The following is a 57671-nucleotide window of genomic DNA, read 5'->3' on the forward strand; positions in this document are numbered from 1 at the left end:
TTAAACGCTCATTTTTGCAGCAACCCCGTCCTGAGTGCTACCTCGCTGATGGGTTAACCCTCTTTCACCAGAGATTAAGGAATGCAAAAGTTGGCGTATGATAAATTAATGAGTACCATATCAGTGCTATTAACTTTTCAATTACATTTTAGGTAGTTACATGAATCCATCTTTTCTTCTTTATATAATTGTTGCAGGTGTTCTTGCGATATTGGCCTTCTTTCTCTTTCCTGCTGACCTGATGTTGTCGAATCAAGCCATGGCATTGGGATTACTCGTCGGCGGTATCGTTTCACCACAATTAGCCAAAATGTTTGTCCGCACAGCCGTTCAAGCTGCACAGCCAGACTCACCAAACACGACGAACATACAAGGTGAACGTAAAACGTTGTATGTGGGCAACCTTCCTTACCGCGCCAGTGAAGAGGAAGTTTCCGAACACTTTTCCTCACATGGACAGGTCATCTCAGTGAGATTAATGAAGGACCGACGTACCGGTAAGAGAAAGGGATACGGCTTTGTCGAAATGGCTCCTCAGGATGCTGAAAAGGCCATAACCGCTCTCAATGACACAGAGTTCCAGGAACGGACGCTTAAAGTGCGGATGGCCAAAGACAAACAGGATCATTAAAAGCATCGATTAGTAACACAAGGTTACTCACGGTGATAGGAAAGAAAAAGCCTGCAAAAGCAGGCTTTTTTTATGCTTGTTCAGTGTTTACAGGCTGTGCAAGTACTGACTGAGGCAAATTGCTCATCAATTTACTATTAAACGTATGAAAACGATTAATTGCTTCAAGCAAGTCGGGCGTCTGCACATCCGGCATTTTGTTCACTAATCCAGTGATCAGATTTTCATAACTCTCGCGGTCGGGCAATTTCTGCTGCGCCTTTTCCGCCATGTTCAGCATCCTTTCCAGATAATGGGACACGGTTTTCACCGGACCTAAGCCTTCCTGCCCCCGGTTTTTGTCATCATTATGTGAGACTGACTCATAGGTTTGAATCACTTTTGACTGTTCGTTACGACTGAGTTGCAATGCAAAGCTTGTCAACTCTGACTCATCAAAACCTATTTTCAGGGCCTGATTAAACGCCTCTTCAACATTGCCATTGTAGAACTCGTCCGCAACATCGGCCGCATTACCAACAAGCTCACCGATGGATTTGAGTTCATCCTCGTCTAGTTCACCGCGAACAGAGAAGCTAAAAGCATTAGCCTGATAGAACTGATAACTCTGGGACGCAGTGAAATTAAAACTCGTTCCCTCATCCTGAGACTGTTCTGAATCAGTGCCCTTGTCATCACCTGCACCATTTAACATCAGGCTTTGGTTATAGCTAAACTGAGTACTACTCTCGAAACGAATAGTCACCTCGTCGCCATCTTTAGTGATAATACTCAGTTCACTGTTATCATCTCTTGCGTAACCCACTGTTTGACTGACGGCTTCACTTTGCTCGGATTGGCCAAAAATCTTTTTCTCAAGCGTCTGCAGACCATCTTCAATGAGTTCCTGACTCTTCTTAATCCCCGTAGAGATCTCGTCATTCATCACACCGGCCAAATCCCGCTCAGCCATTTTCACCCCTTTGAGGACACCACTTCTGGCTTGCTCAAACATGGATGTCAATTTGTCATCATCTGCTCCCTTAGATTGGGCATGACGAATCGCTCCACCGACAAAGTTGAGCACATTTTTTGCTATTTCTTCAAAGTCGAATAGTGGCTTTTCTTCTTGTTGTGGACGCTCAAACTTGGAACGTTTGCCGTCGACAACAACATTTTCACTCATCGCTGAGCCAAATACATTCAAGGCAACTGATTTGGCTGATGCCATACTTTGCGATAGCGTTACCGCAGTGGCAGGCTGGCTCGCCGCCTGACGCAGTCCTGCTTCCCGCAACTGATTTTGTACATCAGAGCGTCCGGACTGATGCGCCCTGTCGCCCAGAAAGGCCTTAATTTCACCTAAGTTCATGATAGATTCCTCCCACCTCGGTATCTATATCGGCGGCTGTAGTACAAATATTAGTCTTTTCGGATAAAAAGCCATGATGGCATTTCCCCTGTCGCTCTTGCTAAACTCTGCGCCCGGGAAAAAAGAGGACTCTCCATGCGACCCACAGAGATAGACAGTAGCGATTATCAACAACACCTGAATCATAAAGCACAAGCTCTCAGAGACCGCTTCCGCGGCTTGAGCTGTCCATCACTGGAAATCTTTGAGTCAGCACCACTGCACTATCGCATGCGGGCAGAATTCAGAGTCTGGCATGATGGAGAGGATCTGTTTCACATTATGTTTGACCCGCAAACAAAAGAGAAATATCGGGTAGACCAATTCCCTCCTGCCAGCAGACTGATCAATGACGTTATGCAAGACCTATTGCCTTTGCTGCGTGCCGACTCTGTTGCTCGACGGAAGCTTTATCAAATTGATTACCTGAGCACCACCAGCGGAGAAATCCTGATCAGTCTTATCTATCATCGTACGCTAGACCAGCAATGGCAAGAGAGCATTGCTCCTATTCTGGCCGAGCTCAGGCAAAAATATCGGCTAGATATCGTTGGTCGGGCCCGCAAACAACAATTGCACCTGGATAGAAACTATGTCATTGAAACCCTCAACATCAAAAACAGGGAATTGCACTTTAAACAAATAGAAAATAGCTTTACGCAGCCCAATGCCGGCGTAAATCAAAAAATGATTGAATGGGCACTTGATGTCACACAGCAGTCTGAAGGTGACTTACTGGAACTGTATTGCGGTTTGGGAAATTTTACCCTGCCCATGGCAAATAACTTTCATCGGGTACTGGCCACTGAGATCTCTAAAGCATCGGTCGATGCGGCTCACTATAACTTGTCACTTAATCATATTGATAATGTAACCGTAATTCGCATGTCCAGTGAAGAATTTACCCAAGCCAAAGAAGGAAAGCGCACCTTCCGCCGATTGCAAAATACCGATATTTCTGCTTTTAATTGCAAAACGGTGCTGGTAGACCCCCCTCGCGCAGGCCTGGATCCTGATACCTGCAACTTAGTCAGCAATTATGACAATATCCTGTATATATCCTGCAACCCGGATACCCTTTACGACAACCTGCAAACACTAACCAAAACCCATCAAATTGAGCGGTTCGCTTTATTTGACCAGTTTCCTTACACACATCATGCAGAATGTGGGGTTTTCCTGCGCCGCATCCGTTAAATAGCGATGCGGTTCAGGTTTTGCCTGCATAGAAGGATGCTCCTTTTGCAATGATACGTAATTGCTGAATCAGTCGCTGTGCCTGCAAATCACGTTGCGCGGGACTGGCATCAATCGCTTCCGCACCAGCGCTGAACACCAGTTTGACCATCGCTTCGGCCTGTAAACCCGCAAGGTAAGGACTCAAACCGGTATGATTGGCAGTGTAGTCACTTAACTCTTCAATAAAATGCTGTATTTCCCTTAATACCGCAGCCCGGAATGCCGGAGAAGTGCCAGAATGCTCACGCAGTAACAGTCGGAATTCATTGCTATTAGCCACCACGAACTCCATAAACGTATTAACAGATGTTGTGATGACCCCGCCCCCTGCATCTATGCGTGAGCGGGCTTGTCTCATGAGTTGACGTAAAGCTAATCCCGCCTCATCCACTAAGGTAAGACCTAACTCGTCAATATCCTTGAAGTGGCGATAAAAAGAGGTTGGCGCAATGCCGGCAGCCCTCGCTACCTCGCGCAGACTAATACTGGACAGACTGCGTTGTTCATCTAACAGATTGAATGCGGCATCGATAATTGCCCTGCGGGTTTTCAGTTTCTGTTGCTGACGTCTCATTCTGAGTAAACTTTTTGTCTAAGTAATTCAAAAGTGTGTGTCAGTGTATCACCAAATAGTATGATCTTTGCTTGCCTCGGCCACACAAACTGGATAAATTAGCGCACACTTGTTCGCTAGCGCACAGTTGTTCGCTCAAATTAAGTTATACTCCATATATGCAAAAGCCTCCCCTAATCCTGACCAATGTTTTACTGTTCTCTGTCACCTCGCTGATTTGTCTGCTGTTAGTTCCTTTGGAAGCCATTACAAATGGATTCGATAGCACAGAAATTATTGCCTGTATCGTCCTGTTCTGGTTTTCGGGTCTGTCGATCACGGCAGGATATCACCGGTTGTGGGCCCACAAAGCATATGATGCCCACCCTTTGATTAAAGTGCTGTTTGCCGTCGGTGGCGCGCTGGCACTGCAAAACAGCATACTGCACTGGACATCCGATCATCGTGTTCACCATAAACATGTGGACGACAATGACAGGGACCCCTATTCCGCAGGAAAAGGGTTCTGGTTTTCTCATATCGGCTGGATGCTGAGGGAGTATCAGGCGAGTCGTTATCAGGACTACAACAACTGCCGTGACCTGCAAAAAGATAAAGTTGTTACGTGGCAACACCGGCACTACCTGATGCTGACGTTAGCTACCAACATTGGCCTGCCTGTAATGCTCGGATGGTTAAATGGTGATATCTGGGGGATGCTGTTGTTGGCGGGCGTATTAAGGCTGGCGGTAGTACACCATATTACTTTCTTTATTAACTCCCTTGCCCATATGTGGGGTAAGCAGTCATATACGGATAAAAACAGCGCCAGAGATAATGGAGTGCTGGCATTGTTTACCTTTGGTGAGGGTTATCACAATTATCACCATATTTTTGAGTACGATTATCGAAATGGCATACGTTGGTGGCATTTTGATCCTACCAAGTGGTTAATACGGGGATTGTCTTTTGTGGGATTGACCAGCAATCTGCGCAGAGTACCAGAACAACGAATTGAAAAAGCCAGAATGGAGATGCAACTTAAGCAAATCCAATCCAGAGTCGCAACACTGCCTAATGCACGCATACTCAGCCAGCGACTGCAGCATGAATATGAGCTACTGGCAGAAAAAATGAGTGCTTACTATGACGTCAAAAAGCATCGGCTTGAATTAAAAAAGAAGCAGGTTGTAGAACAATACGAACGGTTAGACCTTGATTTTAAATACCGGGAACTCAAGCACGCATTTATGCTGGCTAAAAGCCGTTGGCTTGAAGTCCACAAGCTACAGATAAGCTACACATAAGGTCTTGTTTTATCTAACACTTGCCTTTGTCGCAAATCTCAGCAAGGCTATCATTATTGATGATGAAAAATGAGATAATCAATGGCACCTAAACCCCAAGGCAAAAGCACAGCTAAAAAAGAGCAGTATCAATACGACGCGGTCATTATTGGCACCGGCCCCGGAGGCGAAGGGGCTGCCATGCAGTTGGCCAAGGCAGGCAAACGCGTCGCCGTAATCGAGCGACATGAATCCGTCGGGGGTGGCTGTACTCATTGGGGCACCATTCCCTCTAAAGCGCTGCGCCATTCGGTGAGTCGCTTAATAGAATATAATACGAATCCCCTTTTCAATGCCGGCGACCAAGCCATACACCTGACCTTTCAGGATATTCTTAAGCATGCCAGTGCAGTCATCCGCAAACAGAGCCGTCTGCGAGGCAGTTTCTATGCCCGCAACGATGTGCAGGTCATCCAGGGCGAAGCCTCATTTATCGATAATCACCACCTGAGTATTACCCGTAAAGACGGTTCCGTTGATCAGCTTAGTACCGGACAAGTGATGATTGCCACAGGATCTCGTCCCTACACGCCAGGCGATATCGATTTCAATCATCCCAGAATTTATAACAGTGATTCTATTCTTTCATTAAAGAAGGATCCCAAGTCCATCATTATTTATGGCGCAGGTGTTATCGGCTCTGAGTATGCGTCTATTTTCCGCGGCATGGGCGTTAAAGTCGATCTGGTTAATATGCGTGATCGGCTGCTGTCTTTCCTGGATACAGAAATTTCCGATGCTCTGAGTTATCACCTTTGGAATAATGGCGTTGTGATTCGTCATAATGAAGAGTATACGTCTGTAGAAGGCCGTGATGACTCTGTGGTGCTGAACCTTAAATCGGGTAAAAAGATGCGCGCAGATTGTCTCCTTTTTGCCAACGGGCGCACGGGTAATACTGATATGCTAAACCTGTCGGCCGTAGGACTAAAATCCGATTCTCGCGGGCAGTTAAAGGTTGATGAAAACTACCAAACAGATATCGACAATATCTATGCTGTAGGTGATGTCATTGGTTATCCAAGCCTGGCTTCAGCGGCGTATAATCAGGGACGGTTTGCCGCGCAGGCCATGCTCAGCGGGCACTGTCCAGCCAGTCTGGTGGAAGATATCCCTGCAGGCATCTATACCATTCCGGAAATCAGTTCAGTGGGTAGAAATGAGCAAGAGCTGACCGCGCAGAAAATTCCCTATGAAGTAGGGAGAGCGCAGTTTATGCATCTGGCCCGGGCCCAGATAGCCAATACGCAGGTGGGTAGCCTGAAGATTTTGTTCCATCGGGAAACGAAAAAAATCCTCGGTATTCATTGCTTTGGAGAGCGGGCCTCTGAAATAGTCCATATCGGCCAGGCCATTATGCAACAAGATGGCGACGCCAATACCATTGAGTATTTTGTAAATACCACTTTCAACTATCCAACCATGGCCGAAGCCTACAGAGTGGCCGCGATCAATGGACTGAACAGGATATTCTGACCACGGCTCAGACACACATAAAAAAAGCAGGCCCGATTACTCGGGCCTGCTTTTCGTTAAACCGGTTACTTATTTTGTTCTGTTAGCCGCAACCAGTGCATCACGGTGTGTTACCACTTCAATCAGAAAACGCTCTGGATAAAAACGAATGGTAGCTACGGCATTATCACCTGACTGGATGCTCGCTTGTTGATCAATACGGCTCACCATCTCGCGATACTGGATGTTCTGGCTGATTTTACTCTCAACACAACTCGGATCGACCGTCAGGGTCTCTTTGGCAACACAATCAGTCAGCTTATCAGACTTGTCTGCTGCCTGAGCCAAGCCAGTAAAACCCAGCATGGCCACTAAAATCATCAATTTACGCATGGTGAACTCCTACAACAACTCCAATGAGTGTATATACATTTTAACATCACCTTGACGCAAAACGCAACATTTGACCGAACACAGTTATATGACAGTATTATGACATTAAGGTGAATTTATGGTTTCAGATGTGAATGACAACGAGAGACTGCTGCATCGCATTCGTCAGTGCACGCATTGCGAGGCTAGTTTGCCGCTGCAACCTAAACCGGTGCTCAGGGCATCGAGTGATGCACGTATTCTGGTTATCGGGCAGGCTCCAGGTATTCGGGTGCATCGTTCAGGCATCCCCTGGCATGATCCCTCAGGAGAGCGTCTTAGAGACTGGCTGGGGGTAGACGACAGCACGTTCTACGATGAGAAAACCTTTGCCATTATGCCCATGGGATTCTGTTATCCGGGTAAAGGCAAGAGCGGCGATTTACCCCCCAGGACTGAGTGCGCGCCATTATGGCATCCCGCTTTACTTGATAGCATGCCAAACATTCAGCTCACGCTATTGATAGGACAATTTGCGCAAAACTATTATCTGAAGGATAAACAACCACTGACGCAGAGGGTGAAAAGCTTTGAAACCTACCTGCCCGACTACTTTGTCCTGCCACATCCATCTCCCAGAAACAACCTATGGCTGGCACGACATCCTTGGTTTGAATCCCACGTCATTCCTCACCTTAAAAACAGGATATCCCGCTTACTTGCCTTCTAATGGCTGGTAGTTATCCAGAAACTCGATGAGCTGATCGAAAGGCATCGGTTTGGCATACAGGAATCCCTGGGCTTCATCACAGCCCAAACGCAACATGTAACTGGCCTGTTCGCGCTTTTCAATGCCTTCGGCAATCGTATGCAAGCCAAGCTTATTGCCGAGCGTTACTATGGTTTCGGCAATGAACGCACTTTTACCTGGGGTAACCTCATTAACAAAGGAACGATCTACCTTGAGACGATCCAAGGGCAGTTTCTGCAGGTAGCTCATTGAGGAAAAACCGGTACCAAAATCATCAATGGCGATAGTAAGACCAAAGGCTTTTAGCTCTTTAAGAGAGTCCACCACAATTTGAGGTTCATCCATGACAACGCTCTCCGTGATCTCAAGCTCCAACAAGCTAGGTGTAATGTCGTGCTCTACCAAAGCACTTTTTACCAGGCTAACAAACTGGGAGTCGCGGAATTGTGGCATAGAAATATTGACCGCCACGCGCAGATCGGGAAAGCCCTTTTGATGCAGTAATTTTAACTTTCGACAGGCTTCTTCAAGCACCCAGGCGCCAATATCGATAATCAGCCCACTGTATTCAGCCAATGGCACAAACACTGCCGGTGAAATATAGCCGCCATCTTTATCCGGCCAACGCAACAACGCTTCCATTCCAACGATACGCTCGTTAACCAGATCAACCTGCGGTTGGTACCAGAGTTCAAGCTTGCGCTCAGCAAAGTCGGAGCGCAACTGACGAATCATTCCTAAACGCCAGGTGGTTTTTTCTTCCATCTCCGGCGCATAATACTCGTAATTGGCGGTCATGCTGCGCTTGGCTCTGTTCAGCGCAATATTCGATTGTTTAAGCACATTTAAGCCGTTGGATTCTTCATCCAGCAACCGGCACAGGCCCATGGTGACATTAATAGGCAGGGTATGATCTCCCGCCTTAAAAGGCGTGGAAAAAACTTTACTGATACTCTGTGGATTAACTTTATCGTCTTTACCAATCAGTCCAAAGACATCCGCACCAATGCGTCCCATTTTCACGACATCACCCATGGCGGTGTGCAAACGCTCGGCAATGGCAATGAGCAATAAATTACCCGCATCCTGGCCGAGCCCATCATTAATGTCGGAGAAATGATTCACATCTACCAAGGCCACAACATGCTCATTGATGTCCACCCCGGTGTTTTCCAGGTCATCCAGCATGTTGATAAATTCGTTGCGGTTCGGCAGCTTAGTCAGCATGTCTTTGAATGCCGCATTTCGCAATTGATGAAACAAATTAACGTTTTCATATCCTACCGAGATGCTGGACATAAAGACTTCGATGAGCTGTTTGTAGATGACATTGATGCTACAGCCCACCTGGATATATACCGCTGCCTCATAGCCACTGCTATTCATGTACAGAACGGTATAATCTTTTCCATAGATATGATCTTTCTCCTGCAAGCACTTAGCCACTTCCACGGTAATTTTTTTATCGTGCAGATTTTCCAGTTTCTCATTAATGTAATTTGCAAAAGGGCCTGCCGCACCGAGTACGTACACACCATCATCATCTCTATCCAGCACAGAACCTGCACGTGCACAGACAACACCACCAGCGTCGAGCCCTAATAAGGAGCTGATTTGAGTAACCACTCCCTCGCAAAAACCCTTAACAGAATGTTCTTCCAGCAAGTTAGAAGCGGATTCAATGATTTTCTGAAGCCCCTGGCGACTTTGATTAATGGTCAGAATTTGTTGGTAGGAACGCAGTGACGCAATAATCGTGGTCACTAACTTGGAACGGGTGAGCTCTGTTTTGGTTTTATAATCATTGATGTCATATTCTTTAATGACACTTTCTTCCGGTGCATAACCAGGCTGCCCGGTTCTTAAAATGATGCGAGGTTCATGAAGATTAAGATCTTCACGCATTTTTTTCGCCACCATCAGACCGGCATCGTCACTTTCCATCACCACGTCTAAGAGCACAATGGCGATATCCTGCCCACGCTCAGCCATGATTTGAAGCGCCTCTTCACCGGAGTACGCGTCAAGAAATGCCAGTTTTCTGCCGTTGAGAACTAAGTCAGACAAGGCTAAGCGTGTTACGGAATGAATCTCTTCATCATCATCCACAACCAATACTTGCCAAGCATCCGCCTCATCATATTCCTCTACATTGGAATCATCTTCCTCGAGGAACAGCATTTCATCATTTTCGTAATCTGTTGGGTTCATCTAACGACCTGTGTGTATACCAACATCTTGAACTATCAAACGTTACCTGAATAACAATATCCTAATATTTACTAAAGCGAAACCTAATAGAATCGCTATTGAGCTTTTTCACCAGTAACGCGACGACTACCAATGCTGTCAATATAGCTTGAAATTAGTCGATGCTAACAGGCAGTATGGCAGATGAACTTGAGCGACAGGCAGCCATGACCAAGATAAATAATTTAGGTTCCCCTCCTCCGGTCATCCCATCGGAGGTCAAGCCTGCGAAGGTGAAAGCACAGGAACAGCCGTCTCAACCCAGTGCGACGCAGGACAGCAATCAAATTAGCCGCCGAATCGTGCATTGGTTTGCTCAGGCCGGCATCAAACCTATTGCCACGACTGGACTCGATGATAGCGCCGAGAAAAAGATACAGCGCCATCGCAAGGTCTTACAGCAACGAAAACTCAACAACCTCGAGCGGATACTCGATTTGGCGCTGGAGTACAGTCCCAACAAGGAAGTGAGTGAGGAGACTCTGGATCCTGACTGGTTTTTTAATTTTGTTCGCATGGCCGAAGACATCTATTCTCCGGCAATGCAGGAGATGTGGGCTAAAATTCTGGCGGTGGAAGTGAGTATGCCCGGCACGTTTTCATTGCGCAGCCTGGCGATTCTGACCCAATTAACTCAAAAAGATGCCAAAGTGTTTCGAATAGCCGTGGGCCTGGCAAGCCGCAAGCGCGGCGATTTCAGCCCCAGACTGTTATATGGTTACCGCGTCAAGCCCAGTTTAATTTCAATGCTGTCGTTAAACCGAGGCCAGCAGCTGAACCTGGCTCAGTTTGGTCTGGCCTATCCAGACCTATTGTCTTTAATGGATTTAGGGCTGATCTACTCCACAGAAATAGAGTCTGGAGAGCTGGACAACAAACGGCGAAGTGAATGGCGTTGCTGTGGCGAGACCCTGCAACTCAGCGCAAAGCGCAGCGGTACGGTGTTGAACTATTATAAATTTACCACCTGCGGCTCTGAGCTGTTTCGCCTGGTATCCGGAAAACCTGACCAGGCTTACTTTGTGGCGTTAACGAACATGTTACAAGCTGCATTTGAAGTGCATCACTGACAGCCATGTCTCAGATACCGTCCCCGAATTCGTGCAAACCACATTCGCGTTTCAAGCCAAAGAAACGGGTTTCTTCTTCTGTCATCCCGGCCTCAAGCGGACGTGACGTATGCCAATCTCCAACAGAGACATAACCTTGCTCCCACAAAGGATGATAAGGCAGCCCATGCTCCTGCAGATAATAATGGACCTGCTTATTGGACCAATCCAGGATTGGGAAAACCTTGAATCGCCCGTCCACTATCTGTAAATAAGGAAGATTCTCACGACTACTGGATTGACTGCGCCGCAGACCTGAAAACCAGGTGCCCACCTGCAATTCTCTCAATGCCCGCTGCATGGGCTCGACTTTGTTCATTTTGTTATAGGCTTCTATGCCCGGCAGTCCCTGCTCCCACAACTGACCAAACTTTTGCTCCTGCCACGCAGGCGACATATTAGCGCTGTAGACCTTCAGATTCAGATCCAGTGTCTTGGTCAGCTCTTCAATAAAGTCATAGGTTTCCGGAAACAGGTAGCCAGTATCCGTTAACACCACCGGAATATCAGATTGATGCCGGGTAACCAAGTGCAACATGACGGCGGCCTGGATACCAAAACTCGATGACATCATGGGTTGCTGGGGCAAATAGTTCAGCGCCCACTCGACGCGCTCAGCCGCATCCAGCGTTGCCAGATAACTGTTGATTTCAGCGAGCCTCTCGGCGCCAATAAATACATCAATCGGTTTGCTGAGGTTTAACGCGGCATTAGTCATAAAAATCCTTCGCCGAATCTACCACCGGTTTCACCACACCCGTGCGAATAACAAAATCGCCAAAGCCTTCTTGCTCCTGACGCTGCTCAGACCAACGACCAATGAGGTTATCTAACTCAGTCATGATCTCCTGTTCACTGATGTTTTCCCGATACATTCTCGGAATGCGGGTTCCATTGCGGTCTCCGCCTAAATGGAGATTGTATTTACCGGGACCTTTGCCCACCAATCCCACTTCGGCAAGCATGGCGCGTCCACAACCATTCGGGCAACCAGTGACCCGAAAGATAATGTGCTCATCCTGCATGCCATGCTTAGCCAGAACCTGCTCCAGCTCCGTCACTGCATCCGGCAGATAACGCTCAGCTTCTGCCATTGCCAGCGGACAGGTTGGCAGCGATACACACGCCATTGAATTCACACGCTGAGAAGAAACGCCAGGTTCTATTAACCCATGCTCACTGGCCAGGCGTTCTATTTCCTGTTTATCCTCAGTGGCAACGCCGGCAATGATCAAATTCTGATTTGCAGTAAGGCGAAAATCCCCCTTATGCACTCTGGCAATGGCCGCACAACCAGTCTTCAGCGGTTTCCCGGGATAATCAAGAATGCGTCCGTTCTCGATAAATAACGTCAGATGATGCTTGCCATCTATCCCTTCAACCCAACCGAAGCGATCGCCACGGCCCGTAAATTCATAATTCCGGCTCGGCGCAAACGTTATATCGGCACGTTTTTCCACTTCAGCCTTAAACGTCTCTACTCCAACGCGCTCAAGGGTATACTTGGTTTTGGCATTTTTACGGTTACTACGGTTGCCCCAATCGCGCTGGGTAGTCACAACAGCTTCGGCCACTGCCAGTGTGTGCTCCAGAGGAATAAAACCGAAGTCATCGGCTTTACGCGGATAGGTGGACTTATCACCATGAGTCATCGCCAGTCCGCCGCCAACGAGCACATTAAAGCCCACTAACTTTCCGCCTTCGTCAATGGCGACAAAATTCAAATCATTAGCATGCACATCCACGTCATTTTGTGGGGGGATTACCACCGTCGTCTTAAACTTACGGGGTAAATAAGTACTGCCCAGAATCGGTTCTACATCGGTAGTTTCTACTTTCTCACCATCCAACCAGATCTCAGCATAGGCTCGGGTTTTGGGGAGCAGATGTTCACTGATTTTTACCGCCCATTCATAAGCCTGCTGATGTACCTCTGACTCCACTGGATTGGAAGTACACAGTACGTTGCGATTGACGTCACCGGCGGTAGCGATGGAGTCCAATCCCACCTTGTTCAGCATCTGGTGCATCATTTTAATCTTGGGCTTGAGTACCCCATGAAACTGAAAAGTCTGGCGCGTGGTCAGGCGGATACTGCCATACAAACTGTGTTCGGCTGCAAAGGCATCAATGGCCAACCACTGAGCAGGCGTAATAATTCCGCCGGGAAGACGACAGCGCAACATCACATTTTGCAATGGCTCCAGTTTCTGTTTGGCCCGCTCGGCGCGAATGTCTCGATCATCTTGCTGATACATACCGTGGAAGCGAATCAGCTGGAAATTATCGCCGGTAAAGCCCCCGGTCAGATCGTCTTTCAGATCCTCAGCAATGGTGCCTCTCAGGAAGTTACTTTGTCCCTTGATACGCTCATTATCGGACAGTTTTTGCTCGGGTTTATCACTCATTAGTAGACATCTCTTTGATAGCGTTTGGCTTTACGTAATTGACCGATGTATTCCTCAGCTTGCTCTACAGATTTGTTTCCATGCTCTGTAACGATACTCACCAAGGCCTCGTGCACATCTTTAGCCATTCGATTGGCATCGCCACAGACATATAGATGAGCGCCCTGTTCCAGCCACTCATAGACCTCGGCTCCTTGCTCTAACAAGCGATGCTGCACATAAATCTTTTCCTCCTGATCTCGGGAAAACGCCAGACTCACCTTGTCCACGACTCCCGATTTTACCCAACGTTGCCATTCCACCTGATAGAGAAAGTCCTGGGTAAAGTTGGGATTGCCGAAAAACAACCAGTTCTTACCCTCAGCATCTTCTGCTTCCCGCTGCTGCATAAAAGCTCTGAAGGGCGCAATTCCCGTACCGGGCCCGATCATAATGACAGGCGTCTGCGGCTCTGGAGGCAAGCGGAAATTATCATTCTTCTCCACAAACACACGCACTTCTGCGCCCTCTTCGATACCATGGCTCAGGTATCCCGACGCGCCTCCGCGATGAGTGAAACCGAAGGCATCATACTCTACCAGTGCAACCGTGAGGTGCACTTCATCTTCCACTTCCGCCTGACTCGAGGCAATGGAGTAAAGTCTGGGGGTCATTGGCCTGAGCATGCTGACAAACTGCTGGGCTTCTACCTTGCCGGGATACTCACTAACAATATCGACAATTTGTCTTTCGCTCAGATAGTGACGCAAACCCGCTTTATCTTCGAGTAGCTGCACCAGCTTGCTGCTCTGCGTGAACTCAGCATAGGCCTTAGCAAAGCTAGGATAACTTTGTGTCAGCTCCAATTTCTCAATTAACGCGGCTCGCAGCGAAAGACTCTCATCTCCAACCTGTACCTCGGTATCACCACTCAGAGCTAACGCGTCAAGTAGCCTGTCCACCATGGAGCCATCATTCTTAAACCAGACGCCCAGGGCATCGCCAGGCTGATAAGTGAGTCCTGAGCCTTCCAATGAAATCTCGAAATGACGAATATCTTTTACTGAATCCCGGCCAGTAATTTTTTGCCCTTCCAGTAGCGTCGCCGTAAATGGATTCTTCTTGGTGTACTGTTCAGTCGCACCGGCAATACTGACGCCCGGCATTGCCACGACTCTTGAGCTTGCATCAGAGGTCAGTTCAGCTTTGAAAATATCCGTAACTTTCTCCCGCCACTGGCTGACTTCAGTGTCATAATCTACATCGCAATCTAGCCGTTCGGTTAGTGCGGTAGCGCCGAGCGCAGCCAGGCGTTGATCGAAATCCTTCGCCGTCTGACAGAAAAATTCATAACTGCTGTCTCCCAGACCCACTACAGCATATTTTAATGCAGCCAGTTTGGGCGCTTTCTTACTGGCCAGAAACTCGTGCAACTCCACCGCATCGTCGGGAGCATCACCTTCGCCGTGGGTACTGACCACAATGACCAGATGACTCTCTTCTTTGATTTTCTTCGGCTTATAGTCAGCCATGTTGATCAATTCAGCGCTCAGGCCAGCCTGCTCAACAAACTGCTGATACTCCTCAGCCACACCTTTCGCATTACCGGTCTGAGAGCCGTACAGAATGGTCAGCTTAGCATTGGTCTGTTGCGCTGATTGGTCACTAATAGCAGCAACAGGCTGATGAGACTGAGCCAGACCCGCAAGGTAACCGCTGACCCATGTCAGCTGCTGGCCACTGAGCGGTGCAATGGCTTTGTGCAGCTCAGACCACTGAGCCTGACTTAACACACCCGCGGGAGACAAATTTGGTGAATTGGAAGACGACATAAACACACTAACCCGTTAAATATTGTGGCTAGGTTAGCGGTGGCAGGAGAAAACAGGAAAGAATAAATTCAAATGCGTTATTACAGAAAGTGCTTAATTTATATTTTCATATAAACTTTACACTTAGTCAGAGGGATTAAGGGGTAACAGAACAGTCACCCCGTGTTAATTAAAAGTGCACTTCAATGCCTGCAAAAGGCCCCTTAAATTCCATATCCGTGTAAAGATTGTCTACATCATCCAGATCCAGCTGCAACACCCGGTAGCCAAGCTGAAATGTCATATCCACGGCCAGATTATCCAGCCACTGATAGGTTAGGGCCGCCTGGTAGTCATACACTGAGCTGTCGTCTACAGCCAGAAAACTGCCCTCCGCGGTCAACCCCAAGCCCCCAACGGGCGTACCGATTTGAACACGAGAGTAAAGCAATGGCACGATACCACCGAAAGACTGAGCCGACGTTATACTGCTATCGTCTGCATCCCGTACCGTAATCTGCCCATCAAAGTCTTTGGCGTTGAGTCCCAAATCCAGACTAATCAGATCATTGTCAAAGACTTCATAATAGACCACATAATCCATACTATCTGCATAGCCGCCAGAGGCGACGCTGGTGTCTTGAGCGAAGGTCTGTCCGGCAAACGTAAAATCCTGGCTCAGGGTGGTTGTCCCCGATAAATTAAGGTTCTGCCGCCGAATTTTAATATTCGGTAGCAACGGCACCGGGTGCTCTAACGCCACATACAGATTACTGTTTGTCTCGTTATCGAATTCGAAATCTGTAACCGAGCCGCCGTTGGCAAAACCACCCGCAACATCCGTATACCAGACCTGGGCGCCTGCATAAAGACCGAGAAAGGTGTCTGCCTGTACGGGATTAATTAAGCCCGATAACAAGGTGGCAGCAAGTAAACCGCTTTTTATCATGAGTCTATCCCTGATTAAGTAAGTCATTCAGATCGATCAGCGCCGCATTGGCCCTGGAAATGTAATTTGCCATCACCAACGAATGATTGGCCATCATGCCGAAGCCCCCACCATTGAGAATAATGGGACTCCAGATGGTTTGCTGGGTGGCTTCAAGCTCGCGAATAATCTGTTGCAGGCTCACCGTCGCATTTTTCTTCTCCAGCACTTCTGCAAAATCCGTTTCTACGGCCTTTAAAAAGTGCAACAGCGCCCAGCTGGCCCCCCGAGCCTCGTAGAATACGTCATCCAACTCCCACCAACTGGTCTTAGTGAATGTGTCCCTTGCTGTAGGGGTAGACTGACGTGCTTGCGCATCCCCCGCCAGATCGGTGTTTAAGCGGCTTTGTCCGACACTGGCACTTAAGCGCTGTGACAAACTGCCCATGCGTTTCTCGACTTGCCTTAGCCAATCTCTGAGGTTATCGGCCCGGGTATAGAACTGACTGTCATCCACCTGGGGATCAGACAAATTATTCAGGTAACGCTGCAAGGCCTGGATACCATCTTCATATTGCGACTCTGCTGAGGGCAAAATCCAGCTTTGATTATCAATATTGAATTTAGGTTGCGCCTCCACCAGAAAAGGGTTTTCCGAGGACTGAGACTGAGAACGGCTGAGATCTTTGCGCATCGCCAAAGAAAGATCCCTGACCATCTCCAACACACCAAACTCCCACGCCGGCATATTATCCATCAACACCGAAGGTATCATCACATCGTTCGACAGGTAGCCACCCGGCTTATCCATCAAGGTCGCTGTGACACGAATCAACGTACTGGTGGTGGTATAGCCGGGAACGATAGTCTGATTACTCTGCTGAGCCTGGGTTCGGGCGTGCTGATCAACATCAAATACCGAAGGTTCACTGCTCCAGTATATTGCCAGAATATATAACAGGAGCATCACGGCCGTAACGATAAGGGCCACCTTCTTCACACTCAGGTATTCTCTCATAACAAACTCCTTGCTTGGGGTTAATGGTGATGATGCGAAGAAGCTTGGGGCTCGGCAACCGGTGCCTGAAAGGTTAACTCGGTGTCATCGGAAAACAGTAATCGGATAGTCACATTCTGCCCCTTTTGCAATGGCTTTTTTAAACCAAACATCATCAGATGTAAGCCACCGGGCTTAAACGCTAATGTCGTATTGCCTGACAGGGTAACCTGGTCTTGTCTGACCATTTTCATCATTCCCTCGTGCATCATATGATTATGAATCTCCACGCGTTCAACCGACTCCGAGCTGGCACCCACTAATTGCATATCCTGTGAGGATGTGTTTACCAGCTGCATATAAGCTGCAGTATTGGGAACACCGGGAGGTAACAGTCTTACCACAGGATCTTTTATCTCTACATGTGCCAGGCAAATAGCCGGTAGCAGTAAAAATAGACTCAACAGGCCTCTCATCGACTTACTCCTTATGATGATTGTCATACAACAACTGGCCTGTGATTATTCAGCAATTCCAACCTGAAGCCAATGCCTGATGATAATAAGTTCAACAACCTTGTACGGTTTTCTTGTCCCGGATGATCAGATATGCCACCAATGCGATCAATAGTACAGGCCACGCCGCACCGATACCCGCCACAAGCAAAGCCACAAAGACACTGGCCAGCACGATACAAATCACACTGAATACGCTGATGGCTAAAAGTGCGCCCAGCAACACAAAAACGGTTCCCACCAGAATTGCCCCGAATAAGGTCTGAGCCGGCGCTAACAGCGTGTCACCCAGATACACAGAAATGCCACTTAGCGCTTCCAACACCGTCCCCAGGCTCATCACCATAACGGCTGCAATCAACAGTACCAAGAGTAGCTTTTTCATTTTCACACTCCGCCCGAGAGCCCTTTTTTAAAGGGCATCCGGTAAAATAAACGCCGCCACCAAATAGGCCATGGCGACCGCCACAGGAAAGCTGATAAAACAGAGAATAGCTACCAAGCGTATTAACCAGGCAGGGACGTCAAAATGTTGTGCAATGCCTGCACACACACCGGCCACTTTGCCACGGGCTCTGTTTTTACGAATTCGTCTGTCTTGATAAATGGTTTTCATGATCCTACTCCTGTGGCCGCCCGCTTAGGCGGCCTTTGTATTGGCTTTGCGCTTCAATGCATTGACTGCATCATCCAGATATTGCTCACGCTCCATCTTGTCAAACTCGGATTCCAGTGACTCGCTCTTGCCGACGACGTCATACGCTTCAAGCTTGGCTTCCAGTTCATCGATGCGATACTCATAGTGCTCGAATCGACCAATCACCTGCTGAATCTTGTGCTCATCGGCAGAATGTTTAGCCCGTAACCGCGTAACCGCACTTTGTTGGCGACTTTCAAGGGCTTTCTGACGTCCCCTTGCATCCTTGAGTTTCTCCTGCAAACGCTGAATATCGGATTGCAACCCTTGCAATGACGACTCAATCTGGTGCATCTCATCCTGAAACTGTTCGATTTGCTTTTCGCAGTGAAATTTTTGTTCCAGTGCTGAACGCGCAAGTTCTTCCTTCTGTTTACTCATTGCCAGCTCAGCTTTTGACTGCCAGTCAGCGCCTTGTTTCTCGCATCCCTCGATACGACGCTGTAGCCCCTTTTTACTGGCAAGGTGCTGTGCCGTGACGGTTCTTAACTCCACCAAAGCCTCTTCCATTTCCTGTACGATCAGGCGTATTACTTTCTCAGGCTCCTCAGCCTTATCCAGGATGGCATTCAGGTTGGCCTGTACGATGTCGCTGATTCTTGAAAACATACCCATTGTTTTTCTCCAATGCTCATTTTGTGTTGTCTGTCGTTTATCAATTAACGATGGTCACACTAGAGATATCAACTCCTGTGCCAACTCTAACAAAATCATATCCCATTGTTTTTATTTACTTTTTATTCATTTTCTTGGTGAGCGACTCAATAGGGATATGATATTCTTTGTAATTTTGGTGAATTACGCCATCTAAGTAGTCAAATTCGCCAAATTCAAAAAAGGATAAAAAACGTGCCATGCTGCCCCGGTTTTTGGTGTCAATTGCAGCGCGGTATGATGAACCTGATCCGACGACACTGAGTTGCAGGTGACGATGAAAACGATGCAGAAGATGGAAAACTGAAGGGCTTGGAACAATTAACAGAGAATAGGATTACGTGAAGGTAAAGGAATAAAAAACGGTTTCAAACCTTTATTTGACGGGTCTGAAACCGTTATTGCAGGCAGGTGTTCTGGTGATGACCTTCTCAATCAGAGTGATGATCACCGCACCCGCCAGATAGGCCACTACGGGGAGCAGCAGCAAGCTGATCAGATTAAGCTGATCCAACATGCTGTTACTCAGCCTGCTTTTTGGTAGCGTCATCCTGCTGTTCTTTTTGTGCAGGTTTTGCTGCCATATCGGTGATGGTTACCGATGCACCTGGCGTATTGAATACAGAATAGGTGGTGCTGGCTACCGCTTGCTGTACATTTTGTCTGACTTCTTTCTGCGTCACACTGACCGCAGTACTGACCACATGGCCGACAAATTCCTGCAAAGAAATTTCTTTAGCCTGCACATTGGTGCTCATGGCTGTGGCGGCAAAAACGGCTGATGCAATAGTAAGTTTGGTTAACATGTTGTTCTCCTTGGGTTGATAACTAAGTCGCAGAAACTATTGCGATAGTTGTGCCAGGATCACAAAAAAGTTTTATCCCATTGTTTTATAAGTGTTTTCAATACTATTCATGGGTTGGCCCACTCAGCAGGAAGATTGAACACTCACAGGATTTAGTCATATTAACCAGATTATTAGTGAATTTAGCCACCTACTCTTGTGGTTGTGTTTTCCCCAATCGTTGCTGCATCTGTTCGTAGGCATCCAAAAGAAGCTGCCCGGATACGGCATGACGAGCTTGTTCACTCAGGTGTCGGCGCCAGATGCGACCTCCTGGTTGTCCCTGAAATAAACCGAGCATATGTCTGGCCACATGCCAGGGTCTGGCTCCCTGAGCGACCTCACGATCAATATAAGCAACCATGGCCCTGATAACATCAAAGCGGCTGGCAATATCATGGTTGTCAGCGTAGAAACGCGCATCCACCTCGGCCAGAAGATAGGGATTGGTATAAGCCTCCCGACCGATCATGACACCATCCTGGTGCTTCAGATGGTGCTCGGCTTGTTCAAGGGTTTTCACGCCCCCATTAATGCTGATATGCAGGTGCGGAAATTCCTGTTTAAGCTGATATACCCTGTCATACATTAACGGCGGGATTTCACGGTTTTCTTTTGGACTCAGTCCCTTTAACCAGGCTTTGCGGGCATGAATAATAAAAGTATCACAGCCGGCCTCAGCAACCTGTCGCACAAAATCGGTCAGGTGCTGATATTCATCCATATCATCTACGCCAATCCGTGATTTAACCGTGACCGGGATCTTTACTGCACTCACCATCTCCATGACACATTCAGCAACGGTCCCCGGTTCCGCCATCAAACACGCACCAAAGCGACCGTTTTGCACTCGGTCTGATGGGCATCCTACATTGATATTGACTTCGTCATAGCCTCTTGCCTCTGCCCGCAACGCGCACTCTGCCATTGCCTTAGGATCAGAGCCTCCCAGCTGCAATGCCAGAGGGTGTTCTTCTTCATTAAAAGCAAGATAATCTCCCTTGCCAAAGAGAATGGCACCGGTGGTCACCATTTCTGTATAAAGCAGCACATGGTGACTGATTCGGCGCATAAAATAACGAAAGTGGCGATCTGTCCAATCGAGCATGGGTGCGACGGATATCTTACGGTCAAATGGACTAAGCTCTTTGGAATGCGCTTGGGCTTGAGGCAACGTCTTCTCCACTTCAAAGCAAACATGAGGCAATAAACCCTGCATTGTACCAAATTGCGTCGTCTGCATAATCCGTAATCGCAAATTTACTGCACAGAGTGAATCCCTTTCTCACACCGGTTGGTGTGCTAAACTAGCTTCAGGAGCAGGTTAATTATTATAAAAAATGAAGTCAGAACAATTAGTTGAAAAAGCCAGACGGTATTGTGAGAGCAAAGGTGCACGATTCACCCAGTTACGAGAAAAAATTTATGCCATCTTAATCAATAAAGCGGGCGCAACCGGTGCGTACGAACTGCTGGATACACTAAAGGAAACCGAAAACTCAGCCAAACCCGCTACCGTTTACCGCACACTGGATTTTTTACTGGAGTTTGGGTTGGTGCACAGACTCGAATCGAACAATGCCTTTATTGCATGCCATCATTTTGGCTGCAGCCATCCGGTACAGTTTCTGATCTGTGATAGCTGCGGCGAAGTAAAAGAAATTCAATCTGAAGGTCTCAAAGAAACACTCGATGCTCAGGCTCATGCCTTCGGGTTTAAAGTCTCAACCCAAACCATTGAGGCCCATGGCCAATGTGCGCAATGTCAGCAACATTAATTATGGATATGTACAGATTATGAATGTGGAATTTATCAATCCTTTTATCACGTCGTTGGTAAATGTTCTCGCCACCATGGCGCAAACGGAATTAACTGTGGGCAAACCTAAGAAAAAAAGCGACGAGGTGGCGCGTGGCGATGTGTCGGGTTTAATCGGTATGGTCGGCCCTCAGATCAAGGGGTCCTTTTCGATAACCTTCGATGCGCCCCTTGCTCTGGAAATCATGCATAGGATGCTCGGGGAGAAGCCCGCTAAAATTGACGCAGACGTGACCGATATGGTGGGCGAAATAACCAATATGGTCACCGGGGGCGCCAAAAATGAGCTGGCAGGAAAGGGCTATGAGTTTGAAATGGCAACGCCCATGGTGGTTTCAGGCAAACAGCATACGATTACCCATAAGGTCGATGGCCCTAAAATTATTCTGCCATTTAGCAGCGATGCCGGGTCGGCTTACCTTGAAATCTGTTTTGATAAACTCTGAAGTCAGCAAAGGCATGCTTAGGCTAGCGACCTCATCTTGTTGTAATGATCGTCGCGACTAAATAGCTTGAAAAGGACTGTAGGTTTGACGTCGACCTCACTCAATAAACTGATTCAGCGTAGTTACCTCAGATCGGTTCTGGTACCACTGCTGATTGTGGAGTCGGCTCTGGTGGGAATGTATTTCACCGTGGTGTTCCTGATCACCGATCAGCAAATGGCACTGGCATTAAAACAAGCCACTGAAAACCTTAAAACCATCACCCAGCAACAGGCCAAGCAACTGGATCTGAATATCCAGGAAGTGAGCCGCAATGCCTCCCAGCTTCAGCAGCAGTTTAACTATCTTTTTCAAACGCGCCCTCATGCTAACGAGGTGGACGTTGATGAGGGCTACAGGTTTCATGACAATGGTGCGCTGTATCGTCCCCAGCCCACAAATGGCAGTGCGTTTTATTACTCAACGCTACACGGGTTGGACCAGCAAAGCCTGATTCGGGCGAAATGGTCCGAGCAGATGGAGCCCTTACTTAAAGGCATCACCGATACCAATCCGATTATTGCACAGAGTTATTTCAATAGCTGGGATTCCATGGTGAGGTTATATCCGCCAGTTGATAATCTGCCCGAACTGTTTGGCGCGGTCATGGATATTCGCCAGCAACCTTTTTACTATCTGGCAGACGCCCAACACAATCCGCAAAGAACGTCCGTTTGGACGCAGGCGTATTTTGATCCACTTGGCATGGGTTGGATCATCACTGCCATGGCCCCGGTGTATTCTGCACAACGATTGGAGGGGGTGGCCGGTATTGATGTATCCATTGCAGAGCTTGCCGTACAGGTAATTGAGTCTGAACTTCCATGGCAGGCAAGCAGTTTGTTGCTGGACAAGCAGGGCAACATCCTGGCCATTGATCCAGACATTAATGCGACATTAGGCGTAGAGGTGGTTGCCGGGCAGGAATTTGCTGGTCTGATGCAAAAAAGCGTTGAGCGAAAAAGTGAATTCGACCTCCTGTCATTCAGATCCGATCCAATTAAACAGTTTTTTAGCGGATTTCTCAGCCAAAATCAGACATTGCAGGCACTGGACATCGACAACAAACGTTACCTGGTACTGGGGGCTTCCGTTCCCAGCACGCAATGGCATGTTATTGCCATGGTTGACGAGTCGAACCTTTACAGTGAAGCATTAACCACAGAAGCGAAAACTATACGCATAGGCTTTTTAGCGATTGGCGCCCTGGCGTTGTTTTATATGCTCTTTATTTACTTTGCCAAACGTCGTTCAAGAACCCTGTCCAAAAAAATTGCGGAACCTATCCAGGCCCTATCCAGACTCACCTCGGATATCGAGGCCAACAATGAGTTTCAGCCTGTGGCAACGGGCATCAATGAACTCGACCAGTTGCAGGAAAATTTTAAGGTCATGACCACTCAGCTTAATGAACGCCAGCAACATTTACTGGAATCAAAGCTTGAGGGACGAGTGCAACAGGAACGCGCTAATCTGATGAAACAGCTCAGTGAAACAGACAGCCTCACTTCCCTCTCAAATCGGCGTAAACTGGACGACATTCTGGCCAGTGAAATAGGCAGGGCCAGTCGCTATGACACGCCACTGAGTATCATTCTTGCCGACATCGATCATTTTAAGCGCGTTAACGACAAGCATGGACACCTCAAAGGTGATGAAGTCATTAGCCGGGTGGCGCAGCTGCTCAAACACCATACCCGAGAAACAGATACCGTAGGCCGCTGGGGAGGGGAGGAGTTTCTGCTGATCTGTCCGGGAATCGAACAACAGTCTGCAACTGAACTGGCAGAAAAGATTCGCGAAATGATCGCAGCGGAAAAACAAAATGGTGATATTGCGGTGACGGCCAGCTTTGGTGTCAGTCAGTACCGGCAACAGGACACGGTTGATTCATTAGTTTCACGGGCTGATAAAGCCCTGTATAATTCGAAACAGTCTGGCCGCAATCAGGTCAGCGCAGCTCAGTAGGAATGCGGTGTTGCCTTGACCTAACCTTTAAGCTGCAACACATACACAACAAAGATTTTGAACACTATCACTGAAAAAGGGACTGCTTCATGCAAAAAATTACATTAGCTCTGGCAATGTCACTAAGCTTCGGCGCTTCAGCCGCGGAAAATAACCAACATGATCAATGGCTGGGTGGCTTTATTGAGCAATATTATAATGACAGCGGCTATCCGAGCACCGCGAACCCGTTTGATGACGGTCAGGGCATGGGCATCGAATATGGCATGCGCATCAATCCCCGCTGGGCAGCAAGGTTCGAGTGGTCGTCTCTGGATATGGATTATGAAAATACCAGCAACGAAGTATCCGGCGATCGTTATGGTGTCGATGCGCTGTATTTTATGGACAGTGCCAACACCTATCTCTTCGCCGGCATAAAAAAAATGGACATTGCCGACCGCTACAGCCCGGTTAATATCGGGATTGGCCGTCACTGGCACCTCAACGAAAACTGGAAGCTGGTAACTGAATTTGCGGCTTATCACGCGTTTAGTGATGATATTACCGACTACGGATTCAAGCTTGGTCTGGCATACAAATTTGGTGAGCCATCGGGCTCGTCCTATCAACAGACTGAAGCCCAGCCACAGAGCAATTACACGGCTGCGACCACCACGGCACCGACACCAACACCCACGGACTCCGATAATGACGGCGTTTTTGATGACAAGGATGAGTGTGCCAATACGCCAGCAGAAGATAAAGTGGATTCCAAAGGCTGCAGTATCTTTACCGAAGAAATGGTAGAGGCCTCGTTGGACATCCTGTTTGCCAATAACAGCTATCAGGTGAGCAATCCCGATAGTCAGTATATTGCAGACTTTGCAGAGTTTCTGAAACGCTTCCCCGACACCCAGGCGGTGATTGAAGGTCATACGTCACTGGTAGGCGATGCCGCGTACAATCAGCAGTTGTCTGAGCAGCGGGCACAGGCCGTACGTGATGTGCTGATTAGCCGCTATGGCATCAGCGCTGAACGCCTTAAAGCAGTAGGCTATGGTGAAACACGTCCCCTTGACGATGCCAACACCGCTGAAGCGCACAGAAAGAATCGTCGCATTCATACCAAAGTAACGGCAACGAAGAAGGTTAAAGTCACCAAGTAAGTTTGCCTTTCCCGTTGCTGCACTGGTAACGGTTAGCCCCGCTGTCGACCAATAATTGATTGAGCGACAGCGGGTTGTTCGGTATACTATTTTCCCGTCCTGATATGAAGGTGTCCGGGTCTTTTCTGAGTGTTAATCTACACTTGCAAATAGGCACTGTCCGGAGTCCTGTTTCTGTTCAACCCTACTTCTTAGGTTTCAAATGACAAACTATATTTTCGTGACGGGTGGTGTGGTGTCATCACTGGGTAAAGGTATTGCCGCAGCCTCTCTGGCCGCCATTCTTGAGGCCAGGGGTCTGAATGTCACCATGCTCAAACTTGATCCCTATATCAATGTCGATCCAGGCACCATGAGCCCGATCCAGCATGGGGAAGTGTTTGTTACCGATGATGGCGCGGAAACCGACCTCGACCTGGGCCATTACGAACGTTTTATCCGCACCCGCATGAGCAGTCGCAATAACTTCACCACCGGCCGCGTGTATGAAGAAGTGCTGCGCAGAGAGCGTCGCGGTGACTATCTGGGGGCTACGATTCAGGTTATTCCCCATATCACCAATGAAATTAAACGCCGTATTATCGAAGGGGCCGAAGGAGCCGATGTCGCCATCGTCGAGATTGGCGGCACAGTGGGTGACATCGAGTCCCAACCCTTTATTGAAGCGATCCGCCAGTTGGGCACAGAAATTGGCCGTGAACGCGCCCTGTACATGCACCTCACCTTAGTGCCGTTTCTGGCAGCCTCCGGTGAAGTCAAAACCAAACCCACCCAGCACTCGGTTAAAGAATTGCGTTCGGTGGGAATTCAGCCCGATATTCTGGTGTGTCGCTCAGAAGCACCACTACCTTCAAACGAACGCTCCAAAATTGCCCTGTTCACCAATGTTAATGATAAAGCGGTTATCGCCCTGCGTGATGTCGACAGTATTTATCGCATACCGGCCATGCTCAAGTCGCAGGGGCTTGATGAGCTGGTCATTAACCGCTTTGGTCTGGAATGCCCTGAGGCCGATTTGTCCGAATGGGAGCAGGTGCTGTATGCCGAGTCCAACCCCAATGGCGAAGTCACCATTGGTATGATTGGTAAGTACGTGGCACTGCCTGATGCGTATAAATCGGTGAATGAGGCGCTCAAACATGCCGGACTCAAAAATCGCCTGACCGTCAATATCAAATATATTGATTCACAGGACATCGAAACCAAGGGCACTGAATTGCTCGCGGATCTGGATGCGATTCTGGTACCTGGCGGCTTTGGTGAGCGAGGTGTTGAGGGCAAGATTATGGCCGTGCAGTATGCCCGTGAAAACAAGGTTCCCTTTCTGGGCATTTGTCTGGGTATGCAGGTGGCCGTGATTGAGTATGCACGCAATGTTGCCGGTATGGAAAACGCCAACAGTACCGAATTTGATGCTAACAGTCCCTTCCCTGTCGTTGGCCTGATTACAGAATGGCAAGATGCCGATGGCAGCGTCGAAACCCGCTCTGAGGCGTCGGATTTGGGCGGAACAATGCGATTAGGCAGCCAGTTATGCCACCTGATCAAAGGCAGTAAAGTGCATCAGATGTATGGCAGTGAAAGCATCTATGAACGTCACAGACACAGATACGAAGTGAATAATAACCTGCGCCCGAAAATAGAAGCCGCAGGCTTGAAAGTAACGGGTTTATCGACCGATAAACGGCTGGTGGAGATTGTTGAAATCGAAGACCATCCCTGGTTTGTAGCGGGTCAGTTTCACCCTGAGTTTAACTCTACACCTCGTGACGGCCACCCCTTATTTGAGGGTTTTGTGCATGCCGCGGGACACTATCACAAAAACAATAATTGATTGCGCCATTGGCGCCTGCAACTAAGAATAACGCCCTGATTAACAGGGCCTTTGCATTTCAGAGGCAACAACAAGATGTCAAACATTGTTAACGTAATCGGCCGCGAGATCATGGACTCACGTGGTAATCCAACTGTCGAAGCAGACGTGTACCTTGAAAGTGGCGCATGGGGACGTGCCTGCGCACCTTCAGGCGCCAGCACCGGCTCCCGCGAAGCACTGGAACTCAGAGACGCCGATCCGGCTCGCTATCTGGGTAAAGGTGTACTCAACGCCGTGGCAGCAGTCAATGAGCAGATCAAGCCAGCCTTATTAGGACAAGATGCGCAGCAACAACAGCAGCTGGATCGCATCATGCTTGAGCTGGACGGTACAGAGAATAAGGAAAAACTGGGGGCCAACGCCATTCTGGCCGTATCCCTTGCGGCTGCCAAAGCCGCAGCCAATGACAAAAACATTCCTTTGTATCAGCATATTGCCGATTTGAACGGTACGCCGGGCCAATACAGTATGCCCGTCCCCATGATGAATATTCTCAACGGTGGTGAGCATGCCGACAACAATGTCGACATTCAGGAGTTTATGGTTCAGCCTGTTGGCGCCAAGAGCTTCCGTGAAGCCCTGCGTATGGGTGCTGAAATATTTCATCACCTGAAAAAAGTCCTCAATAGCAAAGGGCTGAATACCGCCGTGGGCGATGAGGGTGGCTTTGCACCGAATTTGAAGTCCAATGAAGAAGCCTTGTCTGTGATCATTGAGGCCGTGGAAAAAGCCGGCTATCAAATGGATAAAGATGTCACGCTGGCGCTGGATTGTGCCGCCTCTGAATTCTATCAGGATGGTAAATACGACCTCAAAGGCGAAGGAAAAGTCTTTGATTCAGAAGGCTTCGGAGATTATCTGGCCGATCTCAGCAACCGCTACCCTATCCTCTCGATTGAAGACGGATTGGATGAGAGTGACTGGGATGGCTGGGCCAGTTTGACGAAGAAGATTGGTGACAAGGTCCAGCTTGTGGGTGATGACCTGTTCGTCACCAATACCAAGATTTTAAAGCGCGGCATCGACAACGGGATCGCAAACTCGATCCTGATTAAATTCAATCAGATCGGTTCATTGACTGAAACGCTGGAAGCCATTCGCATGGCCAAAGATGCGGGCTATACCGCGGTTATCTCCCACCGTAGCGGAGAAACCGAGGATGCCACCATCGCCGACCTCGCGGTGGGTACTGCGGCAGGACAAATCAAGACCGGCTCCTTGTGCCGCTCTGATCGGGTCGCCAAGTATAATCAGCTGTTGCGTATCGAAGAGCAACTGGCTGAACGAGCGACCTATGCCGGTCGCCGGGAAATTAAAGGTCAGGCCTGATTGATGGCCAGGGGGCCAATACGGCCCCCTCACTTATGCAGCAGAACCAATCGGACATTTTTCGCCAGGACAGTCAGCAACTGTACTATGCAGAGCTGTGCAACGCTTTGTATGAACGAGAGCTGCCATTGCTGGCTGGTATCGCCAATGAGTCGGTGTTAAGGCGTCGTCTGAAAGGCATCAGTTATCATATCAAACGCGCTGCGCAGGAAATGCTCAAACATCAGGGCCCCCTGCAGATCGATATCCACAATGCCAGTTGGCAAAGCAAACAAGCATCCCGTCCTCCCAAACACGCCGAGCCCACTAAAACGCAGCAATGGTTTACACAGTCTGCCAGTTTGGGCATGCCCGTTCCGGTGCAGTGTGAACACCTTGGCATCCTTCATCTGGAACTGGACAGTATAGACAGGCTCGATGCGGAGCAGCATCGCCTGCATCTGAATAAACACGGTTGGTTCAGTGTTAACGGCGAGCTTTTGCAAAACAATCAAAATGGCTGGGTATACCAACTGGGGTTACCGACCCGCAGTACTATGGCAGCAGCATGCTGTGGCCATGTCTGGAAACATGATAAACGCACGCAGCCACGTACCCTCAGCCTGCGTGAATTATTGTTATCCAACCAGATAAACTGGAAGAGTTTTAAAAAGCCCCTGAAGATGACGGGCTAGTATCACCAGCCTCTGGTGTCAGCCGGTCTATTTAGTAGCGCAGTTCTGGTGGAATCGGTAAGTTTTTCGCTACCGGCTTAGGCCGCTTGCCACGCCCCTTGCGCCAGTTTTTCAACTGATAGACATAAGCCAATACCTGGGCCACTGCCATAAATAGTTTTTCCGGAATTTCATGCTCTGCTTCCGTGGTAAAGTAAATGGCCCGCGCCAGCATCGGTGACTCGACAATCGGCACCTCATGGGCATTGGCAATTTTACGGATATGCATGGCCAGTTCGTCGCCACCTTTGGCGACCAGTATCGGCGCGCGGGTGCCGTGCTGATCATATTTGAGTGCCACAGAGAAGTGCGTCGGGTTGGTAACCACAACATCGGCTTTGGGTACCTCCTGCATCATACGCCGGGCAGCGGCCTGAAACTGAAGCTTGCGGATGCGACTTTTAACTTCTGGGTTACCCTCAGAGTTTTTGCGCTCATCCTTAACCTCCTGTTGGGTCATTTTCATCTCTTCATTATGCTTATAGCTCTGATACGGCACATCAAAGGCCGCGATAGGGATGAGGGAGCAACAGATAATCAGGAATGCCCATCCGAGCAGATCCAGGGCATGCATAATATTACGCGGATACAGTTCCATATCCAGATGCAGGGCTTCATTAGAGAAAAAGCTCAGGGCCAGGTAGGTGCTGACCGCCACGATGACAAACTTGGCCAGTGCTTTTAGCAGCTCAACCAGGCCATTGATACCAAACATGCGCTTAAGACCGCTGATGGGATTGAGTTTACTGCCCTTAGGTGCCGCACCCTGCCAGGTGAAATTATATCCCCCAAGCGCGATGCTGCCGTAAATGCCGGCTGCGGTAACCATCACCATGTAAAGGGCGATGGGGCCAACTATTTCATCGAGCATATTGCCCATGGCCTGGAACATATGATTGGGATCATAGGTTTCATCTCTGGATAACGTAAACATTCGCTCAGTCATTCTGTACATCACTGAAGCGATGGCTTTTCCGAGTAAGATTAAGGCTCCGGCGCTGGCAATCAGTACCAGCGTCGTGGACAGCTCGCGGGAGCGCGCAATCTGCCCCTTCTTGGCAGACTGCTGTTTCTTTTTCGCCGTGGGTTCTTCTGTTTTTTCCTGACCTGCTTCGTTTTCAGCCATCTGTCAATGCTCCGTCGATTGTCTACGCAGGGCAAATGCGTAAAAGCTGGCACATAAACAAAGTTGCACGCTCCCACTGCATTTCAAAGTGATGGGTGAAGTTGTCCATGGTCAGCCAGATAATGATCAGCCCGGCAATCTGGGCGATAGCAAAACCGATGGTGAACACATTTAATTGTGGCGCAGCCTTAGTCATCACTCCAAATGCCAGGTTAATAATCAGCAGGGAAACGATTGGCGCCAATGAGAGTGTCAGCGCCGCCACAAACATCCACCCACCCCAATGGGCCAGTGCTTTAAACTGCTCAGGCTGAAACCAGGCCTCGCCAATGGGAAAGGCTTCAAAGCTCATGACAATCATGCGGATCATGGTTAAGTGGCCGTCCATTGCCCAGAACAACAGGGTTGCCAGAATCAGATAAAACTGGCCCACCGCAGGCACGTTGATGCCATTGACCGGGTCGACAATTGAAGCAAAGCCAAGGCCGGTCTGCATGGCCACGATCTGGCCTGCAATGACAAAGGTGTTAAGCACCAGAGTAGACAGAAATCCGATAGCGATACCTATGATAAGTTGCTGAATCACCAACACCCAGGTACCAACGGAGACCATTTCATCTACCGGCACCGGCGGCACAAGAGGCATTATGACCAGCGTCAGAAACAATGTAAGCAGGGCGCGCACAGGCGGTGGAACCGTCTTGGCACTGATGCCTACCATGGCAGCAAATAATCCGGCAATACGCATAAAGGGCAGCAGCAAATCTGCCAGATACTGCGTCACGGTGCTCGCCATTATCTCCATAGCAACGGATCCTGTTGGCTAAACTGGTGCATAGCTAGCCCACCACCTCAGGAATTCGGGAGACAATGGTAAAGGTAAAGTCCATGATCTGGCTGACCAGCCAGTGCCCGCCCCAGGTCAGTGCCAGTAAGGTAACAATCAACCTGGGCAGAAAGTTGATGGTTTGTTCGTTGATTGAAGTGGCAGCCTGAAAAACCGATACAATCAGGCCCACCACCAGACTCGGCAGGATAATGACCGAGACCAGGATGATCACCATCTGCAGGGCTTCTCTTAAAATTTCAACGAAGACTTCTGGTGACATGGACTAGACCCCCATCCCGAAACTGGACGCCAGCGTGCCAAAAATGAGGTTCCAGCCATCGACCAGCACAAACAACATCAACTTAAAGGGCAACGCCACAATCATCGGCGAGAGCATCATCATCCCCATCGCCATCAGTACCGAAGCCACCACCAGATCAATAATCAGAAAAGGCAGGAAAAGCATAAAGCCAATCTGGAAAGCCGTCTTAAGTTCACTGGTAACAAAGGCCGGGATCAGCACGTTCATGGGCACTTCCTGAGGATCCTGAAACTGACCTTCATAGCCCCCTATTTCGACGAAGGTTTCCAGATCCTTGACCCGGGTTTGCGAGAGCATAAAGGCGCGCATCGGCTGTTTCGCCCGCTCATAGGCCTCCACTGACGTAATGTCTTCGTTCAGATAGGGCTGCAGCGCCATTTCATTAATCTGCTCAAACACCGGCGCCATAATAAACATACTTAGAAATAAGCTGACACCGATGAGAATCTGGTTTGACGGGGATTGCTGCAATCCAATTGCCTGACGCAAAATCGACAGCACCACAATAATGCGGGTGAAAGAGGTCATCATCATGATAAACGCCGGGATCAGGCTCAAGGCCGTCATGATCGCCAGCGTTTGCAACGTCATGGTGTAATCCTGACTGCCATCAGGATTAGTCGTGACCGTCAGCGCTTTGACACCCGGATTAGCCCAGGCCCAATCAGGCAACAGCAACAATACCGCCAGAAGCAGCCATAAAATCTTATTCATCAGCCGCTCCCGGAGTTTTCTTGTTGCCCTGCATAAACTGACTGAGCTTGTTCTTGAACTGCTCACCGCTTGAGCTGTTTACCTCTATGGGTGTCTGAAGGCGGGCAAGATGGTTAATGTTCTGACTGGTCACCCCAAGCAGAAATTGCTCCTCGCCCACTTCGACCACCATGATCCGTTCTTTAGTGCCCACGGACATTGAGCCAATGAGTTTAAACTGTGCACTGCCGCTGTGAGTGACATTAAACCGTCGCATCAGGTAGCCCAACATGAACACCAGGGCCACTACCAGGGCTAATGACAGTAAAATTGACACATAGTCAGCAGGACTGCTTAACGGAATATTGTCGGCGGAAACAGGAAGGGAAAATCCGGCCAAGCTGCAAAGCAGCAGCTTAGCCATTGATTTAGCGGAGTTTTTTGATCCTTTCGATTTGACTAATAACATCTGTAAGGCGAATACCAAATTTATCGTTGACGACTACTACTTCTCCATGAGCAATCAACGTGCCATTTACCAACACATCCAGTGGTTCGCCGGCAACCCGGTCAAGTTCCACCACGGAGCCCTGGTTCAATTGCAATAAATTTCGGATACTGATGTTACTGCGTCCCACCTCCATAGAGATGGTGACGGGTATGTCGAGAATGGTATCCAGCTTACGCTTTTCTTCACCACTGATCTCAGGCTTGTCTTCTAATTCGTCAAGCTCTGCTACCTGAACATTATCCCGTTCATCGTCGCTAGCAGGGGCGTCGCTGTCACCGCCTTCTTCGGATTCTGCCTGTTCGGCCATGGCAGCCGCCCAGTCATCCATTTCGTCATCTTTTTTGTCATCATCTTCGGTGCTCATACGCTACCTCATCTCTTTCAGTCACACCCGCATAGCGGGGCATATTACAAATCATCTTCCAGGCTTGCCAGTTCAGCATCGCTGTCTAGACGTCGACCATTTTTCGTTAATAACTGCAGTTCTGATTTCACAGACGTAGGACGGGGAATCTTCTCCGTGATCTTCAGCGCCACATTGTCCCGTGAACGTCCCATCTTTGTGCGGAAGGTAGGTAAGTCTTCCACATACATAACCACATGCTCGGGCATTTCTATGGGGATAACGTCGCCGGCCTTCATATCCATGATCTGTTGCAGACTAAGTTCCAGGTCCAACAGACTGGCAGATATTTCCACCTGCACATCCATAATTTCATCCCGTAACGCCTTACTCCAGCGCAGGTCAGTGTCTTCCTTGTCGCTCTGTACCCCGGCATCCAGTAATTCACGTATGGGCTCCAACATGGAATATGGCAGGGCAACGTGAAAATCACCGCCGCCACCATCAAGTTCAATATGGAAAGAACTGATCACGATCACTTCTGTGGGACTAATGATATTGGCCATGGCGGGGTTCACTTCTGAGTCCAGATACTCAAAAGACACGTCCATGACCGGCGACCAGGCTTCTTTATAATCCTCAAATACCAGTTTCAGTAACATCTGGATAATGCGTCGTTCTGTGGGCGTAAATTCACGCCCTTCAATTTTGGCATGGTAGCGTCCGTCACCACCGAAGAAATTATCCACCAGTATAAAGACCAGTCTTGCTTCCATGGTAATCAGTCCGGTCCCCTTGAGCGGACGGAAACGCACCATGTTGAGACTGGTCGGAACAAACAAGGTATGCACGTACTCACCGAATTTGATCATCTGGATGCCATTTATTGACACCTCAGCACTGCGGCGCATCATGTTGAACAAACTCACCCGCATATGACGGGCAAAGCGCTCATTGACAATTTCCAGTGTCGGCATACGACCGCGGACAATGCGATCCTGTGAAGAGAAATCATATTCGAGTGCCGAGCCGCTGGACTCTGACGACTCAACATCTTCCTCTTCTACATCATCGACACCGTGTAACAGCGCATCAATTTCGTCTTGTGATAGTAGATCGCTCACATCAAATTCCTATTGCATAACAAAACCGGTGAATAACACCTGCGATACCACTTCCCTGCCGGTAATTTCTTTCATTGCCGCTTTCACTTCCTTCACAGCCTGCTCTCTGATCGCCGCCTTACCTGCTTCTGTGACCAGATCATCGGCATTGGCAGAGCTGAATACCTTAAGTAACGTGCCTTCAATCATGGGAATATGCATCTTGGCCGTTTCTTCGTTATCGGGCCCGCGTACCAGTAACTGAACCTTTATCTCTACAATCCGATCCCTTCCTGAACCAGGCACATTGAACACAAAAGGACGTGGCATGGCCACATACAGCGCCGTTCCCATCTGCGCTGTTGATGCCGCAGGTGCACCGCTGTTGCTGTCTGATGAGGACGCCGTACTGCTCATAGGCTGCTCCTCAGTAGCGGCCTCGTCACCGCCCATAAACATCCAGGCTCCCACACCGCCACCAATCAGCACCAGCGCCACAACGATGATCAGAATCAGCTTCTTCTTACTGCCACCGTCTTCCAGTTCAAGTTCTTTTTCAGCCATGTTTCTCTCAGTTCAGTTACACCTTGCTACCATTATCCGCAAGGGCTCACCGTTAAAGCAAACTTCTTTTACACAAAGTAGTCAATTCCACCTAAAGCACCATTGGCGAGGCGAATTTCCTGCCCCTGCTGAGCGCCTGCCTGCTCCGTCAGTTCATCTTCGGTGTTGGCTAAACGCCCCTTCCCTTGTTGCTGGGCATCACCTTCAGCGCCACCTTTGTTCTGCTGCTCAACGGAAGACTGGCCTAATTCAATTCCCCGCTCTGCTAACATGTCTCTGAGGCGCGGAACAGCTTGATCGAGCATGTCCCGGGCCTGTTGTGACTGCACCACAAAACTGACACTGGCCTGTTCACCGTTCATGCTGATTCGAATTTGCATGCTGCCTAAATCCGGCGGGTCCAAACGGATATCTGCACTCATGTTACCCTGATTTACCAGCATCCTGACCCGTTCGGCCAGTTGTCCCGCCGCTTCAGGCCGGGCGATGTTCACCGCCCGTTCCATTACCGTATTGGCGGTAGTCTTGGCAGACTCCGTAGCCGCCTGAATATCCGCTCCAGCGACTCGCTCTGCGGCGGCCGACACCGCAAAAGGTGTATTCACCTCACTGCGGGTTGCAGATGCTGAGGCAGGCATGCTTTCCGCCAATTGTTTCACGGCCTGCATCATTTGCTGTTGTTCAGGCTGCACGGTCGTTTCGGTGCTCATTGCCCGGCTCACCAAAGACTGTAAATCGAGTCCCGGCTCTCTGCCCTGCTGACGCTGCTGCTTAAACTCTTCAATTCCGGCTTTGAGGTTGTCGATAAAGCGATTAACCACGACAGCATCACCGTCTTTGACGGGTAATTGTTCAGCCAGTTTCTGCAAGGTCTTGTCTAATTCTGGCTCAGGCAAACGGGCTAGCTGCTCCAGTGTCATGCTTGTTTTAAGGGTATCTTTGGGTTCATTACCTGTTTTAGGCTTGTCCACCATCGGTGCCACATTACTTGCCGGCAATGAAGATGATGCGGTGAGCTCCTCGGTCACCTTTATCGCGCTTTGCTCCGCCAAAGGCCTCAACTGCGCCGGTTTGGATTCATGCTCGAGCACATCTAACAGTTTGCGGGCTTTACTGGCAGCGGAATCTGAAGATCCTTCCTTCCCGGATTGCAGCACCTGATTCTGCGCGGCAGCCAGCCGTGCGTCACCATCGACAGGCTTACCCGCCATGGATTTTTCATTGGCCAGCAACAGGGCCAGCACCTGCGCGCCCAACTCATCAGCGGCCTGCTCTTGCCCCTGAGACTGATTCAGTAAAGCCTGCAATTCATTCAGCTTGTCCTCACTGATAGCGTGTTGCTGAACCTTTTCGGCATCCAGCCCCCACTTTTCCAGCAATGCTTTATGTTGGTCACTTAAGGTTTGCGAGGAGGTATCTGTCAGCGAACTGTGTTCCGCTTTACCTTCTGTCGTCTCAGCACTGTCTGACTGGGATTGGCTCACCAGCTTATGCACCAGCTCCAACCATTGCTGAGCCTGTTGTTCTTCATTCTCAGCGGTTTCCCCTTTGTCCGCTGCTGTCTCAGTGTGTTGGACAAGCGGTTCTTTGGCGGCGTTTTCTTCTGATACCTGACGATCCTCAGACGGCTTTTTCACCGTATCATCGGCCTTTGCCACAGGTTCCGTCTTTTCCCGAGCATAGTCTTCAGACCGCTTATCGGTCGGGCGATGTTCGTCACCTGATGTCTTTTGCGAACGTTTAGTACCAGCCGCCTCGTTCTCATGCCGGGGCTCTGATGCGCCCTCAGCTTGCTTTTTATCCTGGACATGGTGGGCTGACGGGCGCTCTGTATTGTTTTCCTGCGTTTTCCTGCGCTGACGCTGCTCTGACTGATGACGATGAGCTTGTTCTGCAGCCGAATAGTCATCCCGCTGCTGCTGCAAATGGCGCGAAAATCCGTCCTGTGACTCTGGTTTGATCTCCACCTTGGCCACATCAATGGAACTGGCGGCAATTTCAGGACGGGATACGGCAATATGTTGCATCATGGGCCTATTCGCTCTGTTAATCGTTACTTGCTGATTTACTCAGCCACCGGGTCTGCGTACGTGCAATCCTGCGCTGGTAAAGCCTTTCACACCGCCAGTCAGCGTATCTGATGAACCGCTCTGACTGGCTTTGCCAATGAAGATTGCAAATAGTGTTCCAGTGTTATTAGCCAATACCAATTTTGTCTTTGAGTCACCATTCACACGCATGTAAAAGGCGGGGGACTTAGCACGGAGGAATGAGAAAGATTAAGCCTGTTTGCGTACAAAGCGCTGGGTAGCAATCTCATCCAGCATGGCCTGCTCTTGGCGGGCTTCGCGCTGCAACTGTAGCTGCTGTTTTTTGTCGATCAGCATCTCCACCGCTTTTCTTTTCTGTTGCTGCTTTAACCACAGCCCTTTTCGCTGCTCGGCGGCGGCTCTGGCCTGCGCCAGTACCCGGGTTTGCTGTGTGCAGGCACTGTCTAGCTTGTCAATAAAGGCCTGATGCTGACCGAAGGACATGGCACCCAAGCCCTTGTTGGCACGCTGTTGCAATTGACGCAGATAGTCCAGCCGGTAACTTTGCAGTCCGGTCAGTTTGCGCTGATTGTCCTGAACGTTTTTTTGCGCCAGATAATAGTCCTGAGCAAGCTTATCCTCTTTACTGCGCTCCCACTGTGCCACCTGTTCAAGCTGCTTAGTTGACATCGCCTAACCCCTGCGCCAACTGTGTCATATTCTCGAGACTCTCATCATAAGGTAAAATCTGCTTCATACCTTGCTGCAAAAATTTATTGATCACCGGCTCGGCCTTAATCGCCAGATCGATACGCGGATCGGTACCCTGGGTATAAGCGCCAATACTGATCAGGTCACGGTTCTGTTGATAGGTTGAGTAGACCTGACGGATGCGTCTTGCAGAGGCTTCATGTTCTGCACTGACGACCATCGGCATCACCCGGCTGATAGAGGCTTCTATATCCACTGCCGGATAGTGCCCACTGTCCGCCAGGCGTCGCGATAACACCACATGGCCATCAAGAATTGCCCTGGCAGAATCGGCCACCGGGTCCTGCAAATCATCGCCTTCAGTCAGTACAGTAAAAAAGGCCGTGATCGCCCCCTGGTTGCCGCTTCCATTGCCAGCCCGCTCCACCAATGCCGGCAGACGGGCAAACACTGAAGGGGGATAACCTTTGGTTGCCGGTGGTTCCCCCACCGCCAGCGCGATTTCACGCTGTGCCATGGCATAACGGGTAAGCGAGTCCACCAGCAACAGCACATTCATACCCTGATCTCGGAAGTATTCGGCAATGGCTATGGCGGTTTCACACCCCTTCAGGCGCATCAGCGGAGAGGTGTCAGCCGGCGCCGCCACGACTACGGATTTCTTGCGTTCTTCTTCGCCGAGGATGTCCTGAATAAATTCTTTGACCTCCCGGCCACGTTCACCCACCAGTCCTACCACGACCACATCCGCAGAAGTGCCTCGGGTCATCATCCCCAACAATACGCTTTTACCCACACCAGAGCCGGCAAACAACCCCATTCGCTGCCCCACACCCACTGTAATCAGCGAGTTGATTGCCCGCACGCCAACATCCAGAGCCTGCTTAATGGGCCTGCGCAACAGCGGATTAATAGGCGGTCGAGACAGTGGAATGCGCTTTTCAGGCACAATGGCGCCAAGGCCATCTAACGGATTGCCATTGCCATCCACCACGCGGCCTAACAGATCCATTCCCACAGGAATGCCAGGTTCACGATCAAGAGGCTGCACTCTTGAACCCGGCACAATACCCCGCACCGCTTCGGTGGGCATGAGGTAGGTCACCGATTCGGCAAAACCGACAACTTCTGCTTCGATTTCGCCATCCACCGTCTGCACCAGACACTGGCTGCCCACCGGCATCTGACAGCCTACAGCCTCCAGTGTCAGGCCTATACCCCGGACCAGCTTTCCTGCTGCCACGGCATGTGCCTGGGGCACCTGGGTCTGGTATTTACGGACTCTTTCGAGCAATGAAGCGGTCATAGGAGAATTAATCCTGCTCGGGCCTGCCGGAAGACAAGCCCTGTTCGAGTAAAAATGTGTCCAATACCTGGCGTACCCGCCTTTCTACCGATAAGTCCACGGCGTTATTCTGGGTAACAATGTCACAACCACCGCGGGTCATGTCCGGGGTTTCAATTAATTGCCAGTTATGCGACTCAATGTCCGTGGCAGAAAAATGCTCACGAATCAGCTGAACATCTTCCGGGTGTAAATGGATTTGGTAGCCTTTCTCCTGAATAGGCAGCACTTTGAGTCCCTCGCTGAGGGCCTGTAAAATCACTTTGTCATTGGTTTGTACTTCTGTGCGAATCACCGCTCTGGCCAGAGATACCGCCAACTGAACCAGTTCTTTCTCCAGCTCGTCGTCCACTTTTGCCACTGGCTCAACGAGCTGCTGAATCAGGCTTTGCCACTCAGCAAGTTGTTTGTCCACCTGCTCCCTGGCAGCTTCCAACCCCTCAGCCTTGCCTTCTTCAAGGCCCTTTTCGGTACCCTCAGCCAGACCTTTTTCCTGTCCTTCCTGATAGCCTTTTTCGAAGCCTTCCTTTTGTCCCAGCTCAAAGCCCTCTTGCCAGGCATTGTGGCGAATCTCTTCGATTTCTTTGGCCGTCGGTGGCAGCACCTCCTCATCTTCCTCGGGAGGTTCATATTTCCAGTCGCTGGTACGGTTTAAAGCGTTCGTTCTGTCAGGCTCTATCTCACTCTCGTCTTCTACAAACGGCAGTTCCCAGGAGCGCACCTGTTCTTTTTGTTTTGCCACCGCGTCTTTATCAGCCGTCATACCACCTGAAACCTCAAAGCCGTTGCGCGAAGGCCCATGGTCATACCCTTACAGGAATTCATCACCACCGCCGCCTCCGAGCATAATTTCGCCTGCATCGGCAAGACGTCTCGCCACAGAGAGAATTTCTTTTTGCGCCGCTTCCACTTCACTGATGCGTACCGGTCCCATTGCCTCCAAATCATCCAGTAGCATTTCGGCGGCACGTTTTGACATGTTCTTGGTAATTTTATCTTTAAGGTTGTCATCGGCGCCTTTAATGGCTTTAAGCAGGGCCTCTTGCTGCACTTCCCGAAGCAGTGTCTGAATCGCCCGGTCATCCACGTCTGCCAGGTTATCGAAGACAAACATCAGATCCTGAATCTGCTGACTCATTTCTTCATCCTGCTCACGGATGGCATCCATCAACTGCCCTTCAATATTGGTATCCAGATAGTTCATGATATCTGCAGCAGATTTCAGACCACCCATCTTGGCAGCCTGAGCGCCGGCCTGACCGGCAAATTGTTTTTCCATAATCTCGTTTAATTCCTGCAAGGCAGCGGGTTGAACCTCTTCGAGGTTAGCGATACGCATCATCAGATCCAGTCTGACTTTCTCAGGGAATTGGGCCATGATTTCAGCAGATTGTTCAGCTTCCAGATAAGACAACACAATGGTCTGAATCTGCGGGTGCTCATTACGAATAATGCTCGCCACCTGCTTGGAATCCATCCACTTCAGTGAATCCAGTCCTTTGGCCCCACCCCCCATCAGGATCTGATCGATGAGGTTGGCGGCTTTATCCTCACCCAAGGCCGCGGTCAGAGCTTTTTTCACAAATTCCTGGCTCTGGAAGCCAATGGTGCTGTAATTCTGAATTTCTTCGATAAAATGCTTGTGCACCGCGGTGATTTTATTCTGGGTCATGTCCTCGATACTGGCCATGGACGAACCCAGTTTTTGCACTTGTTTGGGCTCCAGATGTTTGAGGATCTGCGCCGCGTCCTCCTCAGACAGACTGAGTAGCAACATAGCAGCTTTTTCCACGCCCTCGAGTTTACTGACATCGTAGCCGGACGCTTCCTGCTCCTGTTCCTGAATCATTTGTTTAGCTGCCATTATTACTCATCCTGCATCAACCAGCCTTTTACCACCTGTGCAGACAACTCGGGCTCATTGGCCACCAGGGCGCGCACCGCTTTGAGCACATCTTCATCTTTATGCAGATCTGGCAACATCAATGAACCATCTGAGTTGAAGCCGACCTGCCCTTCGTCAAACTCCTGCGACAGCATGCTGATGGTCTCATCGCCCAGATCCAGGCCGGCATCCGCATCAAAGCTGTCTGCTTCGTGCGTGTCTTCAGGGTAAATCAGTCTCTTAAGCATGGGGCGTACGATGGCCAGAATCAAGGTCATAATAACCAGACCTCCCACCAGCAGACGCAGCGCCCGCATAAACCATTCCTGCTCCCAGATGGGGGTTTCCACCAAACCGATATCTTCGATACGTTTAAACGGAATGCTGACCACTTCCAGCGAGTCGCCACGGGTGACATCAAAGCCAATGCCACCTTGCAGCAAACGACGAATATTCAGTAATTCTTCCTGACTGCGAGGCACATTTGAGGTCGTGCCATCCTCTGCGGTTTGCTGAATATGGTCCACCGCCACCGATACACTCAGACGCCTGACCACGCCCGTTTGCTGTTTAGTGTGGCTGATGGTGGTGTCTAACTCATAGTTGCGGGTGGCTTCTTTGTGAGAACGGCCCGGTAACGAGCGGCCCTGAGCGCCACCATTTGCTTCCTCTGGAATGTCCGACTCCAGCGGCGGCTGATTGGTCAATGCGCCGGGGATACCAGCAGCAATGCCGCCTACGGTATTATCCTCTACGGTCATTTCACTGCGAACCGCAGGTAAATCAGGGTTATAACGTTTCTGGGTTTGCTCCACCGAAGTGAAGTCCATGCTGACATCGACCTGAGCGGTATAGTTGCCCAGCCCCAGCACGGGAATAAGGATAGAGTCGATTTTTGACAGGGTTTCCGCTTCACGGCGCTGTTCAATTTCATATTCTTTGCGCGCCCGCGCTGACTCCGCATCCTGAGAGCCTGAGTTGAGCAAACGACCATTGCTATCGGTGACGGTGACGCGGTTTGGCTCCATCCCCTGCACGGCAGAAGCAACAATATCAACCAGTGCGTCCACTTCCTGACCAGACAGCACTGAGCCCCGTTTGAGGGTAACGACCACGGTGGCACTGGGTTTTTTCTCGACCCTGGCAAACACACTTTCTTTAGGCATGGCCAACAAGACATTGGCACGGGTTACCGCACTGATACTCTCTATGGTGCGGGCAATCTGTTGCTCACGGGCATGTTTAAGACGCTCTTTCTCTACCCGCTGACTGACACCAAACCCCATGTCCTGCATGATAATATCGGTGCCGGCAGAGGGTTCCTGTGATATCCCCTGTCGGGTCATGCCCAGTTTGATGTCCTGATATTGATTTTCGTTAACGTAAATGACGTTGCCATCGAGGCGATATTCAATCTGATTCAGATCCAGATAATCGAGGGTTTCAATCAACTCTTCTGTGGGCATTTTTGCCAGCGGTCTGAAATCAGGCTCTCTGGCCCAGATGACAATAAACACCGCGATCGCCACACATATTACCAGGGCCACAATCAAGGTAATCTGACGCAGCAGATCCAGGCCGCCGAGACCGTCAACAAACCCCGATTTTTGTTCCTGAGTATCATCATCCAGATTGTTATCACCGGATACGGCTAACTCAGTACTTGTTGCTTCAGCCACCTGTTATCTCCTCGGCATATCTGCGCCTGATCGGCGGCACAGATAGATTGGCATAGTTAAAATCGATACGTTCTGGCTTACACCGGCATGTTCATGATGGTTTTATAGGCTTCCAGCACTTTATTGCGCACCTGCACCGTGGCTTCAAAGGCGATACCGGCCTTTTCCTTGGTAATCATGACGTCCGCCATGCTCAGGTTGGGATCGCCCATCTCAAAGGCGCGTTGCGCGTCACGAGACTCCCATCCCATGCTGTTCACCGTTCCTAATGCTTCTTTGAGCATATCGCCAAAATTCTGTGAACTGGGATTGGTCACCAAGGGCTGTGCTTGACCCAGGCCACTGTTGGCCTCACTGGCCAGCGCCTGTAACTGGCTGTAAAGAGAGTCGGCTTTAATTTCCATGGTTGTGCTCCAAAGAAAACTGATTTTTGACAGTTAAAGATACTTTGGACTGATTAAAGCAATACTGATGCCACCTTTAATTAGGCTTTAAATACAATAACTTATAGTGGAATTTTGTGAACATGTCGAGATTTTGACTAAGGATATGAGGGGGAGCGTTGGCGCTGTACAGGGGCCACTGACGGCCCCTTCTCTGTTGGCTTCAGACGTTTTTGACATACCAGGGCATGGTCAGACTGATACCGTCGAAAATGCGAAACTGCGGATCATAGCCGAGCAAGCTCTGTCCTTTGCTGACATCCGCCTGAGAATGGCGCACATCACCGGCTCTGAAATCACGGTAAACCGGCTTTTTCGTGTAGGCGACGCCCTGTTCAGCCAACGCATCTTTGATCGCCTGAAACAGCTGATTCAGGGTGGTTCGGTCACCCAACGCCACATTAAACACTTCACTGTTTTTCAGTGGCGTCATCGCAGCAAGGATATTCATCTGCACCACATTATCGATATAACAGAAATCGCGACTGGTCTCGCCGTCACCATTGATGAATACGTCTTCACCGTGGTTCATGGCCGCTGTCCATTTGGGAATCACAGCCGCATAGGCGCCATCGGGATCCTGACGACGCCCGAACACATTAAAGTAGCGCAATCCGGTGCTCTTAAACCCATAAGCCCGGTCAAACACATCGGCATACAGCTCATTGACGTATTTAGTGACAGCATAGGGCGATAACGGCTTGCCGATGTTCTCTTCCACTTTGGGCAATGCCGGGTGATCCCCATAAGTGGAACTGGACGCCGCATAGACAAAAGCTTTAACCCCCTCTTCCTTGGCGGCACTGAGCATGTTTAAAAAGCCGCTGATATTCACCTCGTTAGAGGTAATCGGATCGTTTAAAGAACGGGGCACCGACCCCAACGCGGCCTGATGCAATACCCGATCGACACCTTTGACCGCATCTCTGCAAACCGCTTTATCGCGAATGTCTCCTTCGATAAAACGAAAATTCTTCCAGCCACTTTCTCCTACCAGCGCTTTGACTTCGTCCAGATTTCGCTGATGACCGGTTGCAAAGTTATCCAGCCCAACTACCTGTTGATTAGCTTTGAGCAGGGCTTCCACAAGATTTGAGCCGATAAAGCCTGCCGCACCGGTAACCAACCAAACCTGAGGCTGTTGCTTAAGCTCTGTGAGTACCTTTTGATAGCGTTCCATGACCATCATAGTCTCCTGTCTGTCAGTGATTTATCCAGCGCGTATTTGAGGTCGTAAATGACGCGCTTTTCCTTACATAAACGATCGAAGGTAGCCCGGTCATATTGCCGGAATTCATTGTGCGCAACCGCCAGGATCACCGCATCATATGCATTTTCAGAGGGGCGCTTGAGTAATTCCAGACCATATTCATGCATCGCTTCCTCGGCATTCGCCCAGGGATCGTAAATCTCAACACTGGCGCCATATTCACTGAGTTCACTGACAATATCCACAACACGAGTGTTACGCAGATCTGGACAGTTTTCTTTAAACGTCAGGCCTAATAGCAGCACCTTTGCCTGTTGCACCTGGATACCCTTTTGGATCATACATTTGACCAGCTCAGACACCACGTACTTACCCATGCCGTCATTAAGACGACGCCCCGCCAGAATCATTTCGGGGTGATAGCCAATGGCCTGCGCCTTATGGGTAAGGTAATAGGGATCCACACCGATGCAGTGGCCCCCCACCAGGCCCGGACGAAACGGCAAAAAGTTCCACTTGGTACCGGCGGCTTCCAATACTTCGAGTGTATCGATGCCGAGTTGATTGAAGATGATGGCAAGCTCATTGATCAACGCAATATTCACATCCCGTTGGGTGTTCTCGATGACCTTAGCCGCTTCGGCCACCTTGATAGTACTGGCTTTATGGGTACCTACGGTGATGATCTCTCGATACAGAGAATCCACCAGTTCCGCTATCTCCGGCGTTGAACCAGACGTCACTTTCTTAATGGTGGAGACACGGTGCTCTTTATCACCGGGGTTTATCCGCTCAGGACTATAGCCTGCGTAGAAGTCTTTATTAAATGTCAGCCCCGACACCCGCTCCAGTACCGGCACGCAGTCTTCTTCGGTGGCGCCAGGATAAACCGTACTCTCATAGATCACGATGTCACCGGCTTTGAGCACTTTACCAATGGTTTCACTGGCTTTTATCAAAGGTGTCAAATCAGGGCGCTTAAAACTGTCAATCGGTGTCGGAACGGTGACGATAAACACATTTGCCTGTTTAAGTTCCTCCAGCTGATCGGTGAAACTCAACTTCTTGGCTTGTTGCAGTTCCTCAGAGGAAACCTCAAGGGTTGCGTCCACGCCTTTCTTAAGCTCAGCGATACGTCGGGCATTGATATCAAAGCCAATGACGCTGCGCTTTTTTGCGAATTCCGCTGCCAGTGGCAGGCCAACGTAACCCAGACCGATAACGGCAACCCTTAAATCTTTTAGCTCCATAACTGCGTCCTGATCCCATCTGCTATTTTTTGTTGTGCAATGTTTAATACGCGCCCGGAATTTTCCACAACGCGTAACACCTGGCTATATGGTGAGGCATTTACCGGACAAGTCAATGCAAAAAACCGTCACAGGCCCTCCAGATACGCATCGATATCTTCTTCAAGCTCTGCTTCTTGCTCTGACTTTTCTACCTCACCATCTTTAATTCTGTATTCAAGGTTTTGCAGGTAGATATTGCGCACCATGGCATAAGGGTCAACGGCATTGTTAATCAGCTCTTCCTGCTGAATCAGTGACACGCGGGTTTCCAGCGCCTTAATCAGTCGCCTCGCCAGACTCAACTGCCAGCTTAAATCGTCCAGAGGGAAATAGGCAGAGTCGACTACCATGCTGGCGCCACCTCTGACATCTCTGGGGCCAAGAGCAGGCAACATCAGGTAAGGGCCTGCTCCCACTCCCCAAACACCCAGCACTTCTTCAAATTCCTCTTCTTCACGGTTAAGCCCCATGTCGCTGGCCACATCAATGGTGCCTAACAGACCCAGGGTCGAATTTACTACAAAGCGTCCGATGCTGACCATGGACTCGCCCACTTTACCTTGTAACAGGTTATTCACCGAATTGACCGGCTCTTCGAGATTAACGGCAGCGTTGAGCAGCCCCGTGCGGGCAAAGCCGGGCATGTATTCGGCATAGGCCACGGCCATCGGTCTCAATAGGTAAGGGTCGAGGTACTCCCAGTTAAAGGTCCATACAGCCCGATTGAAGTCTTCCAGAGGATCATTAATCGCCTCCCCCGATACAGGAGCAGGGGCGTTGGTCTGGCTGATGGAGGAAGCATTCTGCCCAGCCTGCTGTTCTACTTGCGGGGCGGATGCACAGCCCGCCAATATAAACAGCAACGGCAGCAGCATGGGTATCAGTTTAGTCATTCAATTTCCTTATTTATCACAATCTTCTCAAGCATTTGGGTACCGGATGCAAGGCTAACCTGAATGTGCCCCTCAAGCTCACCGGCCATCGCGCTGACATCGGCATCTTCGGAGATACGTGCAATCAGCTCGGCCTGATGCAGGTCTGACAAACGATAATCGGCTAGCATCGCATTGTCGTCACTCAGGGTAAGACTGACCGGTAAATCAGTCAGCGGCTGCCTGATAACCGCAGCAGGCATATTCCCGCGCTGGGGATCGCGGGCAAATACAATTAAATACCCTTGCGCAGGTAGTTTTTCTTTAAGGGCCGGTGTAATACTGACCTCAACTGTCAGTGACGTAGCGTCGTCGTTATCGGGCCCACTCAGTTCAGCAATGCGCTCTTGCACCGAGGCATACATAGGGTCGCTGACCGGTAACTGTTGTTGAAGCTGCCGCCAGCTGTCGAGGGCTTTTTGGTTGTCACCAAGTTGCGTTGCAGCAATCGCCCTCAATCCGATGGCACTGTGATTGTCCGGCTCCGTTGCGATGAGCTCATTCAGTAATGCCAGCGCGCGCCTGAGGTTGTTTTCTTGCGCGGTCATTACCAAGGCCTGAGCCAGACTCATCCTTGCGCTGGCGCGTTGTGGATCCAGCTGCAACGACTTTTCATAGGCTTCTATGGCAGAATCAAAGCGATTCAGGCTGGCATGCAAGCGCCCTAATAATAACCAGCCTTCAGGGGCTTCAGGCTGGTGCCACAGGCGTGTTCTTAAGGCCAGCGCGAAGGTCTGTAACTCCTCGGCTGAAATACTCGGGTCGGCTTCCACCACTACCCGCTTACCCAACTCAGCAAGACGACTGTTAGCCTCCTGCCAGTGCATTAAGGCTCCGATCTCATTCGCTTTCCAATAGCTTCCCGCTGCCACAAGCAATGCGACCAACAATCCTGTTACCACTACCGGCAACGAAAAACGCTTGCCTGTTAAGGTGACCGCACCTTGCTCCTGAGCCAGGGCCAGTTTAAGTTCCAGCTCAGCCTGGCGCTGATCCTCCCGGCTGATCAGCCCCTCATCCGCTTCCCGCTGCAATTCACTGAGCCGCTCGCGGGTCAGTTGCACATTCAGCGCCTGACTATCTGCGCCGTTCTCTTTTTGTCGGCTGAACAGCCATGGCCAGGCAATCAGTACCAAAGCAAACAGAAAAAATGCGCAGGCCACACCCCAGAACACTATCACTTATCATCCTCCAGCCACTTTTCGGCCTTTGCCAGCATCGCTTTATCGAAGCCTTTTTCCTGTGTTTTACGCCGCCGTATCAGGACCACCAACACCAGCCCCATAAACAAAACCGGTCCCATCCACAGCATTAATGTCAGAGGATTGAGTGGCGGCTGATAGTAAACAAAATCCCCATAACGTTGCTTCATATAGTCAATGACCTGTTGCTCGCTATATCCCTTTTTTATCAACTCGTACACTTTGCGCTTCATGTCCTGGGAAACCAGGGCATTAGAATCGGCAATGTTCTGATTCTGGCATTTAGGGCAACGAAGATTCTCAGACAATCGCTGAAAGACCTCTCGTTGCGCCGGTTTATCGAACTCGTAAACCTCCTGAACGGCCTGGAGGCTCGGGCTCAGGCTCAGTATCAGTAAAAGACCGGCGTACCACCTCATTCACCCGACTCCTTAAGCGCTGCGACATTGTCACTAACTTGTTCATATACAGGCAAGAACTTCTCCTGCCACACACGTTCATTCACATCACCAATGTGGTGGAGTCTGATTTTCCCTTCAGCATCGATGAGAAAGGTTTCCGGGGCACCTGAAACGCCCAAATCCAGGGATAAACTGCGCTGTTGATCAAAAATATTGAAAGCGTAAGGGTTACCCCATTGACCCAATGTCTTATGAATATCCTGTCGAATCTGACTCACCGACTTGGCACCAAAATCGGGGTCAAGGTCCTGCTCGTAATATAATCCGACAATGCGCACCCCTTGCTCCCTCAGGCCGGTCAGAAAAGGCAGTTCATAAGCACAGGTCACGCACCAGGTTCCCCACACATTGAGCAGCGTCACTTCACCGGCAAAGACCTCTGGACCATAGCGCACGCTGTCGTCCATCACATCCGCCAGGGAAAATTCAGGTACGGGTCTGTTGAGCAGACTGGACTGGCGCGCTGTAGGGTCGGAAAAAAGCCCTTGCAATAAAAACACGCTCACCAGTAAAAACAGCAAAAGAGGCAGCAAAAACAATCCCAGCTTTTTCATTAGCATGCCTCCTGTACGCGTTCGCTTGTGGCTGATACCGGGTCATGGGCCCGCTTTTTGAGACGGTAACGTTTGTCAGATAAGGACAAACAGCCTCCTATCGCCATTAACAGGGCTCCGGCCCAGATCCAGCGAATAAAGGGTTTCACATATACCCTTAGCGCCCAGGCCCCATTATTCAGCTGCTCACCAAGTGCCACATATAAGTCACGAGTTACCCCGACATCAATGGCCGCCTCAGTCATCACAGACCGCTGCACCGTATAAAAGCGCTTCTCGGCTTCCACATGACTGTACTTTTCACCATTTTGATAGATATCCATAATGGCAACATGGCCGGTATAATTGGGCCCCTGTAGCGGCTTGACGCCATCCAGACGAAAGGTATACCCGGCCAGGTCAATACTGTCGCCCGGACTCATACGCACGTCACGTTCGATACTGAAGCTGGTGACCATGGCAATACCGATAATCATAACCGCAAAGCCAAGATGTCCCAGCACCATGCCCCAATGACTGGGTGTCAGCTTCTTCAGCTGGACCAGAACCTCACCGTCACCTGCCAGTCGCTGGCGGATTTCCTGGACGGTTGTCACCACAATCAGCAAGCTCAATAGCAGACCAAGAGTGGCCATATAAGAAAACGGGTCTGTGCCCAGTGATAACAGCAAAGCAGCACCAATGCTTATCAGCAGCGCCTGCAAAACCTGACTGCGCAGCGCGCTCAGACTCTGCTGCTTCCACCGACTCAGCGGCCCCATGGCCAGTAAAAACACAAAAGGAACAACCAGATAGACAAACATCTGATCAAAAAAGGGCGCGCCGATACTGATAGAACCCAGGCCCAGTTCCTTATGCACCAGCGGCAACAGGGTCCCCAATAGCACCACCAGCGTGGCGGCACTGAGCAGGATATTGTTGCCGATTAACATCATCTCTCTGGAGAGCAACTGATAACGGCCGATACTGCGCAGCTGGGGGGCCCGCAACGCATACAACAACAACGAGCCGCCAATCACCAGCATCAACAACGCAAGAATAAACAGGCCGCGCGTCGGGTCTGAGGCAAAAGAATGCACCGAAACGAGTATCCCAGAACGCACCAAGAAAGTGCCCAGCAGACTCAGACAGAAAGCCGAGATGGCCAGCAGCACGGTCCAGGATTTAAATACTTTGCGCTTTTCGGTGACTGCCAGAGAATGCAGCAACGCCGTGCCCACCAACCAGGGCATAAAGGATGCATTCTCTACCGGGTCCCAGAACCACCAGCCACCCCAGCCAAGTTCTTTGTAAGCCCACCAGCTGCCCAGTGCAATTCCCAGCGTCAGAAACACCCAGGCTGCCAGCGTCCAGGGTCGGGACCATCGTGCCCAGGTGGAATCCAGCCGACCGGCAATCAGGGCGGCAATAGCAAAGGCAAAGACCACAGAAAAGCCCACATAGCCCATGTATAGCAAGGGTGGATGGATAATCATGCCAAAATCCTGCAAAAGAGGATTCAAGTCCCGTCCATCCACGGGGAAGAAGGGCAATAAGCGCTCAAAAGGATTCGAGGCCAGCAGCATGTACAGGTAAAACCCGACACCCACCAACCCCAGCACCCCCAGCACCCGGGACAGGATTTCCTGAGGGATACTCCTACTGAACAGCGCGACTGCTACGGTCCATACTGAAAAAATCAGCACCCACAGCAGGAATGAGCCTTCGTGTCCGCCCCATACCGCCGTCAGACGGTAGTACCAGGGTAACAAGGTGTTTGAGTTATGGGCCACATAGGCCACCGAGAAATCATTCTCGAAAAAAGCCCAGCTCAGGCAAAAATAGGAAAAGGCGGTAAATAAAAACGTTCCAAGGGCAAGCGGACGCGCAGTCGCCATCAGTGCCGCATTCCCTCGTTGTGCCCCCCAAAGCGGATAGATAGCCAGTAGTATGGCCATCAGCAAAGCCAGTACCAGCGAAAAATGTCCAAGCTCGGCTAACATCTAAACGGACTCCTAATAACCTGCTTCTGAGGGTTTGACATGCTTGATCCCTTTCATCGCCTCAGCAAGCTCAGGGGGCATATATTCTTCATCATGTTTGGCCAGCACTTCTTCCGCCTGGATATGATTGGCCTGGGTCAGATATCCGGTTGCAACAATCCCCTGTCCCTCACGGAAAAGATCCGGCAGTATGCCCTGGTAACTCACGGTAATAGTCGGGCCGGTATCAACCAGATCGAAGCTCACCGCCAGACTGTCAGCGTCGCGACGTACAGAGCCTTCCACCACCATACCGCCCACACGCAGTCGCTGTCCGACCTGAGGTTTCACACCCTTTTTCCCCTGCACAATTTCAGAGGGGGTATAGAAAAGATCAATGTTCTGGCCGAGAGCGTACAGCATCAGCCCGATTGCCGATGCCACCACCAGCACCACCGCAGACACGGCCAGTAATCGTTGTTTACGTCTTGGATTCATGCTTTGTTGCCTTTTACCTGTTTGCTACGACTGGCCTGTATACGTTTTTGGCGCTGCTGTTCCTGTAAAATTGTCCTTAGCACCTGCTTACGGGCCAGTCGGCTTTGTAGGATCAATCCGATCAGGGCCAGCAGGCTGACACCGAAGGCCAGCCATACAAAAAAGCCGTACCCGCCCATTGCCCAGAATTCGGACCAACTCTCAAACTGCATCGCTATGCTCCTTTCTCGCCTGCGCCTGTACCCAGGGCCGGTGTATCTCTCGGCGCATTAACTCACTCTGGAAGCGGTACACACTCAATGCCGCAGACGCCAGGGCCAGCCCCAGAATACACAACAATAAAGGCCACAACATTTCTGGCGCGATAGAAGGCTTACCAAACTTGGTGATGGTGGCGCCCTGATGCAGGGTATTCCACCATTCTACCGAGAAATGAATAATGGGCAGATTCACCACGCCTACCAGGGCCATCACTCCGGCGGCCTTGCCGCCCTGCTGTTTGTCATCGAAAGACTGATACAATGCCATGACGCCAAGGTAGAGAAACAACAGGATCAATTCAGAGGTCAGGCGCGCATCCCACACCCACCAGGTCCCCCACATGGGTTTACCCCAGGCGGCACCGGTAAACAAGGCAATAAAGGTCAGCACGGCCCCGACCGGTGCAATAGCCGCTACGGCCATGGTCGCTGTGCGAAGCTGCCATACCAGTCCCACCAGCGCCGCCACTGCCATAGCGCTGTATACCCCCATGGATAGAATGGCGGAGGGTACGTGGATATAGATAATGCGAAAAGAATCGCCCTGCTGATAATCGGCTGGCGCGAACATCAACCCCCACAGGGTACCTGTAGCCAGAATGACAATGGCACTGATACTCAGCCATGGCAGCAATCTGGCGCACAACTCAAAAGCCTTTTCCGACTTCGCATAAGGATGTAACCATTTCCACATAGTAACTACTACCTTCTCATTGTCCGGGATTGTTCAGCCCTGTACCACACGCAGCGCATAGGCTGTGGCAAAAGGGGTTAACGCCAATGCAAGCAGCAGCAGTGCGGCGATGATGGCAAGCTGACCATTATAAGAAAGTTGTAACGCCGCTGCATCTACCGCCGAGGTGGCAAAAATCAATAACGGGATGAACAACGGCAGCAACAGCAGCGACAGCAGCACCCCGCCCCGTTGCAGGCCCGTTGTCAGTGCCACACCGGTGGCTCCAACCAGACTCAACAAAGGGGTGCCCAATATCAGTGTCATCAGCAGCGCCTTGTACATATCAGCGGTCAGGTGCAGGAATAAGGCGAGTAACGGAGAAATCAGCAGCAGCGGCAACACACAGGTTAACCAGTGCGCCATGACCTTGATGAGTACCACCAGTGTCAGCGGCACCGCAGAGAGGCTCATCTGCTCCAGCCAACCATCATTAAAGTCATCCCGGAACAATCGCTCCATGCCCAGTAAGGAAGCCAGCAATACCGCTACCCAGATCACTCCGGGGCCAATTTTTTGCAATGTTTGCGGCCCCGGACCGACGCCCAGGGGAAACAAGCTGATAACCAAAATAAAAAACACCAGCGGCTGTAACAGCTCACCTTTTTGCCTGAACGCTAACGCCAGTTCTCTGCCCAGCAGGGCCCCGAGTGCAGCTTTCATAATCGATACTCCAGCTGCAAGGTGCGAACCGGGTGAGACAACGCAAGAGGCTGATGTGATGTCAGAATAATCAAGCCCTCGTTTTTAAGGTGCTGTTCCATTTTCTCACTGAGTAATCTGATGGCGCTGCTATCGAGTGCCGTGAAAGGTTCGTCTAACACCCATAAGCTGGCGGGTTTCAGCCATAACCTGGCCAGCGCAATACGCCGCTGCTGTCCGGCAGAAAGCTGACCGGCAGGCAAGGTTTCCAGCCCCACCAGTCCCAGCTCATCGAGAACGGCAAAAATATCGACATCCTCAGCGAGACCTTGCATCCGGCACCAATATTTCAGATTCTCAGCACCGCTCAAATGGTGATTAACGGCATATTTGTGACCACAATAAATAAGCTGGCCTGCAAAATCCTGGGTCACATCCTGAATGCGTTGCTGGTCCCACAATACCTGGCCGGACTCAGATTCGGCCAGCCCCACCAGAATTCTCAGCAAACTGGTTTTACCGGCCCCATTGGGCCCCTGAATATGCAGAAGCTGCCCCGACTGAACAGTAAAGTCGAGACCTTCGAACAGGACACGATCACGTTTGACACAACTGAGATTGTTGACAGACAGACAGCTCAAATCAGGCTCGGATGGTGTAAATTTCGGGCGCGATAATAACACAGGTTTATCTTTGCGTTCTATTCTGTATTAATCTTGTGCCTGTGTATTCATCAGACTGTGCCCGGAGCCGATAACAGAGCATGTCAGATATTTTTCTCTCATCACAACAGCAGCTTGCCAATGCGCTGAAACAGCTTCAGTCAACGGCGAGTGTAGCCAACGCTCCCCTTGCACAACAGGCATCCCAGGTCATTGTCAAACACCTGTCCGGTAATCAGTTGTTGCTGCAAAACCCCAAAGGTGAGTTGCAGCTGCCTGCGCGCACCTTACGCGGTGAACTTGTCAGCGGCCAGTCTTACAATGTGCAGCTCAGTCCAACAGACAGCGGCAAACTCTCCTTCTCTTCGACATCAGTGCTTGTCCCGGCAAGCCTTGCAGACAGCGCGGTGCAACGGGTCAATACCCCTCTTCCCAAAGCCCTGGCCGATATATTGCTGTTACGCACCTTATCTGATCCCGCAGCGCCAGCGACAAACAGGCTTGGAGAGGCGCTTAAAACAGAAAACGGCACTGTGGTCATCAGCGCACAAGTATTAAGTGCCCGAGGCAAGACACTGACGCTACAGGTTGCCAACAGTCAGATTGCCGTGCGTTTGCCCACCTCGGCCGAAGGCTTTAGCACGGGACAGCCGGTACAACTTCAGTATCAGAAAAGTGGCGAATGGACGCTGGCACTGGCGCAAAAACCGGGCGCCAGCGCGCCCCCCGAACGAGTTCGCATCACCCTGCCTACGCAACAGGCCAGCCCGATTGCGCTGGCAATGCCCAGACAGCCTGCCTTGCCGCTCACCAGTTCAGGTGCCGAGGCCCTGTTAAACAGGCTGCCACCGCCGCTGCAATCACTGGCACCGCAGCTGACACAGCTGAGAAACATACCCGATGCCGCTCAGCTGGTCATTCGCGAGGGCGGTAAAGTGGATCTGCAGCTGAACCTTGCGCCGGGCAGTGAACGGGCCAGTATCAAATTGTCGGCCCCGCAACTGCAACAGTTGCACAGTATCGTTCCGGGTCTGACCCAGACCAGCAAAACTCTCTCTGGTATGCCCCCTGAGCTGCAGGTCACCATGCCAACGAGTGGAAATACCGTGCAAGCAGGCAATGCCGGCTCAGTACTCTCTTCGTCAGAACCTGTTGCAAAAAGTCTTGAGGCATTGCAAAGCTTGCTCAGGCGGATTCATGCCACTTCGGAGCCTCCATCCGCCACGCTGAATAAAATTGACCAGGCCCTTAAAGATCCGGTTGTGAATCAATCTGATTCGGCGAAGCTGATCCAACAGCTGGGGCAGCAACTTAATCAGAGCCTTCCCCGCGGCGAGCAACAGGACAGTCTGGCCCTCAGAGCCTTGCTGAGCCAGCCCGCCATGGCACTCACCCCACTGAGTCTGACCACACCTGCAAGTCAGTCAGGCTTTGTGGGCGGCCTGATCACACTGCTGCAACTGTCGCTGGCCGCCAGACAGTCTCGCAGCTATCCGGCCCAGAGCGACAAACTTGCAGAGCGGCTTTCCGGCATGCTGGAAAACACGGGCGGAGCCCGGGTCTCTGCGCGAGGACTGGCCGATCTGGCTCAGGTGGAGCAGCGCCATCAGTTGATCCGTAACCTTAGCCTGCTGCTTACCAGCCATACCGGGCATAAGGCAGTCAGTGCCGAAAGCCAGTTGCAGGGCCAGGACAGTTTTTATTACAGCCTGCCCCTGGGCAATGAACAGCAAAGAAAGGACCTGGAATTATTGATCCGCCGTGAGCCGCCTCCGGATAAAAAGAACCAACAGCAGGCCGGCAATCAGAAACAGTGGCATCTGACCATGAAGCTGGATGTCGGAGATCTGGGCGGGTTACTGGCAAAAGCCCGCTTGCATGAGATGCAACTGGAACTGGATTTTTACGCCGCCAATGACACCCTTAAAGATAAGGTGATTTGTATGCTACCGGTATTGAAGAAACGGCTGCTGGAGCTGGGTATCGAGGTTCATCACAGCCAGTGTCAACTGGGAAAAATCCCCACAACCCTTCAACAAAGGCCTTATCAGGTATTCGAGACTCAGGCATGAAAAAACCATCGCAGCACAAACCCCGCAGTGCAGTGGGGATCAAATACCAGGCAGACAACAAACAGCAAGCCCCTACTGTCATTGCAAAAGGATTTGGTGAGTTGGCAGAAGAGATCATCGCGCTGGCCAGACAAGAGGGGGTGCTGATTCACGAAGACGAGCACCTGGCAGGGTTTCTTAATCAGCTGGATCTGGGCCAGGAAATTCCCCGGGAACTGTACCTGGTGATTGCTGAGCTCATCGCCTTCTCCTATGTTTTACAAGGGAAATTCCCCGACTCCTGGCATAACATTCATGGTCGAATCTCTGACCAGGCCTGATGACTTGAAATCCACCACTGGTGGCCTCAAGGCTTGCAATTACAACATCGCGACTGTATAACCGAGCCCACGTTACTGCCGCTTTTCACTCAGTCTGACAGGTCTGGCGTGCATGCCAGGTGTGTTTTTGTATGAGTACGGCGACGAACCTGTCTATTCTACAAGGCTAATAATAATGACAACGAAAACGACAATGAAAAACGACACAGGGTTCTTCGGGCACCCCGGTGGTTTATCCACCCTCTTTTTTACGGAAATGTGGGAGCGCATGAGTTATTACGGCATGCGTGCCCTGCTGGTGTTATATATGACCGCCAGCATGCAGGAAAACGGTCTGGCGATTACCGTGGCCTCTGCCACTGCCATCTACGGGCTTTACACCGGGGCCGTCTATTTTATGGGCCTGCCCGGTGGCTGGATAGCCGATCGTCTGATTGGTGGGCAGCGAGCGGTCTGGTATGGCGGCATCGTGATCATGAGTGGCCATATTGTCCTGGCCATACCCGGCGACCATACCTTCTTTATCGGTCTTATTCTGGTGGTACTGGGCACAGGCTTGCTGAAGCCCAATATCGGCGCCATGGTGGGTCAGCTTTACAGCAGTGAAGATGAACGTCGTGACAGCGGTTATACCCTGTATTACATGGGTATCAACATCGGTTCCATCATCGGCTACTTTGTCTGTGGCTACCTGCAGACCAATATGGGCTGGCACTGGGCCTTTGGGGCCGCGGCTGTGGGAATGGGACTGGGTCTGATTCAGTATCGCATCACCCTGCCCAAGCTGGAAACCGTCGGGCAACAGGCTCCGCAACCGCTGTCAGTCAATGCCACCCGCATAAGCTGGGGCGTCATTGTCGCCTTCTTAGTGTGTCTGGCGCTGGTTTCCTTTGCCACGATGACCGGACTTCTGACCATTAACCCGGTGAGTATCGCGCAAAATGTCGCCATCGGGATCACCGTCATATTCTGCGTGTATTACGCGGCGATTTTCTTTTTCTCAAACTTAAATGGTGATGAGAAGAGACGCCTGCTGGCACTGCTGTTGGTGTGTATTGCATCTATTTGTTTCTGGGCCGGGTTTGAGCAGGCAGGCTCATCGCTGAACCTGTTTGGTCGTGATTTAACCGACCGCATGATTGGCGCCTTTGAGATTCCGGCCGCCTGGTTCCTGTCTGCCAACTCCATCTTTCTGGTTATCCTGTCACCCTTTTTTGCGGCCCTTTGGATTAATCTCAGCAAGCGCATGATTAACCCCTCTTATGGGTTTAAGAGTGCGCTGGGTCTGATCATCATGGCCACCGGCTTTATTGTCATGTTCTTCGCCGCACAATTTGCTGCCAGTGGCCTCAAAGTGGCCCCTTACTGGCTGATTGCCACCTACTTCCTGCACACAGTAGGTGAGCTGTGCTTAAGCCCGGTGGCGTTAAGTGCCGTGAGTAAACTGTCACCCAAACGCATGGCCGGGCAGATGATGGGCGTGTTTGTACTGACCTATTCCATTGGCAATGTGGTTGCCGGACTGCTGGCGGGGAATTTCGACCCAGAGAAGCCGGCGGAAATGCCTGCTCTGTTCATGCAGATCACCCTGTTCAGTATTGCCATTGGTATCGTGATCTTCCTGCTGGCGCTGAAAACCCGTCGTTGGGAAAAACTGGCTGAAAAAGCTGAAGATGACCACCCTGGTGCGGTTATTGACGCCAACGAACCGATTAAACAAGGCTAACTGCCGCCACTAAAACCTATCAGGCCCCTGACCGCTGCCGCGGACAGGGGCTTTTTTTTGTGCAAAATTAACCTGCCCCTGACGACAACAGATTGATAAGATAGGGACTATTGGTTGCCCGACATACACGGGGTGTTATGAAGCTGTACTTTTCTACCCGGCACATAGACGCGCTAAAGGATCTGCCACTGACACGGCGCTTAACCCTGCTCCGAGAGGCCGGTGCCAAACTCACCGCACCGGAAAAGATGTTGCTGAACATCCTTAAGCTATGCATTCTGGTGCCTGCTTTTG

Annotated in this window: 60 protein-coding genes (1 of these 60 running past the window's edge); 17 read left to right on the forward strand and 43 right to left on the reverse strand. The window is 50.4% G+C overall.

Features of this window, described 5'->3' with window-relative positions; genetic code table 11:
- Window positions 1–160: 160 nt before the first annotated feature.
- Window positions 161–631: an RNA-binding protein gene (locus CCY32_RS08305; protein ID WP_088330161.1), complete on the forward strand. Its 471-nt coding sequence runs from the start codon at window positions 161–163 to the stop codon at window positions 629–631.
- A gap of 70 nt (window positions 632–701) precedes the next feature.
- Here the strand turns inward: CCY32_RS08305 and CCY32_RS08310 are convergent, their stop codons facing one another.
- Entirely contained in the window at window positions 702–1982 is a 1281-nt protein-coding gene (locus tag CCY32_RS08310) for a DUF5610 domain-containing protein (RefSeq protein ID WP_088330162.1), read from the reverse strand.
- Window positions 1983–2117: 135 nt separating this feature from the next.
- Here CCY32_RS08310 and trmA point away from each other — a divergent pair, with 135 nt between their 5' ends.
- Window positions 2118–3218: a tRNA (uridine(54)-C5)-methyltransferase TrmA gene (gene trmA / locus CCY32_RS08315; RefSeq protein ID WP_088330163.1), complete on the forward strand. Its 1101-nt coding sequence runs from the start codon at window positions 2118–2120 to the stop codon at window positions 3216–3218.
- A 13-nt stretch (window positions 3219–3231) separates the two neighbouring features.
- Here trmA and fabR read toward each other — a convergent pair whose 3' ends face one another.
- Window positions 3232–3834 carry an HTH-type transcriptional repressor FabR gene (gene fabR, locus CCY32_RS08320; protein WP_088330164.1) on the reverse strand — a complete coding sequence of 201 codons (603 nt, stop codon included), beginning with the start codon at window positions 3832–3834 and terminating at the stop codon, window positions 3232–3234.
- A gap of 158 nt (window positions 3835–3992) precedes the next feature.
- On the opposite strand from fabR, the gene CCY32_RS08325 reads away from it, so the two are divergent.
- Both CCY32_RS08325 and sthA read left to right on the forward strand, forming a co-directional pair.
- A complete protein-coding gene (locus tag CCY32_RS08325) occupies window positions 3993–5120 on the forward strand; it encodes a fatty acid desaturase (protein WP_088330165.1) in 1128 nt (375 codons plus the stop codon).
- A gap of 81 nt (window positions 5121–5201) precedes the next feature.
- Window positions 5202–6635: a Si-specific NAD(P)(+) transhydrogenase gene (sthA, locus tag CCY32_RS08330; protein WP_088330166.1), complete on the forward strand. Its 1434-nt coding sequence runs from the start codon at window positions 5202–5204 to the stop codon at window positions 6633–6635.
- 69 nt (window positions 6636–6704) lie between these two features.
- On the opposite strand, the gene CCY32_RS08335 is transcribed toward sthA, so the two are convergent.
- Window positions 6705–7007: a hypothetical protein gene (locus tag CCY32_RS08335; RefSeq protein ID WP_088330167.1), complete on the reverse strand. Its 303-nt coding sequence runs from the start codon at window positions 7005–7007 to the stop codon at window positions 6705–6707.
- 118 nt (window positions 7008–7125) lie between these two features.
- On the opposite strand from CCY32_RS08335, the gene CCY32_RS08340 reads away from it, so the two are divergent.
- Window positions 7126–7716: a uracil-DNA glycosylase family protein gene (locus CCY32_RS08340; protein ID WP_088330168.1), complete on the forward strand. Its 591-nt coding sequence runs from the start codon at window positions 7126–7128 to the stop codon at window positions 7714–7716.
- Here the strand turns inward: CCY32_RS08340 and CCY32_RS08345 are convergent.
- On the reverse strand, window positions 7702–9948 hold the full coding sequence (locus tag CCY32_RS08345) for an EAL domain-containing protein (RefSeq protein WP_088330169.1): 2247 nt from the start codon (window positions 9946–9948) through the stop codon (window positions 7702–7704). The two genes, CCY32_RS08340 and CCY32_RS08345, sit on opposite strands and share 15 nt — an antisense overlap.
- Window positions 9949–10124: 176 nt before the next feature.
- Here CCY32_RS08345 and CCY32_RS08350 point away from each other — a divergent pair, with 176 nt between their 5' ends.
- Window positions 10125–11057: a TIGR03899 family protein gene (locus tag CCY32_RS08350; protein WP_168171461.1), complete on the forward strand. Its 933-nt coding sequence runs from the start codon at window positions 10125–10127 to the stop codon at window positions 11055–11057.
- Window positions 11058–11067: 10 nt separating this feature from the next.
- On the opposite strand, the gene CCY32_RS08355 is transcribed toward CCY32_RS08350, so the two are convergent.
- From CCY32_RS08355 to dusA, 12 genes are all read right to left on the reverse strand, one after another.
- Complete coding sequence (locus CCY32_RS08355; RefSeq protein WP_088330171.1) at window positions 11068–11814, reverse strand: phosphoadenylyl-sulfate reductase; 747 nt, start codon at window positions 11812–11814, stop codon at window positions 11068–11070.
- Window positions 11807–13504 carry an assimilatory sulfite reductase (NADPH) hemoprotein subunit gene (cysI, locus tag CCY32_RS08360; RefSeq protein ID WP_088330172.1) on the reverse strand — a complete coding sequence of 566 codons (1698 nt, stop codon included), beginning with the start codon at window positions 13502–13504 and terminating at the stop codon, window positions 11807–11809. Before cysI ends, CCY32_RS08355 begins: the two co-directional genes overlap by 8 nt.
- The gene (locus CCY32_RS08365; RefSeq protein WP_088330173.1) at window positions 13504–15315 is read right to left on the reverse strand and encodes an assimilatory sulfite reductase (NADPH) flavoprotein subunit; all 1812 of its coding nucleotides are present in this window, start codon (window positions 15313–15315) and stop codon (window positions 13504–13506) included. The genes cysI and CCY32_RS08365 overlap by 1 nt, the downstream gene beginning before the upstream one ends.
- Window positions 15316–15484: 169 nt before the next feature.
- On the reverse strand, window positions 15485–16243 hold the full coding sequence (locus CCY32_RS08370; protein ID WP_088330174.1) for a TIGR04219 family outer membrane beta-barrel protein: 759 nt from the start codon (window positions 16241–16243) through the stop codon (window positions 15485–15487).
- Between the two features lie 4 nt (window positions 16244–16247).
- Window positions 16248–17240 carry a DUF2333 family protein gene (locus CCY32_RS08375; RefSeq protein ID WP_088330175.1) on the reverse strand — a complete coding sequence of 331 codons (993 nt, stop codon included), beginning with the start codon at window positions 17238–17240 and terminating at the stop codon, window positions 16248–16250.
- A 20-nt stretch (window positions 17241–17260) separates the two neighbouring features.
- On the reverse strand, window positions 17261–17695 hold the full coding sequence (locus tag CCY32_RS08380) for a copper chaperone PCu(A)C (RefSeq protein WP_168171462.1): 435 nt from the start codon (window positions 17693–17695) through the stop codon (window positions 17261–17263).
- A 91-nt stretch (window positions 17696–17786) separates the two neighbouring features.
- The gene (locus CCY32_RS08385) at window positions 17787–18119 is read right to left on the reverse strand and encodes a hypothetical protein (RefSeq protein WP_088330177.1); all 333 of its coding nucleotides are present in this window, start codon (window positions 18117–18119) and stop codon (window positions 17787–17789) included.
- A gap of 27 nt (window positions 18120–18146) precedes the next feature.
- Complete coding sequence (locus CCY32_RS08390) at window positions 18147–18350, reverse strand: PspC domain-containing protein (RefSeq protein ID WP_088330178.1); 204 nt, start codon at window positions 18348–18350, stop codon at window positions 18147–18149.
- A 24-nt stretch (window positions 18351–18374) separates the two neighbouring features.
- Complete coding sequence (gene pspA, locus CCY32_RS08395) at window positions 18375–19046, reverse strand: phage shock protein PspA (protein ID WP_088330179.1); 672 nt, start codon at window positions 19044–19046, stop codon at window positions 18375–18377.
- 415 nt (window positions 19047–19461) lie between these two features.
- Complete coding sequence (locus CCY32_RS17195) at window positions 19462–19602, reverse strand: hypothetical protein (RefSeq protein WP_168171463.1); 141 nt, start codon at window positions 19600–19602, stop codon at window positions 19462–19464.
- Between the two features lie 4 nt (window positions 19603–19606).
- The gene (locus CCY32_RS08400) at window positions 19607–19891 is read right to left on the reverse strand and encodes a hypothetical protein (RefSeq protein ID WP_088330180.1); all 285 of its coding nucleotides are present in this window, start codon (window positions 19889–19891) and stop codon (window positions 19607–19609) included.
- A gap of 190 nt (window positions 19892–20081) precedes the next feature.
- Window positions 20082–21104 (reverse strand): tRNA dihydrouridine(20/20a) synthase DusA, encoded by a 1023-nt coding sequence (gene dusA, locus CCY32_RS08405; protein ID WP_281492508.1) that lies wholly within the window; start codon window positions 21102–21104, stop codon window positions 20082–20084.
- 166 nt (window positions 21105–21270) lie between these two features.
- Here dusA and CCY32_RS08410 point away from each other — a divergent pair, with 166 nt between their 5' ends.
- The 7 genes from CCY32_RS08410 to CCY32_RS08440 all read left to right on the forward strand — a co-directional run bounded on the left by CCY32_RS08410 (window position 21271) and on the right by CCY32_RS08440 (window position 29229).
- On the forward strand, window positions 21271–21708 hold the full coding sequence (locus CCY32_RS08410) for a transcriptional repressor (protein ID WP_088330181.1): 438 nt from the start codon (window positions 21271–21273) through the stop codon (window positions 21706–21708).
- A gap of 19 nt (window positions 21709–21727) precedes the next feature.
- The gene (locus CCY32_RS08415; RefSeq protein ID WP_088330420.1) at window positions 21728–22195 is read left to right on the forward strand and encodes a chemotaxis protein CheX; all 468 of its coding nucleotides are present in this window, start codon (window positions 21728–21730) and stop codon (window positions 22193–22195) included.
- An 84-nt stretch (window positions 22196–22279) separates the two neighbouring features.
- The gene (locus CCY32_RS08420; RefSeq protein WP_088330182.1) at window positions 22280–24202 is read left to right on the forward strand and encodes a sensor domain-containing diguanylate cyclase; all 1923 of its coding nucleotides are present in this window, start codon (window positions 22280–22282) and stop codon (window positions 24200–24202) included.
- A gap of 89 nt (window positions 24203–24291) precedes the next feature.
- Window positions 24292–25350, forward strand: coding sequence for an OmpA family protein (locus CCY32_RS08425; RefSeq protein ID WP_088330183.1), 1059 nt, complete (start codon window positions 24292–24294; stop codon window positions 25348–25350).
- A 202-nt stretch (window positions 25351–25552) separates the two neighbouring features.
- Entirely contained in the window at window positions 25553–27184 is a 1632-nt protein-coding gene (locus CCY32_RS08430) for a CTP synthase (protein ID WP_088330184.1), read from the forward strand.
- Window positions 27185–27259: 75 nt separating this feature from the next.
- Window positions 27260–28555: a phosphopyruvate hydratase gene (gene eno / locus CCY32_RS08435; RefSeq protein ID WP_088330185.1), complete on the forward strand. Its 1296-nt coding sequence runs from the start codon at window positions 27260–27262 to the stop codon at window positions 28553–28555.
- A 35-nt stretch (window positions 28556–28590) separates the two neighbouring features.
- A complete protein-coding gene (locus CCY32_RS08440) occupies window positions 28591–29229 on the forward strand; it encodes a hypothetical protein (RefSeq protein WP_088330186.1) in 639 nt (212 codons plus the stop codon).
- Between the two features lie 31 nt (window positions 29230–29260).
- Here CCY32_RS08440 and flhB read toward each other — a convergent pair whose 3' ends face one another.
- From flhB to ccmA, 27 genes are all read right to left on the reverse strand, one after another.
- Window positions 29261–30394, reverse strand: a complete 1134-nt coding sequence (gene flhB / locus CCY32_RS08445) for a flagellar biosynthesis protein FlhB (protein WP_088330187.1) — start codon at window positions 30392–30394, stop codon at window positions 29261–29263.
- A gap of 22 nt (window positions 30395–30416) precedes the next feature.
- Window positions 30417–31199: a flagellar biosynthetic protein FliR gene (fliR, locus tag CCY32_RS08450; RefSeq protein ID WP_088330188.1), complete on the reverse strand. Its 783-nt coding sequence runs from the start codon at window positions 31197–31199 to the stop codon at window positions 30417–30419.
- 34 nt (window positions 31200–31233) lie between these two features.
- The gene (fliQ, locus tag CCY32_RS08455) at window positions 31234–31503 is read right to left on the reverse strand and encodes a flagellar biosynthesis protein FliQ (RefSeq protein ID WP_088330189.1); all 270 of its coding nucleotides are present in this window, start codon (window positions 31501–31503) and stop codon (window positions 31234–31236) included.
- A 3-nt stretch (window positions 31504–31506) separates the two neighbouring features.
- A complete protein-coding gene (gene fliP, locus CCY32_RS08460) occupies window positions 31507–32259 on the reverse strand; it encodes a flagellar type III secretion system pore protein FliP (RefSeq protein ID WP_088330190.1) in 753 nt (250 codons plus the stop codon).
- Entirely contained in the window at window positions 32252–32662 is a 411-nt protein-coding gene (gene fliO, locus CCY32_RS08465) for a flagellar biosynthetic protein FliO (protein ID WP_088330191.1), read from the reverse strand. The genes fliP and fliO overlap by 8 nt, the downstream gene beginning before the upstream one ends.
- Window positions 32663–32666: 4 nt before the next feature.
- Entirely contained in the window at window positions 32667–33113 is a 447-nt protein-coding gene (gene fliN, locus CCY32_RS08470; protein WP_088330192.1) for a flagellar motor switch protein FliN, read from the reverse strand.
- A 44-nt stretch (window positions 33114–33157) separates the two neighbouring features.
- On the reverse strand, window positions 33158–34216 hold the full coding sequence (fliM, locus tag CCY32_RS08475; RefSeq protein ID WP_088330193.1) for a flagellar motor switch protein FliM: 1059 nt from the start codon (window positions 34214–34216) through the stop codon (window positions 33158–33160).
- 9 nt (window positions 34217–34225) lie between these two features.
- On the reverse strand, window positions 34226–34759 hold the full coding sequence (gene fliL, locus CCY32_RS08480; RefSeq protein WP_088330194.1) for a flagellar basal body-associated protein FliL: 534 nt from the start codon (window positions 34757–34759) through the stop codon (window positions 34226–34228).
- Between the two features lie 68 nt (window positions 34760–34827).
- Window positions 34828–36789 (reverse strand): flagellar hook-length control protein FliK, encoded by a 1962-nt coding sequence (locus tag CCY32_RS08485; RefSeq protein WP_088330195.1) that lies wholly within the window; start codon window positions 36787–36789, stop codon window positions 34828–34830.
- A 249-nt stretch (window positions 36790–37038) separates the two neighbouring features.
- The gene (gene fliJ, locus CCY32_RS08490) at window positions 37039–37479 is read right to left on the reverse strand and encodes a flagellar export protein FliJ (protein ID WP_088330196.1); all 441 of its coding nucleotides are present in this window, start codon (window positions 37477–37479) and stop codon (window positions 37039–37041) included.
- Window positions 37469–38806, reverse strand: a complete 1338-nt coding sequence (gene fliI / locus CCY32_RS08495) for a flagellar protein export ATPase FliI (RefSeq protein WP_088330197.1) — start codon at window positions 38804–38806, stop codon at window positions 37469–37471. The genes fliJ and fliI overlap by 11 nt, the downstream gene beginning before the upstream one ends.
- A 7-nt stretch (window positions 38807–38813) precedes the next feature.
- Window positions 38814–39608, reverse strand: coding sequence for a flagellar assembly protein FliH (gene fliH / locus CCY32_RS08500; protein ID WP_088330198.1), 795 nt, complete (start codon window positions 39606–39608; stop codon window positions 38814–38816).
- A gap of 48 nt (window positions 39609–39656) precedes the next feature.
- Window positions 39657–40694: a flagellar motor switch protein FliG gene (fliG, locus tag CCY32_RS08505; RefSeq protein ID WP_088330421.1), complete on the reverse strand. Its 1038-nt coding sequence runs from the start codon at window positions 40692–40694 to the stop codon at window positions 39657–39659.
- Window positions 40695–40711: 17 nt separating this feature from the next.
- Window positions 40712–42409, reverse strand: a complete 1698-nt coding sequence (gene fliF, locus CCY32_RS08510; protein WP_088330199.1) for a flagellar basal-body MS-ring/collar protein FliF — start codon at window positions 42407–42409, stop codon at window positions 40712–40714.
- Between the two features lie 77 nt (window positions 42410–42486).
- Window positions 42487–42813, reverse strand: a complete 327-nt coding sequence (gene fliE, locus CCY32_RS08515) for a flagellar hook-basal body complex protein FliE (RefSeq protein WP_088330200.1) — start codon at window positions 42811–42813, stop codon at window positions 42487–42489.
- Window positions 42814–43015: 202 nt separating this feature from the next.
- Window positions 43016–44032 carry an SDR family oxidoreductase gene (locus CCY32_RS08520; protein WP_088330422.1) on the reverse strand — a complete coding sequence of 339 codons (1017 nt, stop codon included), beginning with the start codon at window positions 44030–44032 and terminating at the stop codon, window positions 43016–43018.
- Between the two features lie 5 nt (window positions 44033–44037).
- Complete coding sequence (gene tviB / locus CCY32_RS08525; protein WP_088330201.1) at window positions 44038–45312, reverse strand: Vi polysaccharide biosynthesis UDP-N-acetylglucosamine C-6 dehydrogenase TviB; 1275 nt, start codon at window positions 45310–45312, stop codon at window positions 44038–44040.
- A gap of 128 nt (window positions 45313–45440) precedes the next feature.
- The gene (locus tag CCY32_RS08530; protein ID WP_088330202.1) at window positions 45441–46247 is read right to left on the reverse strand and encodes a VacJ family lipoprotein; all 807 of its coding nucleotides are present in this window, start codon (window positions 46245–46247) and stop codon (window positions 45441–45443) included.
- Window positions 46244–47467, reverse strand: coding sequence for a c-type cytochrome biogenesis protein CcmI (ccmI, locus tag CCY32_RS08535; RefSeq protein WP_088330203.1), 1224 nt, complete (start codon window positions 47465–47467; stop codon window positions 46244–46246). Before ccmI ends, CCY32_RS08530 begins: the two co-directional genes overlap by 4 nt.
- Entirely contained in the window at window positions 47464–47907 is a 444-nt protein-coding gene (locus CCY32_RS08540) for a cytochrome c-type biogenesis protein (RefSeq protein ID WP_088330204.1), read from the reverse strand. The genes ccmI and CCY32_RS08540 overlap by 4 nt, the downstream gene beginning before the upstream one ends.
- Window positions 47904–48503: a DsbE family thiol:disulfide interchange protein gene (locus CCY32_RS08545; RefSeq protein WP_088330205.1), complete on the reverse strand. Its 600-nt coding sequence runs from the start codon at window positions 48501–48503 to the stop codon at window positions 47904–47906. The genes CCY32_RS08540 and CCY32_RS08545 overlap by 4 nt, the downstream gene beginning before the upstream one ends.
- Window positions 48503–50485: a heme lyase CcmF/NrfE family subunit gene (locus CCY32_RS08550; RefSeq protein ID WP_088330206.1), complete on the reverse strand. Its 1983-nt coding sequence runs from the start codon at window positions 50483–50485 to the stop codon at window positions 48503–48505. The genes CCY32_RS08545 and CCY32_RS08550 overlap by 1 nt, the downstream gene beginning before the upstream one ends.
- Window positions 50486–50497: 12 nt before the next feature.
- Window positions 50498–50962 carry a cytochrome c maturation protein CcmE gene (gene ccmE, locus CCY32_RS08555; RefSeq protein ID WP_088330207.1) on the reverse strand — a complete coding sequence of 155 codons (465 nt, stop codon included), beginning with the start codon at window positions 50960–50962 and terminating at the stop codon, window positions 50498–50500.
- A complete protein-coding gene (ccmD, locus tag CCY32_RS08560; RefSeq protein ID WP_088330208.1) occupies window positions 50959–51174 on the reverse strand; it encodes a heme exporter protein CcmD in 216 nt (71 codons plus the stop codon). Before ccmD ends, ccmE begins: the two co-directional genes overlap by 4 nt.
- Window positions 51164–51916 carry a heme ABC transporter permease gene (locus CCY32_RS08565; protein WP_088330209.1) on the reverse strand — a complete coding sequence of 251 codons (753 nt, stop codon included), beginning with the start codon at window positions 51914–51916 and terminating at the stop codon, window positions 51164–51166. The genes ccmD and CCY32_RS08565 overlap by 11 nt, the downstream gene beginning before the upstream one ends.
- 33 nt (window positions 51917–51949) lie before the next feature.
- Window positions 51950–52618: a heme exporter protein CcmB gene (gene ccmB / locus CCY32_RS08570; protein ID WP_088330210.1), complete on the reverse strand. Its 669-nt coding sequence runs from the start codon at window positions 52616–52618 to the stop codon at window positions 51950–51952.
- Window positions 52615–53238: a cytochrome c biogenesis heme-transporting ATPase CcmA gene (ccmA, locus tag CCY32_RS08575; RefSeq protein ID WP_088330423.1), complete on the reverse strand. Its 624-nt coding sequence runs from the start codon at window positions 53236–53238 to the stop codon at window positions 52615–52617. Before ccmA ends, ccmB begins: the two co-directional genes overlap by 4 nt.
- A 122-nt stretch (window positions 53239–53360) precedes the next feature.
- On the opposite strand from ccmA, the gene CCY32_RS08580 reads away from it, so the two are divergent.
- The 4 genes from CCY32_RS08580 to CCY32_RS08595 all read left to right on the forward strand — a co-directional run.
- Complete coding sequence (locus CCY32_RS08580; protein ID WP_088330211.1) at window positions 53361–55331, forward strand: flagellar hook-length control protein FliK; 1971 nt, start codon at window positions 53361–53363, stop codon at window positions 55329–55331.
- Window positions 55328–55651, forward strand: coding sequence for an EscU/YscU/HrcU family type III secretion system export apparatus switch protein (locus CCY32_RS08585; protein WP_088330212.1), 324 nt, complete (start codon window positions 55328–55330; stop codon window positions 55649–55651). The genes CCY32_RS08580 and CCY32_RS08585 overlap by 4 nt, the downstream gene beginning before the upstream one ends.
- Before the next feature lie 175 nt (window positions 55652–55826).
- Window positions 55827–57377 carry a peptide MFS transporter gene (locus tag CCY32_RS08590; protein WP_088330213.1) on the forward strand — a complete coding sequence of 517 codons (1551 nt, stop codon included), beginning with the start codon at window positions 55827–55829 and terminating at the stop codon, window positions 57375–57377.
- Window positions 57378–57514: 137 nt separating this feature from the next.
- Window positions 57515–57671: the 5' portion of a DUF6170 family protein gene (locus CCY32_RS08595; protein ID WP_088330214.1), read on the forward strand. 155 nt of this gene lie beyond the right edge of the window; the window shows 157 of its 312 coding nt (coding positions 1–157); it begins with the start codon at window positions 57515–57517; the stop codon falls past the right edge of the window.

The sequence above is a fragment of the Lacimicrobium sp. SS2-24 genome (genome assembly GCF_002201535.1).
GTDB lineage: Bacteria > Pseudomonadota > Gammaproteobacteria > Enterobacterales > Alteromonadaceae > Lacimicrobium.

Bases quoted from the DNA above. Each gene is read 5' to 3' on its own strand.
- fliL (WP_088330194.1), bottom strand. From the start codon at position 34,759: ATGGCTGAAAAAGAACTTGAACTGGAAGACGGTGGCAGTAAGAAGAAG.
- flhB (WP_088330187.1), bottom strand. From the start codon at position 30,394: ATGGCTGAAAACGAAGCAGGTCAGGAAAAAACAGAAGAACCCACGGCG.
- fliH (WP_088330198.1), bottom strand. From the start codon at position 39,608: ATGACGGCTGATAAAGACGCGGTGGCAAAACAAAAAGAACAGGTGCGC.
- CCY32_RS08355 (WP_088330171.1), bottom strand. From the start codon at position 11,814: ATGACTAATGCCGCGTTAAACCTCAGCAAACCGATTGATGTATTTATT.
- CCY32_RS08425 (WP_088330183.1), top strand. From the start codon at position 24,292: ATGCAAAAAATTACATTAGCTCTGGCAATGTCACTAAGCTTCGGCGCT.
- cysI (WP_088330172.1), bottom strand. From the start codon at position 13,504: ATGAGTGATAAACCCGAGCAAAAACTGTCCGATAATGAGCGTATCAAG.
- sthA (WP_088330166.1), top strand. From the start codon at position 5,202: ATGGCACCTAAACCCCAAGGCAAAAGCACAGCTAAAAAAGAGCAGTAT.
- fliE (WP_088330200.1), bottom strand. From the start codon at position 42,813: ATGGAAATTAAAGCCGACTCTCTTTACAGCCAGTTACAGGCGCTGGCC.
- CCY32_RS08550 (WP_088330206.1), bottom strand. From the start codon at position 50,485: ATGTTAGCCGAGCTTGGACATTTTTCGCTGGTACTGGCTTTGCTGATG.
- CCY32_RS08390 (WP_088330178.1), bottom strand. From the start codon at position 18,350: ATGAAAACCATTTATCAAGACAGACGAATTCGTAAAAACAGAGCCCGT.
- pspA (WP_088330179.1), bottom strand. From the start codon at position 19,046: ATGGGTATGTTTTCAAGAATCAGCGACATCGTACAGGCCAACCTGAAT.
- ccmB (WP_088330210.1), bottom strand. From the start codon at position 52,618: ATGAAAGCTGCACTCGGGGCCCTGCTGGGCAGAGAACTGGCGTTAGCG.
- CCY32_RS08385 (WP_088330177.1), bottom strand. From the start codon at position 18,119: ATGAAAAAGCTACTCTTGGTACTGTTGATTGCAGCCGTTATGGTGATG.
- CCY32_RS08410 (WP_088330181.1), top strand. From the start codon at position 21,271: ATGAAGTCAGAACAATTAGTTGAAAAAGCCAGACGGTATTGTGAGAGC.
- CCY32_RS08335 (WP_088330167.1), bottom strand. From the start codon at position 7,007: ATGCGTAAATTGATGATTTTAGTGGCCATGCTGGGTTTTACTGGCTTG.
- fliN (WP_088330192.1), bottom strand. From the start codon at position 33,113: ATGAGCACCGAAGATGATGACAAAAAAGATGACGAAATGGATGACTGG.
- trmA (WP_088330163.1), top strand. From the start codon at position 2,118: ATGCGACCCACAGAGATAGACAGTAGCGATTATCAACAACACCTGAAT.
- CCY32_RS08345 (WP_088330169.1), bottom strand. From the start codon at position 9,948: ATGAACCCAACAGATTACGAAAATGATGAAATGCTGTTCCTCGAGGAA.
- CCY32_RS08520 (WP_088330422.1), bottom strand. From the start codon at position 44,032: ATGGAACGCTATCAAAAGGTACTCACAGAGCTTAAGCAACAGCCTCAG.
- CCY32_RS08310 (WP_088330162.1), bottom strand. From the start codon at position 1,982: ATGAACTTAGGTGAAATTAAGGCCTTTCTGGGCGACAGGGCGCATCAG.
- tviB (WP_088330201.1), bottom strand. From the start codon at position 45,312: ATGGAGCTAAAAGATTTAAGGGTTGCCGTTATCGGTCTGGGTTACGTT.
- CCY32_RS08325 (WP_088330165.1), top strand. From the start codon at position 3,993: ATGCAAAAGCCTCCCCTAATCCTGACCAATGTTTTACTGTTCTCTGTC.
- fliJ (WP_088330196.1), bottom strand. From the start codon at position 37,479: ATGTCAACTAAGCAGCTTGAACAGGTGGCACAGTGGGAGCGCAGTAAA.
- CCY32_RS08545 (WP_088330205.1), bottom strand. From the start codon at position 48,503: ATGAAAAAGCTGGGATTGTTTTTGCTGCCTCTTTTGCTGTTTTTACTG.
- CCY32_RS08585 (WP_088330212.1), top strand. From the start codon at position 55,328: ATGAAAAAACCATCGCAGCACAAACCCCGCAGTGCAGTGGGGATCAAA.
- fliI (WP_088330197.1), bottom strand. From the start codon at position 38,806: ATGACCGCTTCATTGCTCGAAAGAGTCCGTAAATACCAGACCCAGGTG.
- ccmE (WP_088330207.1), bottom strand. From the start codon at position 50,962: ATGAATCCAAGACGTAAACAACGATTACTGGCCGTGTCTGCGGTGGTG.
- CCY32_RS08415 (WP_088330420.1), top strand. From the start codon at position 21,728: ATGAATGTGGAATTTATCAATCCTTTTATCACGTCGTTGGTAAATGTT.
- CCY32_RS08340 (WP_088330168.1), top strand. From the start codon at position 7,126: ATGGTTTCAGATGTGAATGACAACGAGAGACTGCTGCATCGCATTCGT.
- CCY32_RS17195 (WP_168171463.1), bottom strand. From the start codon at position 19,602: ATGTTGGATCAGCTTAATCTGATCAGCTTGCTGCTGCTCCCCGTAGTG.
- CCY32_RS08375 (WP_088330175.1), bottom strand. From the start codon at position 17,240: ATGAGAGAATACCTGAGTGTGAAGAAGGTGGCCCTTATCGTTACGGCC.
- eno (WP_088330185.1), top strand. From the start codon at position 27,260: ATGTCAAACATTGTTAACGTAATCGGCCGCGAGATCATGGACTCACGT.
- CCY32_RS08400 (WP_088330180.1), bottom strand. From the start codon at position 19,891: ATGTTAACCAAACTTACTATTGCATCAGCCGTTTTTGCCGCCACAGCC.
- CCY32_RS08530 (WP_088330202.1), bottom strand. From the start codon at position 46,247: ATGACTAAACTGATACCCATGCTGCTGCCGTTGCTGTTTATATTGGCG.
- CCY32_RS08590 (WP_088330213.1), top strand. From the start codon at position 55,827: ATGACAACGAAAACGACAATGAAAAACGACACAGGGTTCTTCGGGCAC.
- fabR (WP_088330164.1), bottom strand. From the start codon at position 3,834: ATGAGACGTCAGCAACAGAAACTGAAAACCCGCAGGGCAATTATCGAT.
- CCY32_RS08370 (WP_088330174.1), bottom strand. From the start codon at position 16,243: ATGATAAAAAGCGGTTTACTTGCTGCCACCTTGTTATCGGGCTTAATT.
- CCY32_RS08485 (WP_088330195.1), bottom strand. From the start codon at position 36,789: ATGATGCAACATATTGCCGTATCCCGTCCTGAAATTGCCGCCAGTTCC.
- fliP (WP_088330190.1), bottom strand. From the start codon at position 32,259: ATGAATAAGATTTTATGGCTGCTTCTGGCGGTATTGTTGCTGTTGCCT.
- fliG (WP_088330421.1), bottom strand. From the start codon at position 40,694: ATGATTCAGGAACAGGAGCAGGAAGCGTCCGGCTACGATGTCAGTAAA.
- ccmD (WP_088330208.1), bottom strand. From the start codon at position 51,174: ATGCAGTTTGAGAGTTGGTCCGAATTCTGGGCAATGGGCGGGTACGGC.
- CCY32_RS08580 (WP_088330211.1), top strand. From the start codon at position 53,361: ATGTCAGATATTTTTCTCTCATCACAACAGCAGCTTGCCAATGCGCTG.
- CCY32_RS08350 (WP_168171461.1), top strand. From the start codon at position 10,125: ATGGCAGATGAACTTGAGCGACAGGCAGCCATGACCAAGATAAATAAT.
- CCY32_RS08440 (WP_088330186.1), top strand. From the start codon at position 28,591: ATGCAGCAGAACCAATCGGACATTTTTCGCCAGGACAGTCAGCAACTG.
- fliO (WP_088330191.1), bottom strand. From the start codon at position 32,662: ATGGCTAAGCTGCTGCTTTGCAGCTTGGCCGGATTTTCCCTTCCTGTT.
- CCY32_RS08430 (WP_088330184.1), top strand. From the start codon at position 25,553: ATGACAAACTATATTTTCGTGACGGGTGGTGTGGTGTCATCACTGGGT.
- fliR (WP_088330188.1), bottom strand. From the start codon at position 31,199: ATGGAGATAATGGCGAGCACCGTGACGCAGTATCTGGCAGATTTGCTG.
- CCY32_RS08305 (WP_088330161.1), top strand. From the start codon at position 161: ATGAATCCATCTTTTCTTCTTTATATAATTGTTGCAGGTGTTCTTGCG.
- CCY32_RS08540 (WP_088330204.1), bottom strand. From the start codon at position 47,907: ATGAGGTGGTACGCCGGTCTTTTACTGATACTGAGCCTGAGCCCGAGC.
- CCY32_RS08565 (WP_088330209.1), bottom strand. From the start codon at position 51,916: ATGTGGAAATGGTTACATCCTTATGCGAAGTCGGAAAAGGCTTTTGAG.
- CCY32_RS08365 (WP_088330173.1), bottom strand. From the start codon at position 15,315: ATGTCGTCTTCCAATTCACCAAATTTGTCTCCCGCGGGTGTGTTAAGT.
- fliQ (WP_088330189.1), bottom strand. From the start codon at position 31,503: ATGTCACCAGAAGTCTTCGTTGAAATTTTAAGAGAAGCCCTGCAGATG.
- CCY32_RS08380 (WP_168171462.1), bottom strand. From the start codon at position 17,695: ATGAGAGGCCTGTTGAGTCTATTTTTACTGCTACCGGCTATTTGCCTG.